The sequence below is a fragment of the Isoptericola sp. NPDC056605 genome (assembly GCF_042792795.1).
Lineage (GTDB): Bacteria > Actinomycetota > Actinomycetes > Actinomycetales > Cellulomonadaceae > Isoptericola.
On record NZ_JBHTVT010000002.1, the window covers coordinates 119,107 to 175,837 of the forward strand.

Annotated in this window: 46 protein-coding genes and 1 pseudogene (1 of these 47 cut by a window edge); 30 read left to right on the plus strand and 17 right to left on the minus strand. The window is 75.3% G+C overall.

The genetic code is table 11. The annotated features are described in order from the left end of the window. From ACFQ8Y_RS03370 to ACFQ8Y_RS03385, 4 genes and pseudogenes are all read right to left on the minus strand, one after another. Positions 1–743: pseudogene (locus tag ACFQ8Y_RS03370) on the minus strand (hypothetical protein); the annotation flags it as partial. Next, complete coding sequence (locus tag ACFQ8Y_RS03375) at positions 740–1,765, minus strand: glycosyltransferase family 4 protein (protein WP_430562419.1); 1,026 nt, start codon at positions 1,763–1,765, stop codon at positions 740–742. The gene ACFQ8Y_RS03375 and the pseudogene ACFQ8Y_RS03370, both read right to left, overlap by 4 nt. After that, positions 1,762–3,231 (minus strand): O-antigen ligase family protein, encoded by a 1,470-nt coding sequence (locus ACFQ8Y_RS03380; RefSeq protein WP_430584605.1) that lies wholly within the window; start codon positions 3,229–3,231, stop codon positions 1,762–1,764. The genes ACFQ8Y_RS03375 and ACFQ8Y_RS03380 overlap by 4 nt, the downstream gene beginning before the upstream one ends. Then, on the minus strand, positions 3,228–5,273 hold the full coding sequence (locus ACFQ8Y_RS03385) for a glycosyltransferase (RefSeq protein WP_430584606.1): 2,046 nt from the start codon (positions 5,271–5,273) through the stop codon (positions 3,228–3,230). The genes ACFQ8Y_RS03380 and ACFQ8Y_RS03385 overlap by 4 nt, the downstream gene beginning before the upstream one ends. A gap of 196 nt (positions 5,274–5,469) precedes the next feature. On the opposite strand from ACFQ8Y_RS03385, the gene ACFQ8Y_RS03390 reads away from it, so the two are divergent. The 3 genes from ACFQ8Y_RS03390 to ACFQ8Y_RS03400 are packed head-to-tail and all read left to right on the plus strand — an operon-like array spanning position 5,470 to position 9,034. Then, the gene (locus ACFQ8Y_RS03390; RefSeq protein WP_430584607.1) at positions 5,470–6,504 is read left to right on the plus strand and encodes an NAD-dependent epimerase/dehydratase family protein; all 1,035 of its coding nucleotides are present in this window, start codon (positions 5,470–5,472) and stop codon (positions 6,502–6,504) included. Beyond that, a complete protein-coding gene (locus ACFQ8Y_RS03395) occupies positions 6,501–7,838 on the plus strand; it encodes a methyltransferase domain-containing protein (RefSeq protein WP_430584608.1) in 1,338 nt (445 codons plus the stop codon). The genes ACFQ8Y_RS03390 and ACFQ8Y_RS03395 overlap by 4 nt, the downstream gene beginning before the upstream one ends. After that, the gene (locus tag ACFQ8Y_RS03400) at positions 7,835–9,034 is read left to right on the plus strand and encodes a class I SAM-dependent methyltransferase (protein ID WP_430584609.1); all 1,200 of its coding nucleotides are present in this window, start codon (positions 7,835–7,837) and stop codon (positions 9,032–9,034) included. Before ACFQ8Y_RS03395 ends, ACFQ8Y_RS03400 begins: the two co-directional genes overlap by 4 nt. Here ACFQ8Y_RS03400 and ACFQ8Y_RS03405 read toward each other — a convergent pair. Both ACFQ8Y_RS03405 and ACFQ8Y_RS03410 read right to left on the minus strand, forming a co-directional pair. After that, the gene (locus ACFQ8Y_RS03405; protein WP_430584610.1) at positions 9,006–10,595 is read right to left on the minus strand and encodes a DUF222 domain-containing protein; all 1,590 of its coding nucleotides are present in this window, start codon (positions 10,593–10,595) and stop codon (positions 9,006–9,008) included. The two genes, ACFQ8Y_RS03400 and ACFQ8Y_RS03405, sit on opposite strands and share 29 nt — an antisense overlap. Before the next feature lie 183 nt (positions 10,596–10,778). Continuing rightward, on the minus strand, positions 10,779–11,357 hold the full coding sequence (locus ACFQ8Y_RS03410; protein WP_430548792.1) for a dTDP-4-dehydrorhamnose 3,5-epimerase family protein: 579 nt from the start codon (positions 11,355–11,357) through the stop codon (positions 10,779–10,781). Positions 11,358–11,532: 175 nt separating this feature from the next. Between ACFQ8Y_RS03410 and ACFQ8Y_RS03415 the strand changes: the two genes are divergently transcribed. From ACFQ8Y_RS03415 to ACFQ8Y_RS03440, 6 genes are read left to right on the plus strand one after another with little or no spacing between them, the layout of a single operon-like run. Then, positions 11,533–12,978 (plus strand): glutamate-1-semialdehyde 2,1-aminomutase, encoded by a 1,446-nt coding sequence (locus ACFQ8Y_RS03415; protein WP_430584611.1) that lies wholly within the window; start codon positions 11,533–11,535, stop codon positions 12,976–12,978. Further along, positions 12,975–13,826, plus strand: a complete 852-nt coding sequence (locus ACFQ8Y_RS03420) for a sugar phosphate nucleotidyltransferase (RefSeq protein ID WP_430547287.1) — start codon at positions 12,975–12,977, stop codon at positions 13,824–13,826. Before ACFQ8Y_RS03415 ends, ACFQ8Y_RS03420 begins: the two co-directional genes overlap by 4 nt. 7 nt (positions 13,827–13,833) lie before the next feature. After that, positions 13,834–15,048 carry a polysaccharide pyruvyl transferase family protein gene (locus tag ACFQ8Y_RS03425; RefSeq protein ID WP_430584612.1) on the plus strand — a complete coding sequence of 405 codons (1,215 nt, stop codon included), beginning with the start codon at positions 13,834–13,836 and terminating at the stop codon, positions 15,046–15,048. Next, positions 15,045–15,695 (plus strand): PIG-L deacetylase family protein, encoded by a 651-nt coding sequence (locus ACFQ8Y_RS03430; RefSeq protein ID WP_430584613.1) that lies wholly within the window; start codon positions 15,045–15,047, stop codon positions 15,693–15,695. The genes ACFQ8Y_RS03425 and ACFQ8Y_RS03430 overlap by 4 nt, the downstream gene beginning before the upstream one ends. Beyond that, the gene (locus ACFQ8Y_RS03435; RefSeq protein WP_430584614.1) at positions 15,692–16,576 is read left to right on the plus strand and encodes a glycosyltransferase family 2 protein; all 885 of its coding nucleotides are present in this window, start codon (positions 15,692–15,694) and stop codon (positions 16,574–16,576) included. The genes ACFQ8Y_RS03430 and ACFQ8Y_RS03435 overlap by 4 nt, the downstream gene beginning before the upstream one ends. Before the next feature lie 12 nt (positions 16,577–16,588). Further along, positions 16,589–18,055: a DUF4038 domain-containing protein gene (locus tag ACFQ8Y_RS03440; RefSeq protein ID WP_430584615.1), complete on the plus strand. Its 1,467-nt coding sequence runs from the start codon at positions 16,589–16,591 to the stop codon at positions 18,053–18,055. Between the two features lie 9 nt (positions 18,056–18,064). On the opposite strand, the gene ACFQ8Y_RS03445 is transcribed toward ACFQ8Y_RS03440, so the two are convergent. Then, on the minus strand, positions 18,065–19,261 hold the full coding sequence (locus ACFQ8Y_RS03445) for a glycosyltransferase family 4 protein (protein WP_430562407.1): 1,197 nt from the start codon (positions 19,259–19,261) through the stop codon (positions 18,065–18,067). 174 nt (positions 19,262–19,435) lie between these two features. Between ACFQ8Y_RS03445 and ACFQ8Y_RS03450 the strand changes: the two genes are divergently transcribed. From ACFQ8Y_RS03450 to ACFQ8Y_RS03460, 3 genes are read left to right on the plus strand one after another with little or no spacing between them, the layout of a single operon-like run. Then, positions 19,436–21,025 carry a lipopolysaccharide biosynthesis protein gene (locus ACFQ8Y_RS03450; protein WP_430584616.1) on the plus strand — a complete coding sequence of 530 codons (1,590 nt, stop codon included), beginning with the start codon at positions 19,436–19,438 and terminating at the stop codon, positions 21,023–21,025. 23 nt (positions 21,026–21,048) lie between these two features. Further along, complete coding sequence (locus ACFQ8Y_RS03455; protein ID WP_430584617.1) at positions 21,049–22,107, plus strand: glycoside hydrolase family 99-like domain-containing protein; 1,059 nt, start codon at positions 21,049–21,051, stop codon at positions 22,105–22,107. Further along, the gene (locus tag ACFQ8Y_RS03460; protein ID WP_430562404.1) at positions 22,104–23,159 is read left to right on the plus strand and encodes a glycosyltransferase family 4 protein; all 1,056 of its coding nucleotides are present in this window, start codon (positions 22,104–22,106) and stop codon (positions 23,157–23,159) included. Before ACFQ8Y_RS03455 ends, ACFQ8Y_RS03460 begins: the two co-directional genes overlap by 4 nt. 32 nt (positions 23,160–23,191) lie before the next feature. Here ACFQ8Y_RS03460 and ACFQ8Y_RS03465 read toward each other — a convergent pair whose 3' ends face one another. Next, on the minus strand, positions 23,192–25,015 hold the full coding sequence (locus ACFQ8Y_RS03465) for a hypothetical protein (protein WP_430584618.1): 1,824 nt from the start codon (positions 25,013–25,015) through the stop codon (positions 23,192–23,194). Between the two features lie 9 nt (positions 25,016–25,024). Continuing rightward, entirely contained in the window at positions 25,025–25,696 is a 672-nt protein-coding gene (locus ACFQ8Y_RS03470) for a hypothetical protein (RefSeq protein ID WP_430584619.1), read from the minus strand. 224 nt (positions 25,697–25,920) lie between these two features. Between ACFQ8Y_RS03470 and ACFQ8Y_RS03475 the strand changes: the two genes are divergently transcribed. Then, complete coding sequence (locus ACFQ8Y_RS03475) at positions 25,921–26,913, plus strand: GDP-mannose 4,6-dehydratase (protein ID WP_430548806.1); 993 nt, start codon at positions 25,921–25,923, stop codon at positions 26,911–26,913. Continuing rightward, positions 26,910–27,866, plus strand: coding sequence for a GDP-mannose 4,6-dehydratase (locus ACFQ8Y_RS03480; RefSeq protein ID WP_430584620.1), 957 nt, complete (start codon positions 26,910–26,912; stop codon positions 27,864–27,866). Before ACFQ8Y_RS03475 ends, ACFQ8Y_RS03480 begins: the two co-directional genes overlap by 4 nt. A gap of 6 nt (positions 27,867–27,872) precedes the next feature. On the opposite strand, the gene ACFQ8Y_RS03485 is transcribed toward ACFQ8Y_RS03480, so the two are convergent. Beyond that, positions 27,873–28,130, minus strand: coding sequence for a PqqD family protein (locus ACFQ8Y_RS03485; RefSeq protein WP_429764490.1), 258 nt, complete (start codon positions 28,128–28,130; stop codon positions 27,873–27,875). A gap of 211 nt (positions 28,131–28,341) precedes the next feature. Between ACFQ8Y_RS03485 and ACFQ8Y_RS03490 the strand changes: the two genes are divergently transcribed. The 4 genes from ACFQ8Y_RS03490 (at position 28,342) to ACFQ8Y_RS03505 (ending at position 31,133) form a co-directional block, all read left to right on the plus strand. Continuing rightward, the gene (locus tag ACFQ8Y_RS03490) at positions 28,342–28,455 is read left to right on the plus strand and encodes a lasso RiPP family leader peptide-containing protein (protein ID WP_176168750.1); all 114 of its coding nucleotides are present in this window, start codon (positions 28,342–28,344) and stop codon (positions 28,453–28,455) included. 107 nt (positions 28,456–28,562) lie between these two features. Next, a complete protein-coding gene (locus tag ACFQ8Y_RS03495) occupies positions 28,563–29,717 on the plus strand; it encodes an asparagine synthase-related protein (RefSeq protein WP_430562399.1) in 1,155 nt (384 codons plus the stop codon). Beyond that, positions 29,714–30,154 carry a lasso peptide biosynthesis B2 protein gene (locus tag ACFQ8Y_RS03500; RefSeq protein WP_430584621.1) on the plus strand — a complete coding sequence of 147 codons (441 nt, stop codon included), beginning with the start codon at positions 29,714–29,716 and terminating at the stop codon, positions 30,152–30,154. Before ACFQ8Y_RS03495 ends, ACFQ8Y_RS03500 begins: the two co-directional genes overlap by 4 nt. A gap of 1 nt (position 30,155) precedes the next feature. Then, a complete protein-coding gene (locus tag ACFQ8Y_RS03505) occupies positions 30,156–31,133 on the plus strand; it encodes a hypothetical protein (RefSeq protein WP_430584622.1) in 978 nt (325 codons plus the stop codon). On the opposite strand, the gene ACFQ8Y_RS03510 is transcribed toward ACFQ8Y_RS03505, so the two are convergent. Further along, entirely contained in the window at positions 31,064–32,953 is a 1,890-nt protein-coding gene (locus ACFQ8Y_RS03510) for an ABC transporter ATP-binding protein (RefSeq protein WP_430584623.1), read from the minus strand. The genes ACFQ8Y_RS03505 and ACFQ8Y_RS03510 overlap by 70 nt on opposite strands. Positions 32,954–33,091: 138 nt before the next feature. On the opposite strand from ACFQ8Y_RS03510, the gene ACFQ8Y_RS03515 reads away from it, so the two are divergent. Next, positions 33,092–34,267 carry a nucleotidyltransferase family protein gene (locus ACFQ8Y_RS03515; protein WP_430584624.1) on the plus strand — a complete coding sequence of 392 codons (1,176 nt, stop codon included), beginning with the start codon at positions 33,092–33,094 and terminating at the stop codon, positions 34,265–34,267. On the opposite strand, the gene ACFQ8Y_RS03520 is transcribed toward ACFQ8Y_RS03515, so the two are convergent. Both ACFQ8Y_RS03520 and lhgO read right to left on the minus strand, forming a co-directional pair. Then, entirely contained in the window at positions 34,234–34,875 is a 642-nt protein-coding gene (locus ACFQ8Y_RS03520) for a phosphatase PAP2 family protein (RefSeq protein ID WP_430584625.1), read from the minus strand. The genes ACFQ8Y_RS03515 and ACFQ8Y_RS03520 overlap by 34 nt on opposite strands. Before the next feature lie 22 nt (positions 34,876–34,897). Continuing rightward, on the minus strand, positions 34,898–36,109 hold the full coding sequence (gene lhgO, locus ACFQ8Y_RS03525; protein WP_430584626.1) for an L-2-hydroxyglutarate oxidase: 1,212 nt from the start codon (positions 36,107–36,109) through the stop codon (positions 34,898–34,900). A 203-nt stretch (positions 36,110–36,312) separates the two neighbouring features. Between lhgO and ACFQ8Y_RS03530 the strand changes: the two genes are divergently transcribed. The 4 genes from ACFQ8Y_RS03530 (at position 36,313) to mfd (ending at position 45,459) form a co-directional block, all read left to right on the plus strand. Further along, positions 36,313–36,957 carry a DUF4190 domain-containing protein gene (locus tag ACFQ8Y_RS03530; RefSeq protein ID WP_430584627.1) on the plus strand — a complete coding sequence of 215 codons (645 nt, stop codon included), beginning with the start codon at positions 36,313–36,315 and terminating at the stop codon, positions 36,955–36,957. Between the two features lie 144 nt (positions 36,958–37,101). Next, positions 37,102–40,140 (plus strand): endo-1,4-beta-xylanase, encoded by a 3,039-nt coding sequence (locus ACFQ8Y_RS03535; protein ID WP_430584628.1) that lies wholly within the window; start codon positions 37,102–37,104, stop codon positions 40,138–40,140. 218 nt (positions 40,141–40,358) lie between these two features. Further along, positions 40,359–41,540, plus strand: coding sequence for a DUF4190 domain-containing protein (locus tag ACFQ8Y_RS03540; RefSeq protein WP_430584629.1), 1,182 nt, complete (start codon positions 40,359–40,361; stop codon positions 41,538–41,540). Between the two features lie 313 nt (positions 41,541–41,853). Further along, the gene (gene mfd / locus ACFQ8Y_RS03545; protein ID WP_430562390.1) at positions 41,854–45,459 is read left to right on the plus strand and encodes a transcription-repair coupling factor; all 3,606 of its coding nucleotides are present in this window, start codon (positions 41,854–41,856) and stop codon (positions 45,457–45,459) included. Positions 45,460–45,491: 32 nt separating this feature from the next. On the opposite strand, the gene ACFQ8Y_RS03550 is transcribed toward mfd, so the two are convergent. Continuing rightward, positions 45,492–46,691, minus strand: a complete 1,200-nt coding sequence (locus ACFQ8Y_RS03550) for an oxygenase MpaB family protein (protein WP_430584630.1) — start codon at positions 46,689–46,691, stop codon at positions 45,492–45,494. A gap of 192 nt (positions 46,692–46,883) precedes the next feature. Beyond that, entirely contained in the window at positions 46,884–47,318 is a 435-nt protein-coding gene (locus ACFQ8Y_RS03555) for a TIGR03618 family F420-dependent PPOX class oxidoreductase (RefSeq protein ID WP_430584631.1), read from the minus strand. Between the two features lie 189 nt (positions 47,319–47,507). Here ACFQ8Y_RS03555 and ACFQ8Y_RS03560 point away from each other — a divergent pair, with 189 nt between their 5' ends. Both ACFQ8Y_RS03560 and ACFQ8Y_RS03565 read left to right on the plus strand, forming a co-directional pair. Next, complete coding sequence (locus ACFQ8Y_RS03560) at positions 47,508–48,917, plus strand: hypothetical protein (protein WP_430584632.1); 1,410 nt, start codon at positions 47,508–47,510, stop codon at positions 48,915–48,917. A 79-nt stretch (positions 48,918–48,996) separates the two neighbouring features. Further along, a complete protein-coding gene (locus tag ACFQ8Y_RS03565) occupies positions 48,997–49,668 on the plus strand; it encodes a DNA alkylation repair protein (protein ID WP_430584633.1) in 672 nt (223 codons plus the stop codon). Positions 49,669–49,688: 20 nt separating this feature from the next. Here ACFQ8Y_RS03565 and ACFQ8Y_RS03570 read toward each other — a convergent pair whose 3' ends face one another. Next, on the minus strand, positions 49,689–50,381 hold the full coding sequence (locus ACFQ8Y_RS03570; RefSeq protein WP_430548824.1) for a hypothetical protein: 693 nt from the start codon (positions 50,379–50,381) through the stop codon (positions 49,689–49,691). A 177-nt stretch (positions 50,382–50,558) separates the two neighbouring features. Between ACFQ8Y_RS03570 and eno the strand changes: the two genes are divergently transcribed. After that, the gene (eno, locus tag ACFQ8Y_RS03575; RefSeq protein ID WP_430557988.1) at positions 50,559–51,842 is read left to right on the plus strand and encodes a phosphopyruvate hydratase; all 1,284 of its coding nucleotides are present in this window, start codon (positions 50,559–50,561) and stop codon (positions 51,840–51,842) included. Positions 51,843–52,065: 223 nt separating this feature from the next. Beyond that, positions 52,066–52,917, plus strand: a complete 852-nt coding sequence (locus ACFQ8Y_RS03580; protein ID WP_430584634.1) for a septum formation initiator family protein — start codon at positions 52,066–52,068, stop codon at positions 52,915–52,917. A 55-nt stretch (positions 52,918–52,972) separates the two neighbouring features. Here the strand turns inward: ACFQ8Y_RS03580 and ACFQ8Y_RS03585 are convergent, their stop codons facing one another. Beyond that, positions 52,973–53,824, minus strand: a complete 852-nt coding sequence (locus ACFQ8Y_RS03585; protein WP_430584635.1) for an IclR family transcriptional regulator — start codon at positions 53,822–53,824, stop codon at positions 52,973–52,975. A 71-nt stretch (positions 53,825–53,895) separates the two neighbouring features. Here ACFQ8Y_RS03585 and ACFQ8Y_RS03590 point away from each other — a divergent pair, with 71 nt between their 5' ends. The 3 genes in view from ACFQ8Y_RS03590 to dgoD are tightly spaced (at most 28 nt apart) and all read left to right on the plus strand, a layout consistent with a single transcriptional unit that may run on beyond the window. Beyond that, positions 53,896–54,966 carry a 2-dehydro-3-deoxygalactonokinase gene (locus ACFQ8Y_RS03590; RefSeq protein WP_430584636.1) on the plus strand — a complete coding sequence of 357 codons (1,071 nt, stop codon included), beginning with the start codon at positions 53,896–53,898 and terminating at the stop codon, positions 54,964–54,966. After that, positions 54,963–55,580 (plus strand): 2-dehydro-3-deoxy-6-phosphogalactonate aldolase, encoded by a 618-nt coding sequence (locus ACFQ8Y_RS03595; RefSeq protein ID WP_430584637.1) that lies wholly within the window; start codon positions 54,963–54,965, stop codon positions 55,578–55,580. Before ACFQ8Y_RS03590 ends, ACFQ8Y_RS03595 begins: the two co-directional genes overlap by 4 nt. A gap of 28 nt (positions 55,581–55,608) precedes the next feature. Continuing rightward, a protein-coding gene (dgoD, locus tag ACFQ8Y_RS03600; RefSeq protein ID WP_430548830.1) for a galactonate dehydratase crosses the window boundary here: on the plus strand, positions 55,609–56,731 show its 5' portion. It continues 26 nt past the right edge of the window; the window shows 1,123 of its 1,149 coding nt (coding positions 1–1,123); the start codon lies at positions 55,609–55,611; the stop codon falls past the right edge of the window.

A 56,731-nucleotide genomic window follows, 5' to 3' on the forward strand; every position in this document is an offset into this window, starting at 1 on the left:
GGGGGGCAGCCGTCGCGCGCGCCCCCCCCGGCGGCGGCGCCGCGGTGGTCGTCGTGGCGGGGCCCCCCGGCGGCCGCGCCGGCGCGCCGGGCGGGGGGGGGGTGGGCGCCGGGGGCCCCCGACGCCGGGCGCCGGTACCGCTCGACGTCCACGCCGTTGGTGACCAGCACGACCGAGCGGGCGTCGGCCTTGCGGGCCGCGAGCGTGGGGGAGCAGACGGTGACCGCCGCGGCGTGCTCCACCAGGTAACGGTCCGACTCGGCGACCCGGCGGGACTCGGCCGGGCCGCGCGTGGCCGCCGTCCAGTCGTCGGTGACGTCGTACAGGGTGGGCCAGCCGCTGACGCGCGCCAGCGTGGCGCCGTACGGGTCGTTGACCCACAGCACCGGCAGTGTCAGCCCGAGGCGGCGCGCGGCCCGGACGACGACGGCCGCGCGCCGCTCGTCGCCGTGCGGGGCGACCCGCCGGGGCAGCAGCTTGGTCGGCTCGAGCAGCCAGAGGCGGCGCGGGCCGACGCCCTCGACGTCCGGGGCGGGCCGCAGCCCTCGACCGGGCCGTGGCCGGGCGCCACGGGTCACGGCGTGCACAGGGTCGCTGACCGGCTCGACGAAGAGCACCCGGGCCGACGGGCGTTCGCGCAGGAGACCGGCGACGAGGTACTGGTTGCGCCGCCAGACGTCGTCCCACGGCTCGAGCGACATCACGACGATGTCGGGGCCGACGGTCTCGCGGACCGGTGTCACGACAGCACCTGCCGGTACACGCGCTCGGTGGCGGCCGCCTGGCGTGCGACGGAGAACTCGGCCTGCTGCCGGGCCTGCAGGGCGGCGCCGTAGCGGTCGCGCCGGCGGGGGTCGTCCGCGAGGGCGCGCAGCCGCCGCCCCGCGTCGTCGACGTCCCCGGTGGCGTACAGGCCGGGTCCGCCGGCGGAGCCGAGGGACTCGACGTGCCCGCCGGAGCCGTCGGCCACGACCGGGACGCCGCTCGCCATGGCCTCGAGCACGCTCAGCCCGAAGCCGTCGCCGGGGGTCGGGGCGAGGAAGAGTCCCGCGTCGGCCAGGAGCGCGGGCACGTCGTCGCGGTGGCCGAGGAGATCGACGGCCCCGTCCAGCCCGAGCTCGCTCACGAGCTCCTTGGTCGCCACCTCGAGCGAGCCCGACCCGGCGACCCGCAGGCGCCAGCCGCGGTCGGCGAGCCCCGACGCCGCGAACGCCCGGACGCCGGAGTCGACCCGCTTCTCCGGCTCGAGCCGGGACGCGATCAGCACCACGGGCGACCGGAGCGCCGCGCCGCGCGGGTGCGGCCGCTCCTCGAGGCCTGCGACCACCACCCGGCTCGGGCCGTCGATGCGGTCCTGCACGAAGGCGCTGATCGCGATCTGGGCGGCGACGGTGCGACGGATCACCGGCGCGGCGACGCGGCCGGCGGCGCTGCGCCCCCGGACCAGGGCGAAGTGCCGCGTCACGACGAGCGGCACGCGGTGCAGGAGCACCCGGGGGACGAGGCACGCCGCGAGCTCGCCCGCCGTCATGTGCGCGTGGACGACGTCCGGCTGCGGCCCCCGCACGAGCGAGCGTCGCGCCCGGGCGACCGTCGACCCCGGCCTGAGCTCGACGTCGTCGCCGACGACGGCGCGCATCGGCTCCTCCGCACCGCCCACCACCGCGACGACGTGGCCCGCCCGCGCCTGCGCCCGCGCGAGGCGCGCGACGTGGGCCTCGACGCCGGCGTACGCGTCCGTCACGACGACGTGCGTGATCCTCATGAGCGGCCACCGGGGAGCAGGAGCTCCTCGCCCTGCGCCGGGACCGGCTGCTCCACCGGGGCCAGGGCGGCTCGCGCCGCGCGTCGACGGACGCGCGCCGGCCGGTCGTCGAGGAGGGGCGCTCCTGGCGCCTTCGCGAACCCTTCGGCGCCCAGGCAGACCCCCACGAGCAGGAAGGGCAGGGACACGATGATCGCGACCCAGAACTGGTCGAACTGGCTCGCCACGAGGCGCGACGCGAGCAGGGCGACGGCGAGCGTCCCGAACCGGCGGTCCATCCGCCACGCGACCACGAGCGTGCCCAGCATGAGGACCGCGAACCCGGCGAGGCCGACGATGCCGACCGAGGACAGCACCTCCGCGACCGCGTTGGGCGGTTGGAACCCGAGCTCGGGCCCCACGGTCCACCAGCGCAGCCCGGCGCCGAACCACAGGTGCTCCCGCCAGACGTCGAACCCGCCCTCGATGCCCACGGCGCGGAACGCCGTGGAGTTGAACGGGTCGTCGCCGGAGAGGTCGTCCTGCACCCGGCTCGCGACGAAGATGGCGGCGGGGGCCATGGTGAGCAGCATGAGGATCGGGGTCTGGCGGCGTCCGCGCCCGGCACGCAGCGCGAGCACGATGAGGCCGACACCCAGGCCGACGATCGCCTGGCGAGACTGCACGGCCATGAGCGCGAGCACGAGCAGGTAGAAGGCCGGAACCCGGAACCAGGCCGGCCACCGCAGCCACGGCTGACGCACGAAGACGAGCAGGGCGACCGAGGCGAAGATCGGGCCCGCGAGGTTCTTGTGCAGCTCGAACGGCCAGCTCGGGTAGACCGGCGACACGTCGCCCTGCGCGAGCTGCACGGCGGCGGTCGCGCAGGCGTCGAGCGCGATCGCGAGCACGAACACGGTCAGGAGCGTCAGCCCGAGCGTCGCGTGCCCGGACCGCCCCACCGCCCAGCCCACGACCAGGGCCCCGCCCACCAGCAGCCACGCGTGGAACCACTCGATCGAGTTCTGGGCGAAGGGGGTGGCGACGACGGCGAAGAGCGTCGCGAGCTGGTACACCGCCGACAGCCAGAGCATGGACCGCAGGGCGGGCGTGAACGGGCGCGGTGAGAAGAGGACGGCGACCCAGAAGGTCGCGAACAGGGTCACGTCGCCCAGCGACATGTTCAGGGAGTCCCCGCCCACCCGCTCGGCCACGACGAAGGTGGGCATCGCGACCACGGGGACCAGCGAGGGGTCGTAGAGCATCACGCAGGCCAGCACCACGACGGAGGTCACGGCCACCCCGAGGGTGAGATCGTGGGCGAGCACGTAGGTCGCCGCGAGGACGACGACGCCGAGGACCGCGGCCCACGTCGCGACGCGCGTCGTGGACAGCAGGCTCGACACGATGCCCGTCTTCATGCCCGTCCGCGGCTCCCCGCTCGTCCGCGGGCGCAGGTGGTGGGCGCCGGGCCCGCCGGCGCTCACGACGGCACCGCTTCGCGGTCCTCCAGCGACGCCGGCCCGCCGAGGTACGCGCGCAGACGCCGCTGGGCGTGCTCCCGGCGGGGCCCGCGCAGCGCGGCGGAGCGCAGCACCGCACCCGCGACGAGACCGGCACGGGCAGCGGTCCAGCCAGCCGCACCATAGTGCTTGCGCAGGTAGCGCTCCTGCGACGCGTGGAAGTGCAGCTCGCGGACCCGGACGTCACCACCCGTGCCCGCGCCCTCGTGCACGACCTCGGTGGTGGGCACGAGGGCGTGTCGCCAGCCCTGCCGGTCGGCCCGGTACGCCCAGTCGGTCTCTTCGGCGTAGAGGAAGAACCGCTCGTCGAGCCCGCCGACACCGCGCAGCGCGGCTGCGCGGATCAGCAGCGCTGAGCCGATGACGAAGGTGCGCTCACGCGGCAGCCGGAGCCGGCCGAGGCCGGCGGCCTCCAGCCATGCCCGCGCCGGAGAGGGGAACGGCCAGACGACGCGTCCCGGTCGGCCCGCGCCGTCGACCTGCGAGGGGCCGACGCTCGCCAGCCCGGGGTCCGCGTGCAGGGCCTCGTGGAGCGTCGCGACGGTCTCGGGCCCGACGACGGCGTCGGGGTTGAGGAGGAACACGTCCGCTCCGGGGTCCTGCCGGTGCGCGAGCGCCACGTTGACGGCCGCCGCGAACCCGAGGTTGCGCCCGGGGTCGTGGTAGGCGGCGCCGAAGACTTGGGCGAGCGCGCGGTGCCGCGGGTCGGACGAGTTGTCGACCACGGTGATCGGAAAGGCTCCCGCCAGTGGCTCGAGCGCGGAGCGCAGCAGGTCGGGGTGGCCGTAGGCGACGACCACCACCTCGACGCGGGGGGCCGGCCGACCTGCCGTGCCTTCGTGCGCGGCCGGACCGTGGTCGCGTGCCGGCGCGCCGAGGGCCGCCTCGTAGACCGCGCGGTACCGACGGGCGACCTCGGGCCACGAGCACTCGCGTGCACGATCGAGCCCGGCCAGGCGCAGCGTGCGCGCGGTCCGCGGGTGGGTCGCCTGCCGGATCCCGTCCAGCAGGGCATCGGGTTCGTCCGGTGCCACGAGGACACCGGCGCCGGCGACGAGGTCCGGCACGGAGCCGACACGGGTCGCCACGACCGGGGTGCCGCACGCCATCGCCTCGACCACCACGCGGCCGAACTGCTCGGCCAGGCCCGGGGCGTGCCTCGACGGCACGACCAGGACGTCCAGCCCGCGGTAGAACGCGGGAAGGTCGTCGGTGTCGAGCGGGCCGAGGAAGTCGACGCGGTCGCCCAGCGGGGCGGCGACCCGCCGCAGCCGCGCCTCCTCCGGACCGGCGCCCGCCACCACGAGGTCCAGCGCCTCGTCCCGGGCGACGGCCGCGAGGAGCACGTCCACCCCCTTCTGGGCGGTGAGGCGCCCGGCGTACCCGACGCGCACCCGTCCCGGCGTGCGTGGCCCGGCCGGCCGCCTCCCGAGCTCTGCTTCGTCGACGGGAGAGAACACGGTGGTGTCGAGACCGAGCGGGACCCGCTCGACCAGCCCCCGGGCGCCCTTGTAGCGCACGATACGGGCGGCGTCGTGGTTGCAGGTGACGACGGCGGCGGCGCCGCGCAGCGCGGCCGCCTCGAGCGCCCGGAACGGCCACGGGTACCGCTTGAGGAGGTTCTGCGCGGAGTAGAGGAGGTACGGCGCGGGGCGGGAGCGCCGCCCACGCGCCGCGTCCACGAGCCGCCGCGCGGCGCGGACGCCCAGGATCTCGGCGGTCGCGAGCGCCACGGGCTCCTCGTGGATGTCGAGGACGTCCCACTGCTCGCCGAGCACCCGCCACAGGGCCCGCGGGTCGTAGAGGAACAGGGCGGGGTGCCGGCCGAACGTGCGCGCGGTCTCGAGCTCCTCGTCCGGCGAGGGCGCGGGGCGCACGTCGCGGCCGCCCTCGTCCCAGACGGCGGCCGTGAGGACGCGGACGTGGTCGCCGCGCCGGCGCAGCTCGGCCTCGCGGCCGCGCCACGCGTCGACCACCGCGCTGTGGGAGATGCGCAGGATCCTCATGGCTCCCGATCCTCGTCGCCGGGGTGCGGCCGGGGAACGTCGCAGGCCCGGAATCACCCGGGTGACGAGGCTTTTCACCCCGGGCAACCCTCACGGTGGGAGGCGGCCGCTGGTTAGCGTCGAGGCGGCGGTGAAGCCACCGGCCCGCGGGACTCCCTGCCCGCCGGACCGGCCGGACGACGACGGGGGACGGACGATGCGAGTGCTCGTCGATGGTGACCGCGGGTACGTGGGTGCGGTGCTGGTGCCGTTCCTGCAGGCGGCAGGCCACGAGGTGGTCGGCCTCGACGCCGGCTGGTACGACGGCTGCGACTTCGGCCCTCCGGTGACGGGGTACGAGCAGCGCACCGGCGACGTCCGGGACGCGCGGCCCGAGGACCTCGCCGGCTTCGACGCCGTGATCCACCTCGCGGCCATCTCCAACGACCCGCTGGGGCACCTGAACCCCCAGGCCACCTATTCGGTGAACACCGACGGGGCCGTGCGCATGGCGCGGGCGGCGAAGGCGGCCGGGGTGACCCGCTTCCTGTTCTCGTCGTCGTGCTCCCTGTACGGCGCGGCGGGCGACGAGCCCGTCGACGAGGGTGCCGAGTTCCACCCCGTCACCCCGTACGGGGAGTCGAAGATCCAGGCCGAGCGCGGCCTTTCCGCGCTCGCCGACGACGACTTCTCGCCCACGTTCCTGCGCAACGCGACCGCGTACGGCTCGTCGCCGCGGCTGCGCGCCGACATCGTGGTCAACAACCTCACCGGTACCGCGTACACGCGCGGGGAGGTGCGGCTGGCGTCCGACGGGACGCCGTGGCGCCCCCTCGTGCACGTGGAGGACATCGCGCGGGCCTTCCTCGCCGCGCTCGAGGCCCCCCGCGAGGTGGTGCACGACCGAGCCTTCAACGTGGGCCGTGACGAGGACGTCGTCCAGATCCGCACCGTCGCCGAGCAGGTCAGCGACGTCACCGGGGCGCCCGTGACGTTCGCCGCGGGGGCCGGGGCGGACACCCGCAACTACCGGGTCGACTTCACGCGCATCCGCACCGAGCTTCCCGCCGCCGCACCGCGCTGGACGGTGCGGGACGGGATCCGGCAGATCTGGCAGGACGTCCACCGGTTCGGGCTCACCGCCGACGACTTCGAGGGCCCGCGCTTCGTGCGCCTGCACCGGGTGAGCGAGCTCGCCGCCAGCGGCGCCCTGGACCTCGAGAACCTGCGCACCACGGCGGTGTCGGCATGACCGCCGTGTCGGCGGCGCGGCACGCCGCCACGCCCGAGAGGTCCGCCGCGCCCGAGGGTTCCGCCGTGCCCGCGCCGTCGTGCCGGCTCTGCGGCGCCCCGCTCACCCGCACGTTCGTGGACCTCGGGATGTCGCCGCCGTGCGAGAGCTACCCGACCGCGCAGGAGGTGGACGGCCCCGAGGTCTTCTACCCCCTGCACGTGCGGGTGTGCGAGCAGTGCCTGCTGGTCCAGCTGCCGGCCTACGTGCCGGCGGAGGACATCTTCGACGACTACGCCTACTTCTCCTCCTACTCCGCGTCGTGGGTGGAGCACGCACGGCGGTACGTCGACGACGCCGTCGGGCGCCTCGGCCTCACCCCGGAGCGGTCGTTCGTCGTCGAGGTCGCGAGCAACGACGGTTACCTGCTCCAGCACGTCGTCGACCGGGGGATCCGCTGCCTCGGCATCGAGCCGTCGGGCAACGTGGCCGCGGCCGCGGTCGAGCGCGGTGTGCCCACGGTCGTGGAGTTCCTCGGCGAGGAGACGGGGCGGCGCGTGCGCGCCGAGCACGGGCCCGCGGACCTCGTCGTCGCCAACAACGTCTTCGCGCACGTGCCGGACATCGTCGACTTCTCGCGTGGCCTGCGGCAGCTCGTCGCCGACGACGGGCGCGTGTCGATCGAGATCCCGCACCTGCTGCGCCTGGTCGAGGGCAACGAGTACGACACGATCTACCACGAGCACTACAGCTACCTGTCGCTCCTCACGACGCAGCGCGTCCTGGCCGCCGCCGGGCTCACCGTGGTGGACGTCGACGAGCTGCCCAGCCACGGCGGCTCGCTGCGCACGTGGTCCGTGCCGACCGCCGAGGCGGGGACAGGATCCGACGACGCCGCGCCGGAGCCCTCCGCCGCCGTCGCCCGCGTCCTCGCCGCCGAGGCCGCCGCGGGCCTGCACACCCTGGAGGGGCACGCGGGCTTCGCGGAGCAGGTCGCGGCCGTGCGCGACGACGTGCTGCGCTTCCTGCTCACCGCACGCCGCGAGGGCAAGCGGGTGGTGGCGTACGGGGCGCCCGGCAAGGGGAACACGCTGCTCAACCACTGCGGCGTGCGCTCCGACCTGATCGAGTTCGCCGTCGACCGCAACCCCTACAAGCACGGCCGGTTCACCCCCGGCATGCACCTCCCCATCCACGCTCCCGAGGCGCTCGACGCCGCCCGGCCGGACTACGTCGTCGTCATGCCGTGGAACCTGCGGCGGGAGATCTCGGCCCAGCTCGCGCACGTCGCCGACTGGGGCGGCCGGCTGGTGACCTTCCTGCCCCGCCTCGAGGTCTTCGAGCCGGGCACGTGAGCGCCGTCGTAGCGGGCTGGCGCTGCCGGTGGTGCCGGTCGGACCGCGCCACGGTGGTGCTCGACCTGGGCGCGCAGCCCGCGGCAGACCTGTTCCCCGAGCCGGAGGCGCCCCTCCCCGACCCGGTGCACCCGTTGCGCATGGTGATGTGCGACCGGTGCCGCCTGGCCCAGCTCGAGGAGGACCCGACCGGTCCCGAGGAGCCGCGCGGCGTAGAGCCCGCCGCTCTCGTCACGCAGGCGCGGGCGGGGGTGGCCGACCTCGTCGGCGGCGGGCTGCTGGGCCCGGGGACCTGGGTGGAGGAGATGCGCTCCCCGCACGGGGGCTCCTGGTCGGCACGCGTGCACGAGATCGTGCCCGACGCCGTGCTGCTCGACGGCCCCGGCACGGTGCCGGGGCTCGCCGCCGACCTCGTCGTCGACTCTCTCGGCCTCATGCACGAGCCCGACCAGCGTGCGGCGTGGAACCTGCGCCTCGACTCCCTCGCCCCCGACGGCGTCGTCGCGCTGCACGTGCACCCGCTGTCCGTGATCGTGCGCGACGGCACTTGGAACGCGCTGCGGCACGGGCACTTCGCGTACTACTCGCTCACGGTGCTCGTGGAGATGGCGCGCAGCACCGGTCTCGTGCCGGTCGGGCTGTGGCGCTACCCGCTGTACGGCGGGACGCGGCTGCTCGCGCTGGCGCGCGAGGGGTCGCAGCCCGCCCGCCGGCACGCCCGCGCCGCGGGCGACCTCGTCGCCACCGAGCTTGCGGCCGAGGCCGCGGCGGGGACCACGGAGCCGGCGGTCGTGTCGGTGCTCCAACGGCAGGTGGCCCGGTCGGCGGCGGCGCTCCGTGACTGGCTCGACGCGAGCGAGGGGAAGGTCGTCGCCTACGGCGCCGCGTCGCGCGCGGTCGCGCTCTTCGCGCTCGCCGGGGTCACCGCCGATGACGTGCTCGCCGTGGTGGACGCGTCCCCCGCGAAGCGAGGCAGGTCCATGCCGGGCGGCCCGGGGCCGCGGGTGCCCGTGCTCGGGCCCGACATCCTCGCCGAGATCCGCCCCGACCGGGTGCTGCTGCTGGTGCCCGACCTCCTCGACGAGGTGCGGTTCGCGCATCCGGAGGTGGAGGCGCTCGGGGGTCGCTGGGTGGTCGTGGAGCCCGAGCCCGTCGAGGTCGAGCCGCTCAGCCGGGACCGCGGTCACCGTCGCTGAGCGTCGCGACCGCGACGGAGTCCCGAGCCACGGGTATCCGCGTCACGGGCTCTCGGGCCGCGGGCGCCCGGGCCGCGGGTGCTTCCGGCTGCCGGGGGTTCGACGCCGCCGCGGCAGGTGGTGGTGCGGTGCCGAACGCGGAGCGTCCGTGGCGGTCGGTGAAGAGCCACGTGCCGCCGTCGCGACGCATGGTGATGCCGAGCGCGTCGACGCGGTCGTGGTGGTGCCGGCACAGCAGGGCGGAGTTGTCGACGGACGTGCTGCCGCCGTCCGCCCAGTGGGTCACGGCGTGGTGGACCTCGCAGCGCGACGGTGGCTCGTCGCAGCCGGGCCAGGTGCACCGCCGGTCGCGGGCGACGACGGCGCGTCGGAGCTGGCCGGTGACGGTGCGCCGGGCGCGCCCGACGTCGAGCACCTGCGACTCCGGGCCGAGGACGACCCGCGTCACCTCGCTGTCGCACACGATGCGGCGCAGGAGGGACGGGGGAAGCGGGCCGCGGCCGTCGACGAACTCGGCGGGGTCGACGCCGAGGGACTCGGCCCAGCTCGCGGCGGAGGAGCCGACGTCGGGGGCGCCGGCGGAGAGCAGGCGGCGGAGCTCGGTGACCGAGACGGTGACGGTCAGGTGGGGCCGCACGGCGGATCCCGACCCCACGCTCCCCGCGTCGAGGGTGACGCGTGCGAGGTCGGCGAGGGCCTGGGCGCGTCGTTGCGCAGGCGTGCGGGTCTCCCCGGCGCCGGGGCGGCCGGACACGGCGTCGAGGGCGGCGCGCAGCACCTGGCCGTGCTCCTCCGTGAGGAACCCGGCGAGGTGGTAGCCGTCCCACGTGGGCGACAGATCGACGAACTCCTTCTCGCGCGCGTGCGCGTAGCCCCGCTCGTCCGACTCCGGGTCCGTCACGTATGCGAACCGCCGGACCAGCCGGCGGAACTGCGCGGGCGTGTACCAGGAGCCGGTGGCGAGCAGGTGCTCCTCGCCGGTCGGTGGGGCGAGGGCGGCGTCCGGCGCTTCCGGGTTCTCGCCGTCTGTCGCCTCGCCGTCCGTCGCCTCGCCGTCCGTCTCGCTCGCGGTCGGCGCGGGGGCGACGAGCGCGTCGCGGCGGGCCTCGGAGGTCGGGGCGACGTCGACGATGGCGCGCAGGTGGTCGGCGCCGAGCCGACCGTCGAGCGCGGCGGCACCGGTCGCCGGGAGGAGGTCGCGCAGGGCGTGGGCCGTGCGGACGTCGCGGCGCGCGGTGGCCAGCCCGACGTTCTCCGCGCGGGCGAGCCAGTGCGCGAAGGTGCGTGACCCGTCGAGCGACCACCGGACGTCCGACTCCAGCGCGGGCAGCACGCGCCACCGGGCGGCGTCCACCCGGGTGCCGAGCGTCCTGAGCCGGCCGGATGCCTGCTCGAGGACGTCCCGGCCGACGTCGTGCAGGCCGGCCTCCTCGACGGCCGCCGCGAGCGCGGCGAGCCCGCCTTCGAGGGTGGCCAGGGCATCGAGCAGCCGGGACGCCGGTGTGGCTCTCGGCAGCGCCGGGACGGCGGGTACCGGAGCAGGGGCGGTGGTGGCGGGCATCGTCCCTCCTCGGTCGGCGCGCCGTGACACGAAGGACGCTATCGAACGGACGTTCGAACCATCTCGGGTGCCGGCGAGACCTGTGGAGGAGTCGGTCGTCCCCAGGGGGAGGGGCAGGTTCGCCGCGGCGCCACGCCGCGGTGCGTCCCCGGGGAGGGGCGTGCCGCACGTGCCCGCGTCGGCCTACAGCACGTCTGCGCCGGGCCCCGACGTCGCGCCGCCGAGCTGCTGGACGAGCGCCACCCACGACCCGGCGGCGGCATCGCGGTCGCTGACGAGCGAGACGGGCAGCGGCCACCGGACCCCGAGGTCGGGGTCGAGGTGGTGCACGGCGACGTCCTCGGCCGGGTCGTGCTCGGCGTCGATGCGGTAGCAGACGTCCGCGGTGTCGGTGAGCGTCTGGTGGCCGTGCAGGCAGCCGCGCGGCACGTACAGGACGTGGAAGTCGACGTCGTCGAGCCGGAACGCCTCCCACCGGCCGAACGTCGGCGAGCCAGGCCGGGCGTCGACGACGACGTCGTGCACGGCGCCGTGCGCGACGCGCACCAGCTTGGCCTCGCCGCCCCCCACGCGGCCGTGCAGCCCGCGCACGACGCCGCGCCGCGAGCGGGACTGGCTGTCCTGCACGAACGCCGCCGGGTCGAGGCCGGCGCGCTCGGCGGTGGCGGTGTCGAACGTGCGCGTGAACAGCCCGCGCTCGTCGCGGTGCGGGGTGGGGGCGAGGATCAGCACCCCGTCGAGGGTGGTGGGCAGCACCTGCATGTCCACACGCTACGAAAGCGGGCGCGACCCGGTCGGGTGAAGTCGGCCGGGGGCCCGGATGAAAAGGCCCGCGGGGCCTTCAACGCCGCCGGGACGCGCCGCAGACTGGCGGCGGGGCCGGCCCCCTGCCGGCCCCACCAGGCTTACGACCCACCTCCCGACACCCGGGGGCACCATGACACAGCTGGCGCAGCACGCTTCGCAGCCCGACCAGATGCAGCCCGACCCGACGCAGCCCGGGGAGCCCGTCCGGTCCTTCGAGCGGTCCACGGCCGCGCAGGCCCGGCTGCACCGTCTCGTGCCGGGCGGCGCGCACACCTACGCCCGCGGGGCGGACCAGTACCCCGAGGGCATGGCCCCGGTGCTGGCGCGGGGCGCGGGCGCGCACGTGTGGGACGTGGACGGCAACGAGTACGTCGAGTACGGGATGGGGCTGCGCAGCGTCACGCTCGGCCACGGCTTCCGGCCCGTGGTGGACGCCGTGACGGCGGCGATCGCCGACGGCGTGAGCTTCTCCCGGCCCAGCCGGTGGGAGCTGGAGGCCGCCGAGGCGTTCTGCGCGCAGGTGCCGGGCGCCGACATGGTGAAGTTCGCGAAGAACGGCTCCGACGTCACGACCGCGGCCGTCCGGCTGGCGCGCGCCGCCACGGGCCGCGACCTGGTCGCCGTCTGCGCGGACCACCCGTTCTTCTCCACCGACGACTGGTTCATCGGCACGACCCCGATGGACGCCGGGATCCCGCGGGCGATCAGCGACCTCACGGTCCGCTTCCCGTACGGCGACCTGGCCGCCGTGGAGGCGCTGCTCTCCGCGCACGAGGGCCGGGTCGCCGCCGTCGTCCTCGAGGCCGCGACCGCGCACGCGAGCCCCCCGCCCGGCTATCTGGAGGGGCTGCGCGCCCTGTGCGACCGCACCGGGACGGTGCTCGTGTTCGACGAGATCATCACCGGGATGCGGTGGTCCGCCGGCGGCGCGCAGACCGTGTACGGCGTCGTGCCGGACCTGTCGACGTGGGGCAAGGCGCTCGGCAACGGGTTCGCCGTCTCGGCGCTCGCGGGCCGGCGGGAGCTCATGGAGCTCGGGGGGCTGGCGACGGACGCGCGCCGCGTCTTCCTGCTCTCCACCACCCACGGCGCGGAGACGGCGGGTCTCGCGGCGTGGCTGGCGGTGCACCGCGAGTACGCCGCGCGCGATGTGCCCGGCGTGATGGCCACCCAGGGCGAGCGGCTGCGCGCCGGGGTGCAGCAGGTGGTGGACGCCGCCGGGCTGACCGGCTGGGTGACGGTGTCCGGGCATCCGGCGTGCCTGGTCTTCGGCACCCGCGACCACGACGGCGCGCCCTCGCAGGCGTATCGCACCCTGTTCCTCGCCGAGCTGCTGCGCCGGGGCGTGCTGGCGCAGTCGTTCGTGATCTCCGCCGCGCACACCGACGCGGACGTGGACCGGACGGTCGAGGCCGTCGCCGGGGCGCTGCCCGTCTACGCCGCCGCCCTGGACGCGGGCGGCACCGAGGGCTTCCTCGTCGGCCGGCCCGTCGCCCCCGCGCTGCGGGAGCGGGCCGCGCCGCGCCGTGTCCGTCAGACGCCCGACGACGGGCAGGCCCTGGGAGGGACGTCATGAAGGTCGTGCTGTTCTGCGGCGGGCTGGGGATGCGGATGCGGTCCGGCCCCGACTCGCTGCCCAAGCCGATGATGCCGATCGGGTCGCGACCCGTCCTGTGGCACATCATGAAGTACTACGCGCACTACGGGCACACGGAGTTCGTGCTCGCGCTGGGGCACGGCGCGAACGCCGTGAAGGACTACTTCCTCCACTACTCGGAGACGCACTCCAACGACTTCGTGCTCACCAAGGGCGGTGAGCACGTCGAGCTGCTCAGCAGCGACATCAGCGAGTGGCGCATCACGTTCGTCGACACGGGGATCGACACGGCGATCGGCGAGCGGCTGCGGCGCGTGCGGCGGTTCCTCGACGACGACGAGGTGTTCCTCGCCAACTACGGCGACGTGCTCACGGACGCCCCGATGGACCGGATCGTCGACGACTTCCTCGCCACGGACGCCGTCGGGTCGCTCATGGCGGTGGCCCCGCAGGACTCGTTCCACGTGGTGCGGTACGACCCGGACGGCACGATGCGCGACCTGGAGCCCGTCGCCGACATGAGCATGTGCATCAACGGCGGCTACTTCGTGCTGCGGCAGGGCATCTTCGACTACCTCGGCGAGGGCGAGGACCTCGTCATGGACGCCTGCGTGCGCGCCGCTCGCGCCGGCCGCTTCCGCGTGCACCCGCACACCGGGTTCTGGGCGCCGATGGACACGCTCAAGGAGCGCTCCGCGCTGGAGGAGATGAACCGCGTGGGCGACCGGCCTTGGGCGGTGTGGGACCGCGGCGCGCGCCCCGCGCCGCGGCGCGTGCCCGAGGTCGAGGTCGGCGAGGTCGTGGGTCCGGCTCGTGCCGGCGCGTGAGGTCCCGGTGCCTGAGCCCCCGGTGCGTGAGGTGAAGGTGCACGTCGGGCTGCTGGGCGAGTTCGGGGTCCACAACTTCGGGAACGAGGCGTCGCTCGCCGCGATGCTGGGCGTGCTCCGTGCCGACGACCGGCTGGTCCCGGTGGTGGTCGCCGACCGCTGCGAGGCGGTGACGGCGGAGCACGGCGTGGCGGCCGTGCCGTTGCACCATCCCGGTGTCCGTCGCGGGGGAGCGGGCGGCCTGCTCGGCAAGCTGGCCGACGCGCGCCGCGCGTGGCGCACGGTCGGCGACCTGGACGCCGTGGTCGTGCCCGGCACCGGGATCTTCGAGGGGCTGGCGATCGCCCCCGGGGGGATCCCGCTCACCCTCTTCTGGTACGCGCTCGCCGCCCGCCTCCGACGACGGCCGTTCCTCGCCCTGTCGGTCGGGGTCGACGCCGCCTTCCACCCCGTGACGGCGCGACTGTTCCGCTGGACGCTCTCCGCCGCGACCCTCGTGACGGTGCGCGACGACGGGTCGGCGCGCGCCGCACGCCGGCTGGGGGTGCGACGCCCCCTCGACGTGGTGCCCGATCTCGTCCTCGGGCTCCCGGCCCACGGCGCCCCCCGCCGTGAGCGTCCGCGCGTCGTCGTGGGAGTCATCGACTACCGGGGCCTCGGGACGGCGGAGGGGGAGGCGGACCGCGCCGCCTACGTCGCGCGGATGGTGCGGGTCGTCCAGCGGGTGGTGGCGTCCGGCGCCGACGTCGTCGTGCTCGGTGGCGCGCTGCCGGACGCGCCGACCGCCCGCGAGGTCGCCGCCCGTGCGGCGTCGGCCGGCCCCGGCAACGTCGAGGCCGTGGAGGCGGGGTCGCTGGCGGACGTGGCGCGGGAGACGGCCGGGTCACGGGTCGTCGCGGCGGCCCGGTACCACCACCTCGTGACGGCGCTGCGGCTGGGGGTCCCGGCCGTGTCGCTCGGCTACGGCGCGAAGCAGGGACGGCTGCTCGAGCAGTTCGGCCAGGGGGACCAGGTGCACACGGTCGACGGCTTCGACCCGGACGAGGTGGCGGACCAGGTGCTCGCCCTGCTGCGGGAGCCCGCGCCGGACACGAGGCCGGTGCTCGCGGACGCGGCCCGGCGGCTGGCGGCCCAGGAGGAGCGGCTCCGCGACGTCCTCGCCTCGACGCTTCCCGGAGCCGCCGCCGGCAGCCCGCACGAGTGGTCGGGGGCCGCCCGATGATCGGCCTCGCGCTGCCCGACGGCCCGCTGCGGGTGGTGTGCCTCGCCGCGCACCCGGACGACGTCGAGATCGCCTGCGGCGGCACGCTCCTGGCGCTCGCGGCGCGGGGTGGTGTCGAGGCGGCGTACCTCACGCTCACCGGCGACCTGTCCCGCCAGGACGAGGCGCGCACCGCCGCCGAGGCGTTCCTCCCCGGCGCGACGAGCGTGTTCGGCGGGCTGCCGGACGGGCGCCTGCCGGACCGGTGGGGTGAGGCGCGGGCCGTGCTGCACGAGCACGCCGAGCGGGTCCCGGCACCGGACCTGGTGCTGGCGCCGCGGCCCGACGACGCGCACCAGGACCACCGGCTGGTGGGGACGATGGCTCCGACCGTCTGGCGCGACGCCCTCGTGCTGCACTACGAGATCCCCAAGTGGGACGGCGACATGGGTCGCCCGTCGACCTACGTGCCGGTCCCCGACGCGCTGGCGCGGCGCAAGGTCGAGCTGCTCGACGCCTGCTACGCCTCCCAGAAGGCTCACGACTGGTGGGACCACGAGGTGTTCCTCGGGCTCCTGCGCCTGCGTGGGATGGAGTGCCGCAGCCGCTACGCCGAGGCGTACACCGTGACCAAGAGCGTGCTGTCGCTCGGCCGGGGGACACCGTGACGCGGGGCGCGCCGGCCCCGGTGCTGTCCTTCGGGCTGCCGGTGTACAACGGCGAACGGTTCCTCGAGGGAGCCCTCCAGGCCCTGCTCGCGCAGGACCTGGAGGACCTCGAGGTCGTCGTCTCCGACAACGGCTCGACCGACGGCACCCAGGAGATCTGCCGGGCCGTCGCCGCGGCCGACCCCCGCGTGCGGTACCTCCGCGCCGAGACGAACCACGGTGGGACGTGGAACTACCGGCGCGTCCTCGAACGGTCCGCGGCCCCCCTGTTCAGCTGGGCGGCCGTGGACGATCTCTGGCTCCCCACGTTCGCCTCCTCGTGCGTGCGGGCCCTCGACGAGCGCCCCGACGCCGTGCTGGCGATGACGCGGGCCCGGCTGGTCGACGGCGACGGCACGGTCACCGACGGCCTCGGGGACGCGGACCTCGGGTTGGACGCCGACGCCGCGCACGAGCGGCTGCGCCGGTTGTTCCGGTCGCAGGCGTCGCACGTCATGTACGGCGTGATCCGGCGCTCGGCGCTCGCCCGTGCGCGCCCTCTGCGCCCGATGGTGGGCGACGACATCGTGCTGCTGACCGAGCTGCTCTGTCAGGGGCCGGCCGTCGTCGTCGACGACCGGGCGTTCCTGCAGCGGCGGGTGCCCGAGCAGCTCTCGCTGCAGGGCCAGGAGCAGGTGAAGTGGCACGCGCCGTCCGCGCGGGTCCGCTTCGCCTTCCCGCAGACGCGGCTCAACCTCGAGCTGTACCGGGCCGTCGCGACGACGCGACTCCCGCTCCGGGAGAAGGCGCGGTGCTGGACGCAGATCGTGCCGGGCTGGGTGCTGCCGAGGTGGCGGGGGATGGCCCGCGACGTCGCGACCGCCGCCGGCTTCGCGGGCTGAGCGGACGGCGTCGTGGCGCGGGAGACGTCGCACGGGCGGAGACGCCGGGTCGTCGCCGTCGTGGCGACGACGGCCGTCGTCGCGCTCGCGGTCGCCGGTGCCGCGTGGTGGTGGGACCGGGAGCACCAGGGGCAGGCGAGCCGGATCGGTGGCACGGCCGGGCCGGTCGCCGCGGAGCTGCCCGCGACGCCGCCGACGGCGCCCGAGACGCCGGACGGGGCACACCTCGTCACGGGCGTCGGACCGGACGGGCGGTACTTCGTCGACCAGGACGGGGCGCCGGTCCTGGTGCGCGGCGACTCGCCCTGGTCGCTGCTGGTCGACCTGTCGCCCGAGGAGGCGCTGACCTACCTGGACGACCGGCAGGGGCGCGCGGTCAACGCCCTGATCGTCTCGCTGCTGGGCGCGACGGCCAACGGCGGGCCGTCCGACGACGGCGCGACCGCGGACGGTCTGCTCCCGTTCGTGGACGGTGACGTCCTGTCCTGGGTGCCGGAGTACTGGGACCGGGCCCACGCGACCCTCGCCGCCGCGGCGGAGCGCGGCATGTCGGTGTTCCTCTACCCGGTGGACGGCTGGACGGTGGGTCGCGCGTTCTCGCCGTCCTCGCAGCAGGAGTGCCGTATCTACGGCGAGCGGGTGGGCACGTGGGCAGCCGACCTGCCCGGCGTCGTCTGGATGACGGGCGGGGACTACTTCCCCGCGGCGGACGACCCGGCGGCCGGCAGCGACGTCGACCGGTGCTTCGACCAGGTGGTCCAGGGCATCCGCGACACGGGAGACCACCGGCCGTTCTCGATCCAGCTGGGCTACCCGCGCTCCGTCACCACCGACGACCCGTACTGGGCCTCCCGGGTGGACTTCACCTTCGTCTACTCCTACCCGCCCGCCTACGACGCCGTCCGGCAGGCCTACGACCGCGAGCCCGCCGTCCCCGCGCTCTTCGCCGAGGGCGGCTACGAGGGCGAGAACAACGACGGCGGGCCGCCGACGAGCCCCGAGTCGCTGCGGCGTCAGGCCGCGTGGGCCCTGACGTCGGGTTCGCCGGGGGACTTCTACGGCAGCGACGACTGGGAGTTCCTCGACGGTTGGCAGGGCCGCCTCGACGCGCCGGGCCTCCGACAGGTCGGCGTGGTGCGGGACGTGGTCGAGGCGCTCCCCTGGTGGGAGCTGCACCCCTCCGACGACCTCGTCGTCTCCGGCGCAGGGGCGGCGCGGACCGGCGACACGACGGACGTCCTCGACGGCAACCGCGCGACGGCGGCGGCCACGGCAGACGGTCGCGCCGCCGTCGTCTACGTCCCGACGGAGCGTGTGCTCGGGCTCGACCTGGCGGTGCTCGCCTCCGCGGGGAGGGCGCGCTGGGTGGACCCGTCGTCCGGGGCGGCGACCCCTGTGGCGCTGACCGAGCGGATGCGCACCCCGGGGCGGAACGCCGACGGCGCGGGCGACTGGCTGCTGGTGATCGGACCGGGCTGACGCCGGCTCTCAGGTCGCGGGCATCCCCGCCGGCCTGACGGACGTCAGGCCGAGGTCGCTGAGGACGACGTCGAGGGTCCGCCGCGCCGCACGCCAGTCGTGCGCCCGCGCGTGTCGCAGGCCGCGTTCACGGGTCGTGGCCAGGAACACGCTGTCGTCGGCGAGCCCCTCCAGGGCCGCGGCCAGGGCGTCGGGGGACCCGGGCGGCACCAGCACCCCGGCGTCGCCGGCCGCCTCGGGGATGCCTCCGGTCCGTGCGGCGACGACGGCGGCGCCGGACGCCATCCCTTCCAGCACGGTGAGGGCGAACGGCTCGGCCCACCGGGAGGGCACCACCACGACGTCGGCGGCGCGCATCAGGGCGGCCACCTCGTCTCGGGGCCGGAACGGGAGCCAGCGCACGGCGTCGCCGAGCGGCCGGGCGGCGGCCCGCAGCTCGCGCTCGTACCGGGTGAGGGGCGCGCCGGGGGCGAAGTGCGGCGTGCCGACGACGGTGGCGACCACGTCCGGCCGGCGGAGCCGGAGCAGGGCGTCCACGAGGACGTCCGGCCCCTTGTCGGGCACGGTGCGCCCGACGAACACGACCCGCAGCCGCTCCCCGGCGACCCGTTCGGCGTCACCGGGACGGAAGAGCGCGGTGTCGACCCCGTTGTGCACCACTCGAACGCGGTCACGCAGGCGCGGCGGCAGGCGGTCCGCGGTCCGCTCGGCGACGTAGCCGCTGACGCAGACGACGGCGCCCGCGGGGTCGAGCACCCGGGCCGCCTCCCGCGGGGAGTACGTGCGCAGCAGCTCGTTGTGCGCGTAGAGCACGGCAGCGTGCCGGTCGACGTCCACGAGCGGGACGAGCTGGGGGAGGTTGTGGCCGAGGACCACGGAGGCGGGCCACCGCGCCTGGTCCGCGAGCGCGGCGGCGAGCGGCCGCCGGGCGCCGGTCCGGGGCAGGCCAAGGCGCGCCGCCGCGGCGTCGCGGTAGCGGTCGGCGCGCTGCTGCGGCACGGGGTCGTACTCGACGACGTCGGCGCTCGGGTAGCGGTCGGGGTAGGTGCCGCGCGCGACGGCGACGACCGACCGCGGGGCTCCGGGCGGGGTCGCGGACGCGAGGCCGTGCACGACCGAGGGCAGGGCGCTCCCGGTCGAGGGGGAGAAGTGGTCGCCGGGCGTGATCACGTGCAGGTGGCTCCCGGCCGGGACTCCGATGGCCATGCCGTCGAGCCTAGGTCGGGGGCGGCGTCCTCCCGGGGGTGAAACGTGCTCGCGCCCGGCTGAAAAACCGCTCCGGCCCTCGGAATGCCGGCGGTCGTCGGAAACGATGGCCGGTGTGACAGCACACGTCGTCCTCGTCCGCGCCGACCGTCCGGCGGCGGCCCGGTGCGTGCGATGAGCACGGACGAGAGGTCCGCCCCACCGGCGCCGGTACCGAGCGCGGACGCGCCCGGCGAGGCCATGACGCGCGGCGAGCTCCAGGACCGGGCGATCCGGGGCGCCCTGTGGACGTTGGTGCACGTCGCCGTGATGCTGCCGCTGGCGTTCGCCGTCAACATCGTCGTCGCGCGAGTCCTCGGTGTCGTCGACTACGGGCGCCTCGCGTACCTCTCGACCGTGCTCGCGCTCGTCCTCACGACCATCGACCTGGGCGTCGGGACCGGCCTCGTCCAGTTCGGGTCGAAGGCGCACGCCGCCGGCCGGTTCGCCGAGGTGCGGCACATGCTCCAGGCGGCGCAGGGCTACAAGATGCTCGTGGGCGTGCCCGTGGTGGGCACGGCGGTGCTGCTGCTCATCGACGCCGATCCTGTGCTCACGGTGATCGCCCTCGTCTTCGGCGTGCTGGTGCCCCTGACGTTCTCCGGGGCGGGCGACGCGCTCGCCATCGAGAACAAGACGGCGCAGAACGCGCAGGCGGCGATGGTCGTCAACCTCGTCGCGCAGGTCCTGGTGGTGGTCGCGGCCACGACGGTGGGCACGGCCGACGCCATCTGGGCGGTGCGCCTCGTCGCGGCCGGCCTGGGCGCGGTGGCCTACCTGTACTTCGTGGCGCCCCTGTACCGCAGGGTCCTGCTGCGCCCGCGTCTGCGCCGGTTTCCGCCGGGCTTCTGGGCGTTCGCGCTGCCGGCCGGCGCGGCCGGCCTGGTCGAGGCGTTCGTCTCGTCGCGCAGCGAGGTGCTGGTGCTGACCTGGATGTCGGAGCCGGAGGCCGCCGGAGTGTTCGCCCTCGCGATCGGGCTCGGCGTCCACCTGTTCGCCCCGGCGCAGTCGCTGCTGGGGCCGCTCGTGCCGGCGATCTCGGGGCTGCGCGAGGTGGACCACGAGGCGGTGGCGCGCGCGCTGGGCCGCGCGCTGCGCGCATCCTCGACCGCGACGGCGGGCGTGGTGGCGGCGGCGACCCCGGCGTTCGCGCTGCTCGTCCCGACGATCTACGGTGCCGAGTTCTCCGCCGTGCCCCCGGTGCTCGTCGTCCTGAGCGTGGCCGGCGGCCTGCTGGTGATGGCCGGACCGCTCAAGGCGTTCCTCATGGCACGGCTCAAGGGCACCTGGCTGCTGTGGGCGAACCTCGCCTGCCTGGTGGTCGACGTCGGGCTGACGGTGGCGCTGATCCGGCCGCTCGGGGTCTGGGCCGCGGTGCTCGGCAACGCGACGGCGGCGGTGCTGCTCTTCGGCGGCCTGCTGGTCCTCGAGGCGCGGTCGCTGGACCTGCCGGTCCGGCGGGCGCTGGCCATGGTCCAGCCGTTCGTGCTCGGCGCCGCGATCTCGGTCCTGACGTGGTGGGGCGTCGACGAGGTCGGGGCGCCCCCGGTGCCGTCGGCGGTCGTGGCCGCCGTGCTGGGCCTCGGGCTGTTCGTGGGCGCGGTACGGCTCACCCGGTCGGGCCTCACGCCCGCCGATGCCGACGCGGTGGCCCGGTCCGTGCCGGCGCGGGTGCGCGCCGTGGCCGTGCCGCTGCTCAAGGTCGTCTCCGCGAGCCGGGCATGACGTCGAACGAGAGGGACGAAACGTTGGAAGCCAGGGCCGTCGCCTTCTACCTGCCGCAGTTCCACCCGATCCCCGAGAACGACGCGTGGTGGGGCCCGGGGTTCACCGAGTGGACCAACGTGGCGCGGGCGCGCCGCCTGTACCCGGGGCACCGGCAGCCGCTGGTGCCCGCCGACCTCGGCTTCTACGACCTCCGGCTGCCGGAGGCGCGGGCCGCGCAGTCGGAGCTGGCCGCGCAGTACGGGGTGGAGGCGTTCGCGTACTGGCACTACTGGTTCGGCAACGGGCGCCGCATCCTGGAGCGCCCGTTCGCCGAGGTGCTGGCCTCCGGCGCGCCCGACGTGTCGTTCTGCCTGGCGTGGGCGAACCAGACGTGGAGCGGCATCTGGCACGGCGAGGCCGACCGCATCCTGGTGCAGCAGCACTACCCGGGCGTCGAGGACCACACCGCCCACTTCGAGGCCGTGCTGCCCGCGTTCCGCGACCCGCGCTACCTGCGCGTGGGCGGGCGGCCCGTCTTCTACGTCTTCCGCCCCGAGGAGCTGCCCGACGCCGCGGACTTCGTCGACCTGTGGCAGGGCCTGGCACGTAAGGCCGGGCTCGAGGGCCTCTACCTCGTGGCGGAGATGAGCGACCTGCTCGGCGGTGGGCCCCGGTACGACCGGGTCAAGGAGGACGGGTTCGACGCCGGGGTGTACATGCGGATGCCGGCCGGGGCGTCGCGGGCGGAGCTGCTGCGGATGCGCGCCCTGCGGCGGGCGGCGGGCGGGCCCGAGGTCTTCCCCTACTCGACGGACTGGTCCGGGCAGAACCGCACCGGCGACCTGGTCCAGCCGTGCGTCTACCCCAACTGGGACAACACGCCGCGCTCCGGCCGCGGGGGCGTCGTGCTGCACGGTGCGACGCCGGAGAAGTTCGGGGAGAACGTGCGGCAGGCGGTGGCGTCGATCGCGCACCGGCCCGCCGACGAGCGCCTGCTGTGGGTCAAGTCGTGGAACGAGTGGGCGGAGGGCAACCACCTCGAGCCCGACCTCCGGCACGGCCGCGGCTGGCTCGAGGCGCTGCGGGACGGCCTGCGATGACCCCGGGCACGCCACCGGGACCCGCGCGGCCCCTGCGCATCGCGATCGTCTCCTACTACCTGCCCAGCACCAGCAAGCAGGGCATCGGCTACCAGGTGCACGAGCTCGCGACCGAGCTCGCGCGGCGCGGTCACGACGTCACGGTGCTCAGCGACTGCCCGCCGGTCGACGGGGCCGTGTACGCGCACCGGCACCTGCGGATGACGGGCTCGCTGCGCACGTTCCGGTTCGCGCTCGCGCTGCGCCGCGTGGACCTCTCGTCCTTCGACGTGCTGCACGCCTGGGGCGACGACTACTGGCTGTGGCGCCGCCGCGTGCCCCGGCACGTGCGCACGCTCGCCGGGTCGTGCTTCGAGGAGGCCCGCACCATCAGGGGCGCCAAGGAGAAGGCGCGGATGGTGCTCCTCGGGCTGTCCGAGGTGCTCGCGTCCCTCGTCGCCGACCACACCGTCGTCATCTCGCCCGAGACGCGCCGCTGGTATCCGTGGGTGCGCGACGTCGTGCCCTGCGGCACGGACGTCAGCCGGTTCCGGCCCGACGCCGCGCGGCGGGCGGACCACCCCGTGGTCCTGTTCGTCGGCTACTGGCGCGGACGCAAGCGCGGCGCGGAGCTGGCGCGCCAGTTCCAGGAGACGGTGCTGCTGAAGCACCCCGACGCGGAGCTCTGGATGGTCAGCCAGGACGTGCCCGACGACGTGGGCCCCGGGGTCCGAGCCCTGGGGCGGCTGACCGACGACGAGCTGGCGCTCGCCTTCCAGCAGGCGTGGGCGTTCTGCCTGCCGAGCGACTACGAGGGCTTCGGCATCCCGTACGTGGAGGCGATGGCGTCCGGCCTGCCGGTGGTCGCGACCCCCAACCCCGGGGCGCGATACGTGACGGACGGCGGCCGCACCGCCGTCGTCGTACCGCTGGAGGACGTCGGCACGGCGCTCGCCGAGCTCCTGGCCGACGACGCGCGGCGGGAGGAGCTCGCGGCCTCGGCGCTCGAGCGCGTCCAGGAGTTCACGCTGGAGCGCGTCGTCGACCGGTACGAGTCGCTCTACCGCGCCTGACCCCTACCCGTCGGCACGCCTGACGGCGACGGTCAGGGCAGCGGCTGCGGGGCGCAGTCGGTCAGCGCGACGCTGAACGTGGTGGGCGTGTCCGGCGTCTCGATCATGGCGCCGTCCTCATCGCCCTCGAGCTCGATCGTGTAGACGTCGCCGGGGGACAGGTACGTGGGCCGCCACGTGTCCGTGCCGCGCTTCCACTCGATCACCAGCACGTCGCCCTCGAGGACCTGGATCCGGCAGCCGTCGGCCCACGACCCCATGTAGGGGTGGATGACTTCGCCGTCGAGGTCGCGCACGGTGCGGGAGTTCGAGCCCTCTCGCGCGTTGGTGGGGTACGCGGCCCACTCCGGCCAGGCGAGCGCGCCGCCCACCCACGGCGTCCAGCCGTCGTCCGCGCACGTCGCGTAGGCGTCGCAGTGCCAGAGCGCGAGCGTCGAGTCCATCACGACGGCGTCCGCGGGGACGGTGGGCGTGGGTGTGGGAGTCGGCGTGGGGGTCGGCTCGGGGTCCGGGGTCGAGCCGTCCCCGGGGGTGTGCACGTAGGTGAACGACGAGTCGTCGTTCTGCACCGACAGCACCTGGTCGGACGGCAGGCCGGTCACCGTGTGCTGCTCGCCGGCGGACAGGCGCGCGATGCTGCGGTGCGGTCCCGTGGGCGTGCCCGCGTACAGCGTCGCGGAGCCCGTGACGACGGCGACGGTGTCGCCGTTGGCCGCGGCGGCAGGCAGGTAGACGGCCTCCGACGTCGTGTACCCGTGGCGGGTCGTGATCGCGCCGGACGTCTCGGGCCAGACGATCGCGTGGCCCGACGTCGTCTCTCCCCACGGGCAGGGCTCGCCGGTGCAGCGCCACGTGACCGGCAGGGATGCCGCGTCCTGGCCGGGCGTGGGTGTCGGGGTCGGCGTCGGCGTGGGCGTCGGCGTGGGTGTCGGGGTGGGCGTCGGCTCCGGGGTGGTGGCGTCCCCGGGGACGTGGAGGTAGCGGAACGGACCGTCGTCGTTCTGGACGGACAGCACCTCGCCCGCCGGAAGGTCGGCGACCGTGAGCTCGTCGCCCGCCGAGAGCTGGCCGATGCTCCGGTGGGGTCCGGAGGGCGTGCCCGCGTAGAGCCGGGCCGACCCGGAGACGACCGTGATGGTGTCGCCGTTCGCCGCCTCGGCGGGCAGGTAGACGGGCTCGGACGTCACATAGCCGTGCCGTGCGGTGATCGCCCCGGAGCCCGCGGGCCACGCGACGGCGTGACCGGTCGTCGACGCACCCCAGGGGCACGGGTCACCGGTGCAGGTCCAGGTGACGGGACGTGACGCGGCGCCCTCGCTCGGCTGGGGGGTCGGCTCGGTGGACGGCTCGGGCGTGGGCGTGGGCGTGGGCGTCGGTTCGGGGTCGGGCGGGGCCTCGCCCCCGGGCGTGAACGCGTAGGCGAAGGTCGCGCCGTCGTTCTGGAGGGACACGACCTCGCCGTCGGCGAGGTCGCCGACCGTGAACGCGTCGCCGGCCGACAGCGCGGCGAGGTGGCGGTGCGGGCCGTCGAGCTGGCCGGCCCACACGCCCGCCGAACCCTCGACGACGGTGATCGTGGCGTCCTCGGCCGCGTCGTCGGGCAGGTAGATGGCGTCCGACGTCGTGTAGCCGTACCGCTCCGACAGCGCGCCCGAGCCCTCGGGCCACACGGCCGCGTTCCCGGTGGTCGTCTGCCCCCAGGGGCACGGCTCGCCGGTGCAGGTCCAGGTCACCGCCCGGGACTCCGTGCGCGCGGGCGCGTCTTCGTCCTCGGCCGCGGCCGGGGAGATCGAGCCGGCGGCGAGGACGAGGGCGGGGGCCAGGAGCCGTGCCGCGCGGCGGCGTCGCGTGGTCATACGGTGACGCTATGCCGCGTCCCGCGCCCGCAGGGCGGCGACCTGGGTGAACTTGCCGTCGGCCCGGGGTGAAAGCGCTCCGGGGAACGCGGCGGAGGCCGCCGAGGCGGCAGCCCCGACGAGCAGCAGCGACCCCAGGACGTCGACGGGGCGGTGGGCGAAGGCGACCACGTTGACCACGCAGGCGACCAGCACGGCGGCGACCGCCACCTCGCGCACGACGACGTGCCCGGCCCTGGCACGGCCGGGCCAGAGGACGACGAGCGCGATGGCGAGTGCCGCCGTCGCCGCGACGTGCGTGCTCGGGAACGTGTTGTACGGGTAACCGAGCGCCACCTCGTGCACGGGGCGCGGCAGGACGGCGCCGCGCAGCACGAGGGCGAGGACCGCCGCGGCGGCGAGCGCCAGGCAGGCTGCCAGGGCCCGCCATCGCCGGTCGCGGACCGCGCGGACGGCGAGCGCCGCGACGACGACGCCGAGCCCCAGCACCAGGACCTCACGGGCGACGGCCGCGACGGGGTGCAGCATCGCGCCCGCGCCGGTCAGGACGCTGAACGCCACCGCGTCGACCCACTGTCCCCACGGCGCGACGACGCCGGCGCCGTACAGCAGCACGAAGCCTGCGGCCAGCGCCGCGGCCCGCGCGGCGTGGTCGCGGCGTCCCCGCTCCCGGCGTGACATGCCATCGATGGTTCTCGCTCGCGTGCGGCCCGGTCGAGGGCACGGGCGGATGAAGTTCGAGCGGGCGGGCAGGCGCGCCGGGCGCACTTTCACCCCGGTACGGGCCCTGTTCACCCGGTGCAGACGGTCTCCACGCCCCTCCTGCTGATTAGCGTGGTGGCGTCCCAGAAGGGGAGTGCCGCCGGGGGACGGCGCTGACTCGGCGCACAGAAACGGTGAGCAAAATGCCTCGAGCACTGATTACCGGGATCACCGGCCAGGACGGTCTCTACCTCTCCGAGCTCTTGCTCTCGAAGGGCTACGAGGTCTGGGGTCTGATCCGCGGGCAGAACAACCCGAAGCTCGACCTCGTGCGGCGCACCGTGCCGGACGTGCGGCTCGTGACCGGCGACCTGACGGACCTGTCGTCGCTGCTGCGGGCGCTGGACGCGGCGCGGCCCGACGAGGTCTACAACCTCGGCGCGATCTCCTACGTCGCCTACTCGTGGGAGAACGCGACGCTCACCAGCGAGGTGACCGGTAAGGGCGTGCTCAACATGCTCGAGGCGGTGCGGCTGCACGCGGGCGACGACCCCGCCGCCGTGCGGTTCTACCAGGCGTCGAGCTCGGAGATGTTCGGCAAGGTGCAGGAGGTGCCGCAGCGCGAGTCGACCCTCCTGTGGCCCCGGTCGCCCTACGGCGTCGCGAAGGTGTTCGGGCACTACATGACGATCAACTACCGCGAGTCGTACGGGCTGCACGCCTCCAGCGGCATCCTGTTCAACCACGAGTCGCCGCGCCGCGGGCCCGAGTTCGTCACCCGCAAGGTGTCGCAGGCCGTGGCGCGGATCAAGCTCGGCCTGCAGGACTCGCTCACCCTGGGCAACCTCGACGCCCGCCGCGACTGGGGGTTCGCCGGCGACTACGTCGACGCGATGTGGCGGATGCTCCAGCAGCCGCAGGCGGACGACTACGTGGTCGCGACCGGCCGGACCCACTCCATCCGCGACCTGCTCGACGCGGCCTTCGGGTGCGTGGGCGTCGAGGACTGGTCGGGCTACGTCACGCAGGACCCGCGCTTCATGCGGCCGGCGGAGGTCGACCTCCTCATCGGGGACCCGTCCAAGGCCCGTGACGTGCTGGGCTGGGAGCCGCGCGTCGACTTCGAACGGCTGGTCGCGATGATGGTCGAGAACGACCTGGACGAGCAGGCGGAGCTGGCCGGGATGCGCCCGTGACGGTCGCCCTCGTCACCGGTGTCGCGGGCCAGGACGGGTCGTACCTCGCCGAGCGGCTCGCCGCCGAGGGGGCCGAGGTGCACGGGCTGGTCCGCGCCGGCGAGCGCACCGTCGGGCTGCCCGCCGGGGTCCGTCTCCACCAGGGCGACCTGCGCGACGCCGAGGGGCTCGCGGAGCTCGTGCGCCGCACGGGTCCGGACGAGATCTACAACCTGGGCGGGATCAGCTCGGTCGCGTACTCGTGGCGGCACCCCGTCGAGACGGGCGCCGTGTCGGGGCTCGGCGCGGTGGCCCTCTACGACGCGGCGTGGCGCCTCCAGGAGGACACGGGGCGGCCCGTCCGGGTGCTCCAGGCCTCGAGCGCGGAGATCTTCGGCACGCCCGACCGCGCGCCGCAGGACGAGGGCACGACGGTGCGGCCGTCGTCGCCCTACGGCGCCGCCAAGGCGTACGCCCACCAGATGGCCGCGGTGTTCCGGCTCCGAGGGCTCGGCGTCTCCACGTGCGTGCTCTACAACCACGAGTCGCCGCGCCGCCCGGAGACGTTCGTGACCCGCAAGATCACCGCCGCCGCGGCCCGGATCGCGCACCGCGGCTCCGGCACCCTGGCGCTCGGCAACCTCGACGCGCGTCGTGACTGGGGCTGGGCGCCGGACTACGTCGACGCGATGGTGCGGTCGGTCCGGCACCCGGTCGCGGACGACTTCGTCGTGGCGTCCGGGACCACCCGGTCGGTGGCCGACTTCGTGGCCGTCGCGTTCGCGGCGGCGGGCGTCGACGACTGGGAGCCGCACGTCACGGTCGACCCGAGGTTCGTCCGCCCGGCCGACCCGGCGGAGCAGGTGGGGGACGCCCGCAGGGCCCGCACGGTGCTCGGCTGGGGCGGCACGCTCGCGTTCGAGGAGATCGTCGGCCGCATGGTGCGGCACGACCTCGCCCTGCTCACGGCCTGACCGCGCTCACTCCTCGACGAGCAGGCCGCGGTCGCGGAGCGCGTCCACGAAGGCCTCGGCGTCGCGCCGCGCGACGTCGGCGGGGATGTCGTACTCGACGGCGAGCGCGTCCGCGAGGTCGCCGGTGGTGCGGTCCTCCTGCAGCAGCTTCGCCGTGAAGGCGCCGGAGCCGTTGGTCGTGAGGTACGTGGACGACGCGAGGTCGAGGATGACCAGCTCGCCGTCGATCTCCTGCCAGGTGACGCCGTCCTCGCGCAGCCTCATCGCCGTGCCTCTCGTCGCGGTTCTCCGGTCGTGCCGCCCCGAGGATAGGCCGATCCAGGGCCCGGGGTGGGGGCGGGACGGAGGTTTCACCCGGCGTCGGGTGAAAGGCGTCCGGGTGCGGGGTGACTTCGGCCCGAAGTCCTTGACCGGTCGTTGCTCGCGGCGCGACGTTGGGCGCGTCCTGCACGAACGAGGAGAGGGGAGTGCTCCGATGTACGAAGCACCGCGCATCACCGAGGTGGGCTCGGTCAAGGACGTCACGCTCGAGCAGCAGTTCGCCTTCGACTACGACGGCGACCTGTTCCACAAGGGCAAGGCGTCCTGAACCCACTCAGGGACAGGGTGCCGGTCGTTCCGACGTCGGAACGGCCGGCACCTCCGGTGTCCTCCGAGCCCTCCCCGCAGCGTCCCCCCGAGCAGCCTGGAACGACGATGACGTCCTTCTACCGCCCGACGGCCTTCGAGGTCGCCGCGTGCTGGCTGCCCGGGCTGGTGCCCGACCCCGTGCCGACGACGCCCCGCGAGGTCGGGAGGCCGCTGGAGGCGATCAAGTCGTCCGTGCGGCGCGCCTCCGGCGGGCGCCCGGTGGCCGTCACCTTCTCGGGCGGTCGGGACTCGTCCGCCGTGCTCGCCGTCGCGACTGCCGTCGCCCGCGAGGACGGGAACCCCGACCCGGTGCCCGTGACGTTCCGCTACCCCGGGGTCGCGGAGGCGGACGAGTCCGCGTGGCAGGAGTCGGTCGTGCGGCACCTCGGGCTCTCCACGTGGCGGCGGATCGACGTCGGAGGCGAGAACGACCTGCTGGGCGACGCGGCGCGGGAGAGCCTGGTGCGCCGGGGGCTGCTCTTCCCCGCCACCATGCACGTGAAGGACGCGATGCTGCGCGAGCTGCGAGGGCATGTGGTGCTGACGGGGGAGGGCGGCGACGAGGTGCTCGGCGACCGCCGCTCCCGGGCTCTGCTGAGGGTCGCGCGCGGCCGGGGGAGGGCGGGGACCCCCCGCCGGGCCGCCCTGGACTCGCTGCTGCCCGCGCGGCGGTGGCGCGAGCGCACCGCCGCGGCGCGCAGCACGGCGGCGCTCACCTGGCTCGGGCGCGAGACGACGGCTCGGCTCGCCGACGAGATCGCGCGCGACGCCGCGGCCGAGCCGCTGTCGTACGCACGCGGCCTGCGCTGGCTGCGCCGGAGGCGCGCGAGCCGGGTCTTCCTGGACACGTTCGGTCAGGTGGCCGCCGACCACGACGTCGTGCTCGCCCACCCGCTGCTGGACGACGACTTCCTCGGGGCGCTCGGCGCGGCTCACCCGTGGGGCTTCCCCGACCGCACCGCGGGCATGCGCGCCGTCTTCGGCACGCTGCTGCCGGACGCCGTGTGCGCCCGGTCCGACAAGGCGTCGTTCAACCGCGCGTACCTGGGCAGCGCGACGCGCGACTTCGCCCGCCGGTGGGGCGGGGACGGCGTCGACGCCGCGCTGGTCGACGTCGACGGGCTCCGCGCCGCGTGGCTGTCCGGCTTCCCGCCCGGTCCGACGAGCCTGCTGCTGCAGCAGGCGTGGCTGGCGTCCGTCGGGGCGGAGCCGGTCCGGTGACCCCGTCCGGGGTGTGGCGCCGGGTGAGCGCCGTCCCGCTGGCGCTCCGGCTCCTGGGCGCCCTGCTGCTGCTCGAGCGCCGGCTGCGGCGGTGGGACGTGGCGCGCGTCGCCCGGCGGTACGACCTCACCCTGCTGGCGTCCGCCGAGCCTGCGTCCGGCGACCTCGACCCCGGCGTGCTGGACGACGCGGAACGGCGGCGGCTCCGCGTCCTGCGGCGGGTGCTGCGGCTGCCCGGCGTGAACGGCACCTGCCTGCGCTCGGCGATCCTCGCCGGCCGGCTGCTGCGCCACCGTCGTCCCGCGCTCGTGCTGGGCGTCGCCAAGGCGGGTGGCGTCGTGCGGGCGCACGCCTGGCTGCGCATCGACGACAAGGACCTCGACCTGGACCGCGGCACGGGCTTCCGGCCGCTCGCGGTCCCCACCCAGGGAGCGTGACATGGACCGCCAGCTGCTGTACGGCCTGATCGTGGAGGCGCCCTTCGACCTGCACCAGGACCGGGCGGAGGAGGGCGCGGCCCGGGCCGACGTCGTGGTCGCCGCAGGCCCGGGCACCGACCAGCGCACCGCCCCCGACGGGCGGCCGGTCCTGCACCACGAGCTGGCCGGGGACCCCTGGTACACGGCCTGGGACCTGGGCGCCGACGGCTACCTGCTCCGGTTCCACGAGGCGTGCGACTTCGAGGTGTCGGCCGACCTGCGCCACGTCGTGCTGCGGGAGGCGGACGGCGTCGACCCCGGGCTGAGCCGGGTGCTCACCACCGGCGGGATGCTCGCGTTCCAGCTGTACCTGCGCGGCGAGGCGGTGCTGCACGCGAGCGCGGTGGAGGACGACGACGGCGTGGTGGCGTTCGTCGGTTACTCGGGCATGGGCAAGTCGACGATGGCGACCTTGCTGTGCGCGGAGGGGGCCGCCCTCGTCACCGACGACGTGCTGCGCCTGGACCGCGGCGACGACGGCTTCGCGGCCCGGCTGGGTGCCACGGAGGTGCGGCTGCGCAAGGGTGCCGACACGCTGGCCGAGCGGTTCGCCGCGCGGGTGCCCGGGCGCCGCGTGAGCGCCGACGCCCGCCACGTGCTGCAGCTCGGCGCCGGAGCGCGCGACCGCCGCCCGCTGCGCGCGATCGTCGTGCCGCAGCCCGACCGTGCCGGCGGGGAGCTCGTCGTGCGCCGACGGACCGGCACCGCGGCGCTCTTCGAGCTGTTGCACTACCCGCGGCTGCACGGCTGGCTGGACGAGCGCGTGCAGAGCGCCCACCTGCGCCACCTCGCCGACGTCGCCCGCACCGTCCCCGTGCTGGTGGCGGACGTCCCGTGGGGGCCGCCGTTCGCGCCGGGGCTGGGCGCTCAGGTCCTCCGGTCGGTGGGCGAGGCCTCGGCGCGCCCGTTGGTCGGGGCCGACGCGGCGTCCAGGTAGGACCGGGCCTGGACCGTGAACATCTCCGCGTAGGCGCCGTCGAGGGCCATCAGCTCGTCGTGCGAGCCCTGCTCGACCACCGCGCCGTCGTCGAGCACGACGATGCGGTCCGCCGAGCGCACGGTGGAGAAGCGGTGCGACACGAAGAGCGCGGTCCGCCCGTCGAGCGTGGCCCGCAGCGACGAGAACAGGTCGTGCTCCGCGAGCGGGTCCATCGCGGCGGTCGGCTCGTCGAGGATGACGAGCGCCGCGTCCCGGTAGAAGGCCCGGGCGATCGCGACCCGCTGCCACTGGCCGCCGGAGAGCTCCGTGCCGCCGGGGAACATGCGCGACAGCCGCGACTCGTAGCCGTCGGGCAGGCCGGCGAGCGCGGCGTCCACGCCGGCGACCCGGGCCGCACGCCGTACCCGCTCGTGGTCGACCGGGACGTCGGGTCGGCCGAGGGCGATGTTCCACGTGGCCGTGTACGCGTAGTGGACGAAGTCCTGGAAGATCACCGCCACCTGGGGGCGCACGGCCGCGCCCCGCATCCCGAACAGCGGCCGGTCGCCCCACAGGACGGTGCCCGACGTCGGCTCGTACAGGCCGCCGAGGAGCTTGGCGAGGGTGGTCTTGCCGGAGCCGTTGGCGCCCACCAGGGCCACGACCTCGCCGGGGCGCAGCGCGAGGTCCACGTCGCGCAGCGCCGGTCGCCGCGAGCCCGGGTAGGTGAAGGAGACACCACGGGCGAAGACGCCCGGGAAGGCGGCCGGCGGCTCCTCGCTCCCGGTGGCCGCGCGCGCCGCGGCCCGCCCGTCGGTGAGGAACGCGTGCACGTCGTCGAGGAACAGCCCCGACTCGAAGATCTGCTGGACGCCGCCGAAGATGCCCTGGATCTGCCCCTGGAGCATCCGGACCGCGACCACGGCGGCCCCCGCCTCGGAGAACGTCACCTCGCCGCGCGTGATGAGCCAGGCCAGCACCAGCAGCACGCCCGCGAGCACGACGGCCGCGGCGAGGTTGCCCGCGCCGTTCGTCAGCGCCCGGCGCCGCACGTGGCGGGCGAGGTCGGCCAGGTACGTGCCGTACAGCTCGCGGTAGCGCGCCTGCAGCCACGGGGCCGACTGGAAGGCGCGGATCTCCTTGGCCTCGTCCCGGCTGCTCTGCACGTAGTTGGTGTAGATGCGCTCGCGCTCGTTGGTCGTCTGCGCCACCTTGAACGCGAACTCCAGCCTGCCCTCGCGTCGGCCCGTGACCAGCAGGGGCAGGCCGCCGAGCGCGAGCAGCGGGAGCAGCACGGGGTGCAGCGCGACCAGCGCGGCGCCCACGCCGACCGTGGCGATCGACGACCCGAGGAGGTCGAACATCCCTTGGGTGACCTGGAAGGGCCTCGAGAGCGCGTTGACGCGGACCCGCTGCAGACGGTCGTAGAAGGCAGGCGACTCGAAGTGCTCGAGCGGGACGCTCGTCGCGACCTCCTGCACGTCCTCGGCCATCAGTCGCGCCACGTGCTCGCCGAGCACCCGGCGTGCCGAGGCCTGGAGCCCGCCGGCGACCGAGGCGAGACCGGTCAGGGCGGCCAGGGCGAGGACCGGTCCGGTGACCGCCGCGACGCCGCTCGTGCCGTCGGCGAGCGCGAGCAGCACGTCGAGGAGTGCGGAGACGACGAGCACCTGGCCTGCCAGCGCTCCCGCGACGAGGACCTGGAGGACCAGCATCGCGACGAACAGGGGCCGGCTCGCGCGCCAGGACACCTGCAAGGAGCCGCCGAGCAGGCGCAGCAGGCGGCGTCCCCTGCGCTCGTCGCTCTCCGGCGTCCCGCCCACCGCGCTGTCTGCCACCGACCGCTCCGTCCTCCGCCGGGGCCCGGCCCGGCCTCACACACGCTAGCCGCGCCGGGGCGGCAGGAGGACGGTCCGGGCGAGAATTCGCCCGCTGCCGACGCCCCACCGTCGCCGAGCGCTCCCTATCCTGCCGGGATGGGGGCACGACCGACGGTGCGCCGCCCGCTGGCGCAGATCCTGCTCGACTCCGTCGCGCCCTCCGATCGTCAGCCGCCACGCGCCACGCCCGTCCCCCTCGACGGCATACGGCTCGAGCTCCTGGCCGACGCCGCCCAGGACCACCGGATCCTGCCCGCGGTGGCGAAGCACGTCGCGGGCCGCCCGGACTGCCCCGAGCCGTGGCGTGCGCCGCTGCGGCGCGCTCGCGACGAGCAGGTGGTGCGCCATCTGGGGGCGCTCGCCGAGCTGGCCGTCCTGGGTGCGGCGCTCGACCGCGCCGGGGTGCCGTGGGTGGTGGCCAAGGGGCCGGCGGCGGCCGCGCTCTGGCCCTCGCCGGACATGCGGGAGTACTACGACCTCGACCTGTACGTGCCGCGGGCAGGCTTCCGGGCGGCGGTCGAGGCGCTGGACGCGGCAGGCTGCACGGGCGTCGACCGCAACTGGCCCCTCATGGCGCGCGAGCGGCGCGCTGAGTACGCGATGCGCGGGCCCCTCGGCGTGCACCTCGACCTGCACTGGGACTTCGCCGTGCCGCACGGGCTGCGTCGCAGCTTCCGCACCGACCCCGAGGCGATGATCGCCCGGCGCCGCACGGTGGCGCTGGGCGGCGGACGGGACGTCCCGACGTTCGACCCGGTCGACTCGGTCCTGGTGCTGGCGTTCCACGCGGCTCAGGCGGGTGCGGGGCGGCTCCTGTGGCTCGTCGACATCGCCGGCGCCGTCGCGGCGTGCGACGGCGCGCGGCAGGAGGTCGGCCCGCGTGCCCGGGCCATGCGGATCGATGCGCCGGTGGCGCTCGTCGTCGACCGCGCCGCGCGGGTGCTCGGTGGCCCGGGCGGTGGGTCGATGGGTGGCACGGGGCTGCGGGCACCGAGCGCGCTGCGGGGCGCCGCCGCCGCGCTCGACCGCCGCCGCGGCGTCCCCGACCTGCCCGGCGACCCGCACCGCGGCGGCCGGCTCTACACCGCCGCCCGGCCGGGGGCATGGAGGACGGCGACGGCCCTGGTGGGGCACGCCGTCGCGCAACGCCGGATCGAGCGTGCGCTCCGGCGGGGGCTGCCCGACGCCGGGGAGAAGGCGCTGCGCCTCGACGTCCCGGACGCGCGGGCCCGGGAGGACTACCTCCGGTTCGTCGACTCGGGGGACGACTGACCGTCTCGCGAGCCCGGCCGGCTCGCCAGCACCGCCCACGGCGCGACGACCCCGACCAGCAGCAGGGCTCCCACGACGTCGCTGGGCCGGTGCGCCTGGGTCGCGACGTTGGCCCACGCGGCCAGGAGCACGGAGGTCGCGAGCGTCGCCGTCACCCACCCGCCCGGGCGGCGACCGAGCAGGAGGACCACGGCGACGCACGAGGCCGCGAGCGTCGCCGTGTGGGCGCTCGGGAAGGTGTTGTGGAGGTAGCCGTGGGCACCCAGGAAGGGCCGGGGCAGGACGACGTCCCGCAGGACGGTCGCCAGGCCGAGGACGAGGAGCGGGAGACCGCCCACGACGAGGGCGCGCCCGCCCGCTCGCCGCCGCACCGCCACGACGAGGACCGCGACGAGGACGCCCGCCGCGACGACCGGCAGGAGCGCGCGCACCAGACGCGCTGCGCCGGCGAGGATCGGCTCGGGCGCGGTCAGGAGCGCGAGACCCGCGACGTCCGCGCGCTGTCCCGGCTCGGTCAGCACCGCCAGCGCGAAGAGGGCGGCGAGCAGGCCGGCCGACGTGGCGGACACGGCGAGCGCGACCGGGCCGCGGCGTCGCCGGTCGGTCACCCGGCCCGCCGTCCCGGGCGCGTCACCCGATGGCCGCCATGGTGCGGTCCAGCTCCGCCTCGACGTGCCGCGCGATCTCCAGCGACGCGGTGGCGGCGGGCGAGGGCGCGTTGATCACGTGCACCTGGCGGGGCGCGGTGCGCACGAGGAAGTCGTCCACCAGCCGCCCGTCGCGGTGCAGCGCCTGCGCGCGGACGCCGGCGGGGGCCGGGTGCAGGTCGTCGGCGGTGGTGCCGGGCAGCAGCCGTGCGACGGAGGCGGCGAACAGCGTGCGAGAGGCGGAGCGGGCCACCTCGGCCGCGCCGGGCACGAGGTTGCGCCCGGCCAGCCGCCACAGCCCGGGCCACGTGGCGGCGTCGACGACGTCGCGCCAGGCGACGTCGCGCCGCCGGTAGCCCTCGCGGGCGAGGGCGAGGACGGCGTTGGGCCCGGCGTGCACGTCGCCGTGCACGCCCCGCGTGAGGTGCACGCCCAGGAACGGGAACCGCGGGTCGGGCACGGGGTAGACCAGGCCGCGCACGCGGTCGGCGGCGCGCGGGGCGAGGTCGAAGTACTCGCCGCGGAACGGCACGATGCGGGCCCCGGGGTCGACGCCGCAGGCCTGCGCCAGCCGGTCGGCGTGCAGGCCGCCGCACACGACGAGGGCGTCGGCGACGAGCTCGAACCCGGCGTGCTCGCCGACCTCCTCGACGTCGACCCGCACCTGCGTGCCCACCGTGCGGGCGCCGCGCAGCGCGCGGCCGAGCAGGACGGCGCCGCCGGCCTCGGCGACCTGCCTTGCGAGGACGGCGCACACGGCGCGGTAGTCGACGACGCCCGTCGTCTCCACCCGCAGCGCCCCGACGCACGCGATCTCGGGCTCGTGCTCGCGCGCCTCGACGGGGTCCAGCTCGCGCACGGGCACCCCGTTGGCGGTGCCGCGCTCGGCGAGGGCGCGCAGCCGGTCGCGCTCGCCCGCGTCGGTCGCCACGACGAGCTTCCCGGTCACGGCGACGGGCACGTCGTGCTCGGCGGCGAACCGCGTCATGGACGCGGCCCCCGCGGTGCCGAGGCGCGCCTTGAGGCTGCCCGGCGCGTAGTACAGGCCGGAGTGGATGACGCCCGAGTTGCGGCCCGTCTGGTGGCACGAGAGCTCGTGCTCCTTCTCGAGGACGGTCACGTCGTCGCCGCGGCGGGCGAGCCGTGCGGCCGTCGCGAGCCCGATGATCCCGCCCCCGACGACGACGACCCGCATGCTGCCTCCTCCGGACGGTGGTGGCGGGCCTGGTCCCTGGCCGGGCCCGCCGCTCTCAGGATGGCAGTCCCGGTGCGCTGCGGGGAGGGGTCCCCAGGGTGAACGGTGAGGTGAACCCGCCTGCGCCCGCGTCCTCCGGCATAGTGGGAGGAGCGGGGGCGGCCGGCCCGGCCGTCGCACCTCGCCCACGAGGAGGAACGGCCATGAGTCACGACGACGGCACGCAGCCGGGCCCCGACGAGCCGCGGCCGGGCGAACCCGGTGCGGACGCGCGGCCCGACGGGGTGGGACCGCCCGCGCCCCCGGACCCGTACCGGCAGCCCGCGGAGCCCCCGCCGTCGGGAGCTACCCCGTCGCCGGGGGCCGCCCCGCCCCCCGACCCGAGCCAGCCCGGGGTGCAGCAGCCGCCGCCGGGGTATCCGCAGCAGCAGCCCCCGGGATATCCGCAGCAGCCGTACCAGCAGCAGCCCCCGGCCCAGCCGTACGCGCAGCCCTCCCCGCAGCAGCCGTACGCGCAGCCGTATGCCCAGCCGTACGCCCAGCCGTACGCCCAGCCGTACGCACCGTCGGCGGGGACGGACGGGTGGTCGATCGCGGCGCTGGTCACGGGCATCCTCGGCCTGGCGGTGGTGCCGATCGTGCTGGGCATCATCGGCCTGTCGCGGATCAACCGCACGGGTCAGCAGGGCAAGGGCCTGGCGATCGCCGGCATCGTGCTCGGCGCGGTCGGCGTCGTCGTGTGGGTCCTGGTGCTCGTCTTCGCGGTCGCGCTGGTCTCCCAGCTCGACCCGAGCGACTTCGAGTCGTTCGACGTGTCGATGGCGCTGCCCCTCCCGGCCGCGCGGTAGGAAGTTTCGTTCAGCCGTTGCCCTTAATGTCGTCGGCGCCCTACGGTGTGCCCGACGGCGCGCGGACGCGCCGTCGGCCCCGGGCGCCGGCCGAGCCGTCGCCAGGGCCCCACCGATCGCGAGGGAGCGACGATGAGGCAGCGGGTGAGACGGGCGGTCGCCGGTACGGCGGTCGCGGCGGTGATGGCGAGCGGTGCGGTGGTGACCGGCGTCGTGGGCGCGAGCATGGCGGCGGGGGACGACTCCGTCGTTCTCGAAAACGATTTCGACACGTCCTACGACCCGTGGGGCCCGCGGGGCGCGGTCACGCTCGAGATCTCGGACGACGCGCGGACGGGCGCCGGGGCGCTGTCCGTCACCGGGCGGACGGCCGAGTGGAACGGCCCGGCCACCGCCGTCGGCGGCCTGTTCGCCGCGGGCGGGGACTACGACGTCGTGGCCTGGGTGAAGCTCCCGGCGGGGACGGCGGGCAGCGCGGCGGTGCACTTCACGGTCCAGGAGACCTCGTCCGGCGGGGACGCCTACACCTGGGTGGGCGGCGCCGTCGACGCGACCGCCGACGGCTGGGTGCGCGTCGGCGGCACCTACACGATGCCGGCCGACCTCACCGCGGCCCAGCTCTACGTCGAGGCGGCGCCGGTCGGCGGCGCGCACGCGTCGTTCCTCGTGGACGACCTCGTCGTCACGGGCGGCGAGCGCACGTCCCCGCCCGTGCAGGACCTCACCGGCGTCAAGGAGACGGTGGACTTCCCCGTCGGGGTGGCGATCGACCAGCGCGAGACCACGGGCGACGCCTCCGAGCTGCTGCTGCGCCATTTCGACCAGATCACGGCCGAGAACCACATGAAGCCCGAGGCCTGGTACGCCGACGACCGCACGTTCCGCCCCGACCCGCAGGCGGTGGCGCTGATGGACTACGCCGCCGAGCACGACCTGCGCGTGTACGGGCACGTGCTCGTGTGGCACTCGCAGACGCCGGAGTGGTTCTTCCAGGCCGAGGACGGCACGCCGCTGACGACGTCCGACGCCGACCGGGCGGTGCTGCGCGAGCGGCTGCGCACCCACGTCTTCTCGGTGGCCGGCTGGCTCGCGGAGCGGTACGGGCAGTTCGGCGGCGACAACCCGCTCACGGCCTTCGACGTCGTCAACGAGGTGGTGAACGACGGCGCGACGAGCGACCCGGACGACGGCCTGCGACGCAGCGAGTGGTACCGGATCCTCGGCGAGGACTTCATCGACCTCGCGTTCGGGTACGCCGACGAGGCGTTCAACCACACCTACGCGGCCGAGGGCGCCGACCGGCCGGTGGCGCTGTTCATCAACGACTACAACACCGAGCAGTCGGGCAAGCAGGACCGCTACCTCGCGCTCGTCGAGCGGCTCCTCGCCCGGGGCGTGCCGGTGGACGGCGTGGGCCACCAGTTCCACGTCTCGCTGTCGATGCCGGTGGGCCAGCTCGAGGCGGCCGTCGAGCGGTTCGCCGACCTGCCCGTCACGCAGGCGGTCACCGAGCTCGACGTCACGACCGGCACCCCCGAGACCCAGGCGAACCTCGTCGAGCAGGGGTACTGGTACCGCGACGCCTTCCGCATGTTCCGCGAGCACGCGCAGGACCTGTACTCCGTCACCGTCTGGGGGCTCACGGACGACCGGTCGTGGCGCGCGGACAGCGGCGCCCCGCTGCTCTTCGACCGCGACCGGCAGGCCAAGCCGGCCTACGTCGGCGCCGTCGACGGCGACGTCCCGCCGCGCCTCAAGGCGGCCCGCGTCTTCGCCGGCGACGTGCCGCTCGACGCCGACGCCGCGTCGTCGGCCGTGTGGGACCGCCTCCCGCGGCACACCGTCACGGCGGACGGCAGCGGCGAGGTCGTGGCCGACTTCCAGCTCCGCTGGGCGCCCGACCACCTCACCGCGCAGGTGCGGGTGACGGACGGGACGGTGGGCACCGGAGGCGACGACGCCGTGACCTTCGACGTCGACGGCGCGACGACCACGGTCGGGCGGGACGGCACGGTGACCGGGCCGGACGGCGCGGCGGCCGTGGTCGAGGCGGTCGACGGCGGATACGTCGTCGTCGCGCACCTGCCTCTGGCGGGCGCCGCCCAGGGCGACACCGCGGGCCTCGACGTCCAGGTCGCCGACGGTGCGACGACGTCGGGCTGGAACACCCCGGGCTCGCTCGGCACCCTCACCCTCCTGGAGGAGCTGAGCTACCTCGAGGTGGCCGAGGCGGCGACGCCGCCGCAGGTCGACGGCACGGTGGACGAGGCGTGGGCCGACGCGTCCGCGGTGACCACCGACCGGCAGATCGAGGGCGAGGGCGGCGCCACGGCGACCGTGCGCACGCTCTGGTCCGGGGACACCCTGTACGTGCTCGCGGAGGTCGCCGACCCGACCGTGGACGTCAGCGGTTCCGACCCGTGGGTGCAGGACTCGGTCGAGATCTTCCTCGACGCCGGCAACGCCAAGAACGGCTCCTACCGGGACGTCGACACGCAGATCCGCATCAGCGCCGAGAACGTCACGTCGTTCGGCACCGGCGACGAGGCCGCGCAGGCCGCCCGCCTGACGTCGGCCACCGCGACGGTGGACGGCGGCTACGTCGTCGAGGCGGCGGTCGACCTGCTCGGCACCGGGGGCGCGGGCACCTTCCACGGGCTCGACTTCCAGGTCAACGACGGCACGGCCGGCGCGCGCACCGCGGTGCGCGACTGGGCCGACCCCACGGGCACGGGCTACCAGTCCACCGCCCGGTGGGGCGTCGGGAAGCTCGTGGCGGCGGTGCAGCCCGAGCCCGAGGGGCTGGTGAACGTCGTGGCCCCGGCCGTCGTCCCCGACGACCGGAAGGGCACCGCGCCCGGCGCCGTCCTCGTGGCCGACCCGGGGGAGTGGACCGCCCCCGGCGGCGAGCGGGTGCGGTACACGTACCGGTGGCTGCGCGACGGCGAGCCCGTGCGCCGGCCCCTCGGCGCCCTGACCGACCTCGCGCGTCTGCTCGACCTCACCGGTCAGGTGCTGCGCGGGACGGCCGAGCCGGAGGTGCTCCTCTCCGTCGCGGGCTCCACCTACCGCGTCGGCGGGGCGGACGTCGGGCACGAGGTGAGCGTCGAGGTGACGGCGCACGCCCGCGGGCTGGACGACGTCACGGCGGTCTCGGCGCCGGTCACCGCCGCGCGGAGGTAGTCCTGCGCGCCGGCCGGCGGCCCCGCCCGCGCAGGTGGGGCCGCCGGCTGCCGGTCGTGTGGGGGTCCGGCGAAGACGCCGGTCGGGACGCCCGCACGGCCGCCGCGGGTGGGTAGCATCGCGGACCGGACGCAGGGCCGGACCGTCCACGACGCCGAGGCCGACCGTGACGTCGACCATGACGTCGACCATGCCGCCGACCACGACCCAGGAGGACCATGAACCACCCGCGCGGGTACGACCCCCACGACGCACCGCCCACCCAGGCGATCCCGCCGCGCGAGGACGGCACCGGCGTGCTGCCCCCGACCCAGGCGATCGGGTCGCGAGGCGGCGAGGGCACGACGGTGCTGCCGGCCGCGCAGCCGACGGACGGGTACGACGAAGGCACGACCGTGCTGCCGTCCGCGCACGAGTTCGGCGGGTACGTCGACGGGACGGCGGTGCTGCCGCAGACCCAGGGGTGGGGCGGGTACGACGACGGCACGCAGGTGATGCCGCCGTCGCAGGCGCACGGCGGGTACGACGACGGCACGCAGGTGATGCCGCCGTCGCAGGCGCACGGCGGGTACGACGACGGCACGCAGGTGCTGCCGCCGACGCAGGCGCACGGCGGGTACGACGACGGCACGGCGGTGCTGCCGAACGCCGCGCCGCCGCGGCGCACGTCCTCGCGTCCGGTCGGGTCGCTGTCGGCGCCGAGCGCGACGCCCGCCCCGCACGCGCCGCCGGCCCGCCCGGCGCCGCAGCAGCCCGCCGCCCCGGTTCCGCAGCCGGCGCCGCAGCAGGCTCCGCAGCGCGCGGACGCCCCGACGCCGTGGGGCGCGGCTCCCGCGCCCGCGCACGGGGGACCCGCGGGCCCGGGCCGTGCCGCCCCCGAACCCGCGCGGCGCGGCACGGAACCGACGGCGGTGGCGGCACTGGTCACCGGCATCCTCGGTTTCGTCGTGCCGCTGGTGGGCGTGCTCGCGATCATCCTGGGCGGCATCGGCCTGGACCGGACCCGTCGCCGCCGCTCGGGCGGGCGGGGCATGGCCAAGACCGGCATCGCGTTCGGCTCGATCCAGGTCGTGTTCACGGCGCTCGTGGTCATCGCCGGGCTGTGGCTCTGGAACACCTACGGCGACGACATCCAGCAGGCCCTGGACGAGGCGGAGCAGCTCACGCAGACGGACCTGTCCGTCCCCGACCTGCTGCTCGGCGGGCTCACCGGCGACCTCTCCTTCGGCGACCTGCAGGACCTCGCCGGCACCCTCGGCGACGCGGACCAGCTCCAGGAGCTCGGCGGCCAGTGCCAGGCGGGCGACCCCGTCTCCTGCGAGGACCTCCTGGACCGCCTGCCCGACGGCATCCTCGACCAGCTCCCCGAGGACCTCACCAGCCGCATCCCGGGGAGCTGACTCCGGACACAGTGCCGAGACCGCGTGGTGGTCCCGCATCTGCCGAGGTAGTACCGGTCTCCGCGAGGTAGTACGGCTCTCCGCGAGGTAGTACGAGATCCCGCGAGGTAGTACTACCTCGGCAGGGTCCGTGCTGCCTCGCGGGGCGACGTCGGAGGGTCGGCGTAGTCTGGTGCGGCACGCCCGGCACCCCGCCGGTCGCACCGTTCCGAGGCCCAGTGACCCCAGAACCCCGTGCGTCCCGGGGAGAGCTGGGCCTGTCGTCGTGCCCGCACACGACTGCCGCGCCGCAGACCCCGCCCGAAGGACCCGCATGAACCTCACCGGCATCGTCCCCGCCCTCCTCGCCGACCCCGGCGCCGCTGCCGCGCTCGAGCACGTCCGGGCGCGCGGCTTCGCGGACGTCGTCGGGCCGGTCGGCGTGCGCGCCCCGCTGCTGGCGGCGGCGGCCGAGCGGCGGCCGCTCGTCGTCGTCACCGCGACGGGCCGCGAGGCCGACGAGCTCGCCGCCTCCGTGCGTGCCTACCTGCCTGACGACCGCGCCGACGACGTCGCGGTGCTGCCGTCGTGGGAGACGCTGCCGCACGAGCGGCTGTCGCCCCGCGCGGACACGGTCGCCAAGCGGCTCGCGGTGTTCCGCCGGCTCGCGCACCCGGACCCGGAGCCCGGCCAGACCGGCCCGGTCCGCCTGCTCGTCATGCCCGCCCGCGCGCTGCTGCAGCCGGTGGTCGAGGGGCTGGGCGAGCTGGTGCCGGTCGAGCTGCACACCGGCTCGACGGCGGACCTCACGGACGTCGCCGACCGCCTGGTGGGCGGCGCCTACACGCGCGTGGACATGGTGGAGCGCCGCGGCGAGTTCGCGGTGCGCGGCGGCATCCTCGACGTCTTCCCGCCCACCGAGGACCACCCCCTGCGCATCGAGTTCTGGGGCGACGAGGTGACGGAGATCCGCTGGTTCGCCGTCGCCGACCAGCGCTCCCTCGAGATCGCCGAGCACGGCCTGTGGGCCCCGCCGTGCCGCGAGATCCTGCTCACCGACACGGTGCGCGAGCGCGCGGCGGGCCTCGTGGAGCGCCTGCCCGGCGCGATCGAGATGCTCGACAAGCTCGCGGCGGGCGTCGCCGTCGAGGGCATGGAGTCGCTCGCGCCGGTGCTCGTGGACCGCATGGTGCCGGTGCTGGAGCTGGTGCCCGACGACGCGCTGCTCGTCATCGACGAGCCCGAACGGGTCCGCCGCCGCGCGCACGACCTCGTCGCCACCACCGAGGAGTTCCTCGCCGCCGCCTGGACGGGCGCCGTCGCGGGTGGGGCCGCGCCGATCGACCTGTCCGCCGCGTCGTTCGAGACGTTCACGGAGGTGCGCGACGTCGCCGCCCGCCGTGGCCTGGGCTGGTGGACGCTGTCGTCGTTCGCGCTCGACGCGGGGGGTGACGAGGGCACCGAGCCCGAGGCCGAGGTGGACGGCGTCACGACCTTCACCGTCGGCGCGCGCGACGTCGAGTCCTATCGCGGCGACCTCCAGCGGGCGCTGGACGACGTGCAGACGCTGCAGCGCGCGGGCTGGCGGCTGCTGCTCACCACGGAGGGCCACGGGCCCGCCAAGCGCATGGTCGAGCAGCTGGCCGCGCAGGACACGGCGGCGCGCATGGTCGCCGAGCTGGGGGAGGAGCCCGAGGGCGGCGTCGTCCTCGTCGCGCCGGCGCTGGTGGGCAAGGGCTTCGTCGCGACCGACCTGAAGCTCGCGGTGTTCAGCGAGTCGGACCTCACGGGGCGGCAGGGCTCCACCACCCGCGACATGCGCAAGATGCCGAGCCGGCGGCGCAACGTCGTCGACCCGCTGCAGCTGCGCGGCGGCGACTACGTGGTGCACGAGCAGCACGGCGTGGGGCGGTTCGTCGAGATGGTGCAGCGCACGCTCGGCGCGGGCGCCAACGCGGCGACCCGCGAGTACCTCGTCATCGAGTACGCGTCGTCCAAGCGCGGGCAGCCGGGCGACCGGTTGTTCGTGCCGATGGACCAGCTCGACCAGGTCACCAAGTACACGGGCGGCGAGGCGCCGTCGCTGTCCAAGATGGGCGGCGCGGACTGGAAGAACACCAAGGCGCGCGCCCGCAAGCACGTCAAGGAGATCGCGGGCGAGCTGATCCGCCTGTACTCGGCGCGCATGGCCACGCAGGGGCACGCCTTCGGCCCGGACACCCCGTGGCAGCGGGAGCTGGAGGACGCGTTCGCGTACGTCGAGACGCCCGACCAGCTCGTGACGATCGACGAGGTCAAGGCCGACATGGAGAAGGCCGTGCCGATGGACCGCCTGGTCTGCGGCGACGTCGGTTACGGCAAGACGGAGATCGCGATCCGCGCCGCGTTCAAGGCGGTGCAGGACGGCAAGCAGGTGGCCGTGCTGGTGCCGACGACGCTGCTGGTGCAGCAGCACTTCGACACGTTCTCCGAGCGGTACGCCGGGTTCCCCGTGACGGTGCGGGCGCTGTCCCGCTTCCAGTCCGACAAGGAGTCGGCCGAGACGGTGGAGGGGCTCGGCAAGGGCACCGTCGACATCGTCATCGGCACGCACCGCCTGCTCACGGGGTCGGTGCGGTTCAAGGACCTCGGCCTCGTGATCGTGGACGAGGAGCAGCGGTTCGGCGTGGAGCACAAGGAGACGCTCAAGCAGCTGCGCACCAACGTCGACGTGCTGGCGATGTCCGCGACGCCGATCCCGCGCACGCTCGAGATGGCGGTCACCGGCATCCGCGAGATGTCGACCCTCGCCACCCCGCCGGAGGAGCGCCACCCCGTGCTCACCTACGTGGGCGCGTACGAGGAGAAGCAGATCGGGGCGGCGGTCCGGCGCGAGCTGCTGCGCGAGGGCCAGGTCTTCTACGTGCACAACAAGGTGGAGACCATCCAGAAGACGGCGTCGCGGCTGGCGGAGCTCGTGCCCGAGGCCCGCATCGGCGTCGCGCACGGCAAGATGAGCGAGCACCAGCTCGACCAGGTGATCCGCGCCTTCTGGGAGAAGGAGCTGGACGTGCTGGTCTGCACGACGATCATCGAGACCGGCCTGGACATCTCCAACGCCAACACGCTGATCCTGGAGCGCGCGGACGTGCTGGGCCTGTCCCAGCTGCACCAGCTGCGTGGGCGCGTGGGCCGTGGCCGCGAGCGCGCGTACGCGTACTTCCTGTACCCGCCGGAGCGGCCGCTCACCGACACCGCGCACGACCGGCTGTCCACGATGGCCGCGCACACGGACCTCGGCGCCGGCATGCAGATCGCCATGAAGGACCTGGAGATCCGGGGCGCGGGCAACCTGCTCGGCGGCGAGCAGTCGGGCCACATCGCGGGGGTCGGCTTCGACCTGTACGTGCGCATGGTCGGCGAGGCCGTGGCCGCGTTCCGCGGCGAGCGCGAGGAGGAGCAGCCCGAGGTCACCATCGAGCTGCCCGTGGACGCCCACCTGCCCGAGTCGTACATCGCGACCGAGCGGCTGCGCCTCGAGGCGTACAAGAAGATCGCCGCGGCACAGGACGCGACCGCGCTCGCGGAGGTGCGGGCCGAGCTGGTGGACCGCTACGGCAAGCTCCCCGAGGTCGCCTCCGCCCTGTTCGACGTCGCCGACTTCCGCAACCACGCCCGCCGTGCGGGCCTCGCGGACGTCACGGCGCAGGGCAAGTTCGTCCGGTTCGCGCCGGTGGACCTCGCCGAGTCGGCGCAGCTGCGCCTCAAGCGGCTGTACCCGGGCACGATCCTCAAGCCCGCGATCCGCGCCTTCCTCGTGCCCTTCCCGACGACGGCGCGCATCGGCGGCCGCCCCCTGCGCGGCGCCGAGGTGCTCGCGTGGGCGCGGCAGCTCATCGACGCGGTCGTCCTGGGCGAGGTGTCCGCCGCGGCGAGCGTCGGCACCGGGTCGCCGAGGTAGTCCCCGGCACGGGGACCACCTCGGCGGGGGCGTCAGACGCCGGGGCGGTTGCCGTCGGGGATGGTGATGGGCGTGGTCTTGCCCGACTCGCCCTTGTTGAGGAACGCCATGCCGAGCGCCTTGACGAACTGGTCGAACAGGCGGAACGACACGGGCGCGACGGGGATGAGGCCCTCGCGGAACTTGATGTATGCCGGCCAGACGCTGCGGATGAGGGCGCGGGAGGCCGGGTCGCGCTTGAGGTTCAACCACTCGGCGACGTCCTCGCCCAGCTGGTAGACCACGAACTCGTTGAGGAACCCGCGCGTGACGCCGAGGTCGACCTGGGCGGTGAGGCCGAGGAGCACCTCGGCGAGGTCCTTGCCCTCGGGCGTGGGCGCCAGCAACGGCGTCAGCACCTGCTCGGACTGGGCGTGCGCGTCGGCCCAGGTCGCGGGGATGTACTCGTCCCTGACGCCCAGGAAGTGCAGCGCCACCTGCCAGTGGTGCAGGAACGCCTCCTCCTCCGCCGCCGACATCCTGATGCCCCACTTCTTCATGGTCTGGTGGGCGAAGGTGCCGGTGCTGTGGAAGGTGACGAGGATGTCCATGTTGCTGATCGGGATCGTCTCGTCCGCGACCGCCTTCCAGTACGGGGACTGGGGCAGGAGGTGGCGCACGGCCGCGTGCACCATGCGGGTCTTGTTCGCCGTGACGATCATCTGGCCGTCGGGCTCGTAGGCGTTGAGGTCGGTGAGGTCGTAGCCGAACGTGAACGTCTTCGCCGCCCGGTCCTGCATGTCGGCCCCGCCCTTGGACCAGTACACGGACTTCGCCTCGCGCGGGATGACGGTGCTCATGATGCCGCCGCCGAGGCCGTAGATGAGGAAGAGGTACAGGTCCTTGCGCCGGTTGAAGTCGGCGGCGAGGCGCAGCTTGTCCCGGTCGGCCCAGTCGGGCAGGCGCGTCGAGCGCTGCAGGAAGCCGGCCAGGTCGGCCGGCAGGCCCGCGGGGACGGGGTCGTCGTTGTCGACCCAGTCGCCGATGGCCTGGTTGACGGCGGGCACCTGGCCCGTGTCGACGACGGAGGCCATGATGGCGTCGATCTCGTCGTCCCAGACCCACAGCGGGTCGACGCCGGTGCCGCTGCCCGACAACGATCTGGCCGGTGACCAGGACCAGGCCGCCCCGGGGGCGACCGCGCCGGACAAGCCGAGCGCGGCTCCCAGCGTCAAGAGGGTGCGTCGTTTCATCTCGCTCACGGGACCACCTGTTTCCGACGGGGATGGACCGCGCTGCGGCATCGTCGTCGACGCCGGCCAGAGACGTGCGGCCCATCCGGATGTGATTGGCCGTTCACTTGTGATTCGCCGTTAACATATGACCGTTGGCGGCGCGGCACAACCCCTGGCCGGGACACGGTGGCCCTCGACGTGCTCGCCCCGTCAGCCGAACGACTGCGCGGCGGCGTGCTCCACGTCGACGAGGAAGGCGACACGCTCCTCCCCGCGCGGGTAGTCGGCACCGGTGTGCACGCGGGCGATCCTGTCGACGACGGCCCACCCGCGGTCGCCGTCGAGCACCTGAACGACGCGGCCGCGCAGCATGGCCATCTCCCAGGGACGCTCGGTGTGCGTCACGGACACGGCGACGCGCGGGTCGCGCCCCACGTTGCGTGCCTTCTGCGAGCGCGGACCCGTGAGGAACGCGAGGTGGTCGCCCTCCCACGCCACCCACAGCGGCACGCTGTGCGGCGAGCCGTCGGCCAGCAGCGTCGCCAGGTGTGCCACATGGGGCTCGGCGACGAGACGGCGGGCGATCTCGGGCAGGTGGGCGGGACCGGGCATCGGGTCGAGGCGGGGCTCGGGTGCGGTCGTCATGACGGGTCGACCCACGCGGGCGCCGGGAATGAGCGCTGGTGCCGCACCCGGGTGGATTTGCCGTCCCGCCAGGTGGAGCGCGGCTTCCGTTCCTAGCATGAGGAGCGGACGGCGCGGCGCGGGCTGGCCGCGCCCTCCGCGAGGGCCCGCGACCCGCGGGCCGGGCACGGGGCGGCGGACGGGGACGCGATGAGCGGCACGATCGACGACGGCGGCACCGGGGTGCCGGGCGACGCGGCGGCTAGGCTCGCCGCGCTCGAGCGCGAGAACGCCGAGCTGCGCGCGCGGCTCGCGGCGGTCGGCGGCCAGCCCGTCGTCGTGGCCGCGGCACCGGCGGCGTCCCGCGAGCCGCGCCACCGCGGCCGGGCCGCGGCCGCCGTCGTGCTCGTCGTCCTCGGCGCGCTGCTGGCGCCCGTCGCCGTGGTGGCCGCCTGGGCGGAGCGCACGCTCACCGACACGGACCGGTACGTCGCCACGGTGGGGCCGATCGCCTCGGACCCGGCGATCCAGGGCGCCGTCGCCGGCCGGCTCACCGACGTCGTGATGGAGCAGATCGACGTGAACGCCATCGTCGGCACGGTGGTCGACGGCCTGGAGGAGCGGGGGGTCGGGCCGCGGGCGACGGAGGCGCTCACCCAGCTCGAGGGCCCGCTGACCAGCGGCGTCGAGTCCTTCGTGCGTCGCGCGGCCGACGGCGTCGTGACCAGCGACGCGTTCGAGGACGCCTGGGTGCAGGCCAACCGGGTCGCCCACCAGCAGCTCGTCGCGACGATGCGCGGCGAGGGCGGGGAGCTGCTGCAGATCGGGCAGGACGGCCAGCTCACCATCCAGCTCTCCGGCATGATCGACCTGCTCAAGCAGCGGCTCGTCGACCGGGGTCTCGGCATCGCGGCCCGGATCCCGGAGGTGAACGCGACGTTCACGCTCATGCAGACGTCGCAGCTCGTGCAGGTGCAGAACCGGTACGCGCAGGTCGTGGCGCTCGGGACGTGGTTGCCCTGGATCTCGCTCGGCCTGCTGGCCGCGGGCGTGCTCGTCGCGCGGCACAAGGCGCGCACCCTGGTCGTCGCGGGCCTGGCGCTGGCGGCCGCGATGGTGGTCCTGGCGATCGGCCTCGCGATCGGCCGGGGGATCTACCTCGACGCCCTGAAGGACGTGGTGCTGCGGCTGGACGCGGCCGAGGTGCTGTTCGACCAGGTGGTGTCGTTCCTGCGGGTCACGCTGCGCACGGTCGGCGTGCTCGGCCTCGTGGTCGCGATCGTCGCGTACCTGGGCGGGAGCAGCGCATCGGCGCGGTCGCTGCGCGCGGGCGCGGGCCGCGGGTTCGCGCGGCTGCGGGACTACGGCGAGGGGCGCGGGGTCTCGACCGGGTCGGTGGGCGACTGGCTGGGCCGGTACCGCACCGTGGTCCGTGTGACGATCATCGTCGTCGCCGCCCTGGTGCTCCTGCTCGCGGGCAGCCCCACCCCGGGGCTCATCATCGGCACCGCGCTGGTGGCCGGCGTCCTCATCGCCCTGCTGGAGCTGGTGGCGCGGCCGCCCCGGCCCGACGACGGGGCCGCGACCGGCGCGCCCGACGTGGCGCAGCCCAGCCGCTGACGGTCGGCGCCGCGCCGACGCCGGCCGCCTGAACCGCGCGCGCCGGGCGGGTGCCGGCCCGGGTCCCTACCGTGGTCCCGTGGACCTCACCGCCGACGCCGTCGTCGCCGACCTGCACGCCGTCGCGGACCCGGCGGCGCACCCGAACCGGCACTACGCCGGGAGCGGCGAGGTGCTCGGCGTCCGGATGGGCACGCTGTTCGACGTGGCGAAGCGGTACGCCGCGATGCCGCTGGACCAGGTGCACCGCCTGCTCGACGAGCCCGCGTACGAGCCGCGGCTCGCCGCGTTCTGCGTGCTGGACTTCGCCGTCCGGCGCCCGCGCGTCACCGACGCCGAGCGGGAGGCGCGGTACCGCACCTACCTCGACCGGCACGACCGCATCGACACGTGGGACATGGTCGACCGGGCGGCGCCGCGCGTCGTCGGGCTCTACCTGCGCGACCGTTCCCGCGAGCCGTTGTTCGACCTCGCCCGCTCGGACGACCCGCTGCGCCGCCGCACGGCGCTGACCGCGCCGCTGGCGTACACGCGGCCGCCGCACCCCGCCGGGATCGCCGACCTGCTGCGCCTCGTCGAGCTGCTGCACACCGATCCCGACCCGGTGGTCCGCAAGCCGGTAGGCATCGCCCTCAAGCACGCCGGCGGTGCCGATCCCGCGGCCGTCCGCGCCTTCCTGGACCGGATGAGCGACGCGCTCGCGCCGCCCCTGCGGCGCGAGGCCCGGCAGAAGCTGCCCGACGAGCGCTGACCGGTGCCGGTCCGGACGGGTCAGTCGCCCGCGGCCCGCCCCAGCTCGCCCGCGATGCGCTGCTCGAGCGCGTCGGTGGCGGCGTCGGGCAGCACGACGATCCCCTCGAGCTCCTTCATGGCCCGCCGGTACGCGGACTGCCGCTCGGCCTGCGACGAGCCCTCGTCGTCGGCCATCGCCAGGAGCTTCTTCGCCCGGTCGAGGGCCTGCCGCTCGGCGGGGGAGAAGTCGGACGCACGGCGCCGCTTCGCCTCCCGCTCCGCGACGTCGAACCGGACCTGCATCTCGCGGACCGCGTCGCGGTAGCGGTCGAGGCGGCGGCGGTCGCGCAGCTCGACCAGGTCGTCGGGTCGGAGGTCCTCGGCCGCCCGGCGGGCGCGGTGGAAGTCGACGGTGACCTGCTCCCGCATGTCGGACATCAGGGGGTACTCGAGCGACTTCACGGCGTCGAGCTCGTACGCCAGCCAGCGCTGCTGCGTCGCGTCGTGCGCGGCCACGGTGCGCTCGATCTCGCTGGTCAGGGCCTCCTCGTCGGCCTGCGCGGCCGGGGCGGCGGGCGGCGGGGCGCCGTGCTTGATGCGGTACATCTCGAGCTTGTCCTGGCGGCGCTGCCGGTCCCAGCTCGAGATGCCCCGCGCGGCACCGCCGACGGCCGGGCCGACGAAGAAGATCAGCCACCAGTACGAGCCGAGGAAGTCCCAGACGCTGTCCACGGGGTCCACGCTATCGGCGCGACCGTGACCGCTGGGTGGTCGAGGGAGCCACCGGGTGGACGCCGGTCTAGGCTGGGCGGGTCAACCCAGCACCGTCGCGGGCGTCAGCGGCCCCGGGCACCTTCGCCTGGGCCTTGCCGCGCGGTCGCCCGCGAGCCCCGTCTGAAGGAGCAGCCCGTGGCAAGCATCGAAGCCGTTGGAGCACGCGAGATCCTCGACTCGCGCGGCAACCCCACCGTCGAGGTGGAGATCGCGCTGGACGACGGCACGTTCGCCCGTGCGGCGGTCCCGTCGGGCGCCTCGACCGGCGCCTTCGAGGCCGTCGAGCGTCGTGACGGCGACAAGGGGCGCTACCTGGGCAAGGGCGTCGAGGGCGCGGTCAACGCGGTCATCGACGACATCGCCCCCGAGCTCATCGGCTACGACGCCGAGGAGCAGCGCATCATCGACCAGACGCTGATCGAGCTGGACGGCACCCCGAACAAGGGCAAGCTGGGCGCCAACGCGATCCTGGGCGTCTCGCTCGCCGTCGCGAAGGCCGCCGCGAAGTCGGCCGGCCTGGACCTGTTCCGCTACGTGGGCGGCCCGAACGCGCACGTGCTGCCCGTGCCGATGATGAACATCATCAACGGCGGGTCGCACGCCGACTCGACGGTGGACTTCCAGGAGTTCATGATCGCGCCGATCGGCGCGCCGACCTTCAAGGAGGCCCTGCGCACGGGCACCGAGGTCTACCACGCGCTCAAGAGCGTGCTGAAGGGCAAGGGCTTCTCCACGGGCCTCGGCGACGAGGGCGGCTTCGCCCCCGACCTGCCGTCGAACTCCGCCGCCCTGGACCTCATCGTCGAGGCGATCGAGAAGGCGGGCTTCACGCCGGGCTCCGACGTCGCCATCGCGATGGACGTCGCCGCGACCGAGTTCTTCAAGGACGGGGCGTACCACTTCAAGAACGGCGAGGTGCACTCCACCGAGGACATGATCAAGCTCTACGAGGGCCTGGTCGCGAACTACCCGATCGTCTCCATCGAGGACCCGCTGTCCGAGGACGAGTGGGCCGCCTGGACGCAGTTCGTCTCCGAGGTCGGCGACAAGGTGCAGGTCGTCGGCGACGACCTGTTCGTCACCAACCCCGAGCGCCTCGCCCGCGGCATCGAGGAGAAGGCCGCCAACTCGCTGCTGGTCAAGCTCAACCAGATCGGCACGCTCACCGAGACGCTCGACGCCGTCACGCTCGCGCAGCGCAACGGCTTCACGACGATGACCTCGCACCGCTCCGGCGAGACCGAGGACACCACCATCGCCGACCTGTCCGTCGCGACCAACGCCGGCCAGATCAAGACCGGCGCCACCGCCCGCGGCGAGCGCATCAACAAGTACAACCAGCTCCTGCGCATCGAGGAGGCGCTGGACGACGCCGGTCGTTACGCCGGCCGTTCGGCCTTCCCGCGCTTCCAGGGCTGACGCCCCCGGACGCCGCACGACGACGGCCGGTCGCTCCCTCGGGGGCGACCGGCCGTCGTCGTCCCGCGAGGTAGTACGGGCCGTGCCGAGGTAGTGGTCCCACCTACTGCCTCGGCGCGATCCGGACTACCTCGGCACGATCCGGACTACCTCGGCGGGTCTGCTCGCGGGCGCGCCGACGACGGTCCCCGGCCCGGGCGGTGCGGCTCGGCAGAATCGGGGCGTGCCTGCCCGTCGCCCGACCTCGCCCGCCCCCCGCCGCCCGGCGTCGCGGCCCTCGGGGGCGCGCGGCGGCTCCGCACGGCCCACGACGACGTCGAACGCGTCGGTGGGCACCAAGCCCAAGGCGCCGACGAAGGGCACGAGCAAGGCCGCGAGCAACGGCACGAGCAAGGGCGCCGGCAGCGCGAAGGGCGCCGCCCCAGCCTCCGGCAAGGGCTCCGGAAAGGGCTCCGGCGCGAGCACCGGCAAGGGCACGGCGAGCGGGCGACGCGGGTCGCGTCGGCCGGCGGGGCCGGCGCGCGAGGACCGGCGCCGCAGCCGTTACGGGCTGGTGCTGCCGGAGGTGCTCACCGTCCGGCTCATCGTGCTGTCGGTGGTGGTGCTGCTCGCGGTGGTGCTCCTGCTGCCCACGGTGCGCGGCGCGGTGACCCAGGCGCACGAGCTGGACCGGCTGCGCACGGAGCTGGCGCAGAACCGGGCCGAGCGCGACCGCCTGGAGGTGGAGCTCGGCCGCTGGGAGGACCGGTCGTACGTCGAGGAGCAGGCGCGGTCGCGGCTCAGCTTCGTCATGCCCGCCGACAAGGTGTGGCGCGTGGTCGACCCGGACGCCGCGGGGGACGACGACGTCGACCCGGTGACGGGCGAGGCCGTCGGCTCCGGGCCGGTGGGGACGTCCACCGGGCCGAGCGTGCCCTGGTACCAGTCGGTCTGGGAGTCGGTGCGGGTGGCCGACGGCCCCGCGGCCACGGACGACGCCACGGACGATGCCACGGACGATGCCACGGAGGACGACACCGCGGGCGACGGTCCCGAGCCCGGCGGCTCGGTGACCCCGTCGTCCGGGGCCGGCTGAGCAGCAGGACGCGCCGGGCGTGATCCGCTGGGCCGGGCCGCGGACGGCGCCGCGCTCAGCGGCCGCCGGGGCGGTAGCCGAGCCCGGCCGCGACGGCGGCGGCGGCGTCGAGCACGACGGGCACGAGCGACTCGACCCGGGCCGGCGGCATGTACGGGCGGGTGGCGGAGACGCTCACGGCGGCGGCGACGGCGCCGGAGGCGTCGCGCACGGGCGCGGCGACGCAGAGGATGCCGGGTTCGTTCTCCTCCAGGTCGAACGCGACGCCCCGGCGGGCGGACGCCTCCATGACGGCGACGAACTCGTCGGGCGTGAGCACGTCCGCCGCGGGGCCGTCCGAGGCGTCCCCGCCGACGCGCCGCTCGGCGACGAACTGCTCGCGCCACCGCTCGGGCTGGTCGAGCAGCAGGGCCTTGCCCACCCCGGTACGCGTGAGCGGCATCCGGTGCCCGACCCGCGAACGCATCTCCGCGCCGCGGGTGCCGGGGATCTTGTCGAGGTAGAGCACCTGGCCGCGGTCCTCGATGGCGAGGTGCACGGTGTCCGAGACCCGGGCGGCGAGCGCCCGGAGCGGCCCGGCCGCGACGTCGGCGACCGGGTTCTCCTGCAGCGCCTGGTAGCCGAGCTCGATGAGCGCCGGGCCGAGCGCGTACCGCCCGTCGTCGAGCTGGCGCACGTAGCCGGTCGCGAGCAGCAGCTGCAGGAGGCGGTGGGTGGTGCTGCGGCCGACACCGGTCTCGGCGGCGATGTCGCGCAGGCGTCCGTGCCCGCGCGCGACGGCGTCGACGACGGCGATGCCGCGGGCCAGCGTCTGCGTGCCGGGGGGCGGGGTCGCCGCCGGGGCGCGGGTGCCGGCCCGGGCCCCGGGAGGGGGCGCGGGGGCGTCCGGGGAGGCGGAGGGGCTCACGGCGAGGAGCGTATCCCGATAATAGGGACGCGGTTCTCATAGTCGGGATCGGCTGCCTACCGTTCCCGATCATGGCCGATGACGCACCCCGGCGCGACGCAGCGCTCGTCGCCCTCGACTGGGGCACCTCCAGCTTCCGCGGTTGGCTCCTGGACGCCGCGGGCGGTGTCCTCGACGAGGTCCGCACGGACGACGGCACCCTCCGCTGCTCCGCGGGCACCGGCTCCGCGCCCGAGCGCGCCGCCGCGTTCGAGCGGACGTTCGCGCGCCTGTGCGGGCCCTGGCTCGAGCGCCACCCGGACCTGCCCGTGCTGGGCGCGGGCATGGTGGGCTCCAACCACGGCTGGGCCGACGCGGGGTACCTCGACGTGCCCGCCCGGCTCTCGCGGCTCGCCGACCACCTCACGCCGGTGCCGGCCGCCGGTTCCGTCGTGCACCTGGTGCCCGGCCTGCGGGTCGTCGGACCGGACCCCGACGTGCTGCGCGGGGAGGAGGTGCAGCTGCTCGGCGCGCTGGAGGAGACCCGCGAGGAGGGCGGGGCGCCGCTCGCCACGGCGGTGCTGCCCGGCACGCACTCCAAGTGGGTGCGCCTCGACGGCGACCGCGTCACGGGCTTCGCCACCGTCATGACCGGCGAGCTGTACGGCCTCCTGCTGCGCGACAGCATCCTGGCCCGCCTCGCCGAGGACGGCCCCCACGGCGACCCGGCGGCCGGGCGGGATGCCGTCGACCAGGAGGCCTTCGACCGGGGCCTCGACACCGACGCGCGGCGGGGGGACGAGCGCGGGCTGGCGGCCCTGCTGTTCACGGCCCGCACCCTGGTCATGGCCGGCGCGCTCCGGCCCGCCCAGGTGGCGGACTACGTGTCGGGCCTCCTCGTCGGCTCGGAGGTGCGGCACGCGCTGCGCGCGGACCCGGCCGCGCTCGTCACGGTGTGCGCGTCACCCGCGACCGCGCGGCGCTACCGCCGGGCGCTCGAGCGCCACGGCGCCGCGGTGCGGACGGCCGGGGAGGACGTCGCGGTGCGCGGCCTGTGGCGCGTCGCCCGCGACGCCGGGCTCGTGACGGGCGCGCCGCTCCCCGGGGCCCGGACTTCCGAGCGCACCACGACCCTGTCCAGCACCGAGGAAGGAACCTCATGACGCACCGACCCACCGGCCTCGTCGCCATCCTGCGAGGCGTCACGCCGCCGGAGTCCGTCGACGTCGCGGCCGCCGTCCTCGAGGCGGGGTTCGACGCCGTCGAGGTGCCCCTCAACTCTCCCGACCCGCTCGGGTCGGTCCGCCGCATCCGCGACGCGGCCGGCCCGGACGCCCGCGTCGGCGCGGGCACCGTGCTCACGCCCGAGGACGTGCGCCGCGCCGCCGACGCCGGAGCCTCGCTCGTCGTGTCGCCGAACACGCGGCCCGACGTCGTCGCGGAGACGGTGCGCCTCGGGCTGGAGAGCTACCCGGGGGCGGCGACGCCCACCGAGGCGTTCGCCGCGCTCGACGCCGGGGCCACGGCCGTCAAGCTCTTCCCGGCCTCCGCGGTCGGGGTGTCGGGCCTGCGCGCCTGGGCGAGCGTGCTGCCGGCCGGCACGGCGCTCGTCCCGGTGGGCGGGGTCGACGCCACGAACCTGAGCGAGTGGGCGCGCGCCGGCGCGGCGGGCGCGGGCCTGGGCACCTCGCTGTACCGGCCGGGCGACGCCGCCGAGACCGTCGCCGCGCGCGCCGCCGAGCTCGTCCGCGTCTGGGCCGACCACACCGACCACTGACCACGCGTCACACGCTGAAAGGCAAGCCGTGAAGATCACGTCGTTGACGACGTTCGTCGTCCCGCCCCGCTGGCTCTTCCTGAAGATCGAGACCGACCAGGGGATCGTCGGCTGGGGAGAACCCGTCCTGGAGGGCCGTGCCGCGAGCGTCGCGGCCGCCGTCGAGGAGCTGTCCGACTACCTGGTGGGCAAGGACCCCCGGCAGATCGAGGACCACTGGACCGTGCTGTACCGCTCCGGGTTCTACCGGGGCGGCGGCGTCCACATGAGCGCGCTGGCAGGCATCGACCAGGCGCTGTGGGACATCAAGGGCAAGGCGCTCGGCGTCCCCGTGCACGAGCTGCTGGGCGGGCGGGTGCGCGACCGCATCAAGGTGTACTCGTGGATCGGCGGCGACCGGCCGGCCGAGACCGCCGCGGCCGCGCGGGAGGCCGTCGGTCGCGGCTTCTCCGCCGTGAAGATGAACGGCCCGGAGGAGCTCCAGTACCTCGACACCCGGGACAAGGTGGAGAAGGTCGTCGCCAACGTCGCCGCCGTCCGCGAGGCCGTGGGGCCCGACGTCGGCATCGGCGTCGACTTCCACGGGCGCGTGCACCGCCCGATGGCGCGCGTCCTCCTCGAGGCGCTGGAGCCGTACCACCTGATGTTCGTCGAGGAGCCGGTGCTGTCCGAGCACGTCGACGGCATCGCGGACGTGCTCCGCGCGTCGAGCACGCCGATCGCGCTGGGGGAGCGGCTGTACTCGCGGTGGGACTTCAAGGACGTCATCACGTCCGGCGTCGTCGACGTGATCCAGCCCGACCTCTCGCACGCCGGCGGCATCACCGAGGTGCGCAAGATCGCGGCGATGGCGGAGGCCTACGACATCGCCGTCGCCCCGCACTGCCCGCTCGGGCCGATCGCGCTCGCCGCCTGCCTCCAGCTCGACGCCGTCGCGTACAACGCGGTGATCCAGGAGCAGAGCCTGGGCATCCACTACAACACCTCCAACGACCTGCTCGACTACGTCGTCGACCCGACCGTCTTCGCCTACTCCGACGGGTCCGTCGAGATCCCGCGCGGCCCCGGCCTCGGCATCGAGGTGGACGAGGACTACGTGCGCCAGCGGGCCGCCGTCGGGCACCGGTGGCGCAACCCCGTGTGGCGGCACG

Coding starts and splice junctions, on each gene's coding strand:
- ACFQ8Y_RS03375 (WP_430562419.1), bottom strand. CDS start 1,765: ATGAGGATCACGCACGTCGTCGTGACGGACGCGTACGCCGGCGTCGAG.
- ACFQ8Y_RS03385 (WP_430584606.1), bottom strand. CDS start 5,273: ATGAGGATCCTGCGCATCTCCCACAGCGCGGTGGTCGACGCGTGGCGC.
- ACFQ8Y_RS03390 (WP_430584607.1), top strand. CDS start 5,470: ATGCGAGTGCTCGTCGATGGTGACCGCGGGTACGTGGGTGCGGTGCTG.
- ACFQ8Y_RS03395 (WP_430584608.1), top strand. CDS start 6,501: ATGACCGCCGTGTCGGCGGCGCGGCACGCCGCCACGCCCGAGAGGTCC.
- ACFQ8Y_RS03405 (WP_430584610.1), bottom strand. CDS start 10,595: ATGCCCGCCACCACCGCCCCTGCTCCGGTACCCGCCGTCCCGGCGCTG.
- ACFQ8Y_RS03410 (WP_430548792.1), bottom strand. CDS start 11,357: ATGCAGGTGCTGCCCACCACCCTCGACGGGGTGCTGATCCTCGCCCCC.
- ACFQ8Y_RS03415 (WP_430584611.1), top strand. CDS start 11,533: ATGACACAGCTGGCGCAGCACGCTTCGCAGCCCGACCAGATGCAGCCC.
- ACFQ8Y_RS03420 (WP_430547287.1), top strand. CDS start 12,975: ATGAAGGTCGTGCTGTTCTGCGGCGGGCTGGGGATGCGGATGCGGTCC.
- ACFQ8Y_RS03430 (WP_430584613.1), top strand. CDS start 15,045: ATGATCGGCCTCGCGCTGCCCGACGGCCCGCTGCGGGTGGTGTGCCTC.
- ACFQ8Y_RS03445 (WP_430562407.1), bottom strand. CDS start 19,261: ATGGCCATCGGAGTCCCGGCCGGGAGCCACCTGCACGTGATCACGCCC.
- ACFQ8Y_RS03450 (WP_430584616.1), top strand. CDS start 19,436: ATGAGCACGGACGAGAGGTCCGCCCCACCGGCGCCGGTACCGAGCGCG.
- ACFQ8Y_RS03460 (WP_430562404.1), top strand. CDS start 22,104: ATGACCCCGGGCACGCCACCGGGACCCGCGCGGCCCCTGCGCATCGCG.
- ACFQ8Y_RS03465 (WP_430584618.1), bottom strand. CDS start 25,015: ATGACCACGCGACGCCGCCGCGCGGCACGGCTCCTGGCCCCCGCCCTC.
- ACFQ8Y_RS03470 (WP_430584619.1), bottom strand. CDS start 25,696: ATGTCACGCCGGGAGCGGGGACGCCGCGACCACGCCGCGCGGGCCGCG.
- ACFQ8Y_RS03475 (WP_430548806.1), top strand. CDS start 25,921: ATGCCTCGAGCACTGATTACCGGGATCACCGGCCAGGACGGTCTCTAC.
- ACFQ8Y_RS03485 (WP_429764490.1), bottom strand. CDS start 28,130: ATGAGGCTGCGCGAGGACGGCGTCACCTGGCAGGAGATCGACGGCGAG.
- ACFQ8Y_RS03490 (WP_176168750.1), top strand. CDS start 28,342: ATGTACGAAGCACCGCGCATCACCGAGGTGGGCTCGGTCAAGGACGTC.
- ACFQ8Y_RS03495 (WP_430562399.1), top strand. CDS start 28,563: ATGACGTCCTTCTACCGCCCGACGGCCTTCGAGGTCGCCGCGTGCTGG.
- ACFQ8Y_RS03505 (WP_430584622.1), top strand. CDS start 30,156: ATGGACCGCCAGCTGCTGTACGGCCTGATCGTGGAGGCGCCCTTCGAC.
- ACFQ8Y_RS03515 (WP_430584624.1), top strand. CDS start 33,092: ATGGGGGCACGACCGACGGTGCGCCGCCCGCTGGCGCAGATCCTGCTC.
- lhgO (WP_430584626.1), bottom strand. CDS start 36,109: ATGCGGGTCGTCGTCGTCGGGGGCGGGATCATCGGGCTCGCGACGGCC.
- ACFQ8Y_RS03530 (WP_430584627.1), top strand. CDS start 36,313: ATGAGTCACGACGACGGCACGCAGCCGGGCCCCGACGAGCCGCGGCCG.
- ACFQ8Y_RS03540 (WP_430584629.1), top strand. CDS start 40,359: ATGAACCACCCGCGCGGGTACGACCCCCACGACGCACCGCCCACCCAG.
- mfd (WP_430562390.1), top strand. CDS start 41,854: ATGAACCTCACCGGCATCGTCCCCGCCCTCCTCGCCGACCCCGGCGCC.
- ACFQ8Y_RS03550 (WP_430584630.1), bottom strand. CDS start 46,691: ATGAAACGACGCACCCTCTTGACGCTGGGAGCCGCGCTCGGCTTGTCC.
- ACFQ8Y_RS03555 (WP_430584631.1), bottom strand. CDS start 47,318: ATGACGACCGCACCCGAGCCCCGCCTCGACCCGATGCCCGGTCCCGCC.
- ACFQ8Y_RS03560 (WP_430584632.1), top strand. CDS start 47,508: ATGAGCGGCACGATCGACGACGGCGGCACCGGGGTGCCGGGCGACGCG.
- ACFQ8Y_RS03590 (WP_430584636.1), top strand. CDS start 53,896: ATGGCCGATGACGCACCCCGGCGCGACGCAGCGCTCGTCGCCCTCGAC.
- ACFQ8Y_RS03595 (WP_430584637.1), top strand. CDS start 54,963: ATGACGCACCGACCCACCGGCCTCGTCGCCATCCTGCGAGGCGTCACG.